This window comes from Paenarthrobacter sp. 22069, assembly GCF_052046035.1.
Taxonomy (GTDB): domain Bacteria; phylum Actinomycetota; class Actinomycetes; order Actinomycetales; family Micrococcaceae; genus Arthrobacter.
The window spans coordinates 1-56659 of the sequence record NZ_JBQEQF010000025.1; the positions used below are offsets into that span (position 1 = coordinate 1).

The window sequence follows — 56659 nt, forward strand, 5'->3', positions numbered from 1 at the left end:
TAGGGCGTGTCTGCTAAATATTCGGCTTTGGATGTTCGAGGCTGGATGGATGCTTCGTGCGAATGTTATTTCAGATGAGTTGTGGTCGGTGATTGAGCCTGTAGTCGCGACTGCAGGGGGCCGGCGAGGGCGGCCCTGGAACGATCACCGTTTGACGCTTGAGGGTATTTGCTGGCGTTTTCGCACCGGTTCGCCGTGGCGTGACCTGCCGGTTAAGTTCGGTGCCTGGCAGTCGGTGTGGGAGCGCCACCGGCGGTGGTCTGTCGACGGGTCCTATGAGCAGATGTTCGCGGCGGTAAAGACGGCAACCGGTGCCCAGGACACGGAGTTGGAGTCACTGCTCTCCGTTGATTCGACCAGTGTTCGGGCACATCAGCATGCTGCCGGAGCGCCCAAGGTGACGGTCGATCCAGACCACACAGGGGGCAGTGCCGAGTTACAAGTTTCTGCCCAGCGAGCCGGCTGACCACGCGATCGGACGCTCTCGAGGCGGGCTGACAACAAAGATCCATGCTCTTACCGACCGGGCGTGCGCGCCTGTCACGATGCTGCTGACTCCCGGCCAGGCCGGTGATAATCCGCAACTGGTGCCCTTACTCGAAGCCCATAAGATTCAAGACGCCACGCAGTTCCGGCTGCTCGCCGATAAGGCCTACTCCCATCCCTCCACGCGCACCGAGTTGAGGTCCCGCCGGATCAGGCACACCATCCCGGAGCGCTCAGATCAGATTGAACGCCGGAAGGCCAAAGGCTCAGCCGGTGGAAGGCCACCGGCCTTCGATCAGGCAATCTACAAGGAACGCAACACCGTGGAACGCGGCTTCAACCGCCTCAAACACTGGCGCGGCATCGCAACCCGCTACGACAAGTACGCCACCACATTCCTCGGCGGGGTACTACTAGGAGCGATCACAACATTCCACCGAGTACACAATTAACAGACACGACCTAGACCCCAGGCGCGTCCGCGTGCTCCTTGCCGTCGCCCGCACCGGCGGCGTCCTTGCAGCCGCTGATGAACTGCGCATTACGCCGTCCGCGGTGTCCCAGCAGCTCAGCAAACTGGAGGATGAAACCGGACACGCCCTGCTGCTGCGCACTCCAAAGGGTTCTGTGCTGACCCCTGCCGGCCTGGCCATCGCGGAAGCCGGCGAGGAGATCGAGCGCGCACTGAGCGTGGCCCTGGCACGGATGGAAGGCGGCGCGAAAGTCGAAGGACTGGTGCGTGTTGGCGGGTTCACGAGCTTTGTGCGAACGTGCGTTATCCCGCGCCTTCCCGAATGGCGGAGCCAGTACCCGAAGTTGCAGGTCCAGATCGTGGAAGACGACTTTCCGGTCCTGATGCGGCAGTTGCGCCAGCGCCAGCTTGATGCCGTCGTTGTGGAACTGGATTCGACCGCAACCGAGCAGAGTTCCCTTGCTGCGGGACTGATCGAGGAGCCGTTGCTGGACGAGCCCTGGAAGCTGGTGGTGCCAGCGGGCTCCCTGCTCAGCACCGAGAACCTCGACCTCGGGCGCCTGCCCCTTCCATGGCTGGGGGTGGAGCCCTCAGCAGCCAACTTTTCGGTGCTCGGACGGCTGGGCCGGGTCACCGGTGCGCAGGTGGAAACCGTGCACCAGTACCAGGACACCCTGACCGCACTCGCCCTCGTCGCTGCCGGCGAGGGTGTCGCCATCGTACCCACCCTCGCCCTGACCGGCGTCGTCCAGGGCGGGGTGGAAGTCCTGGACGTTCCCGGGCTGGGTACGAGGCGCATCGTCCTGCGGCGGTTCGACGGACGACGGCGGCGCACCAGCATGCCCGTGGACACAGTCTCGCGCCTCCTGCGGGAGTCCGCGGCCGCGTTCGACACGAGGTCTGCGTCCTGACCAGCCCTACCGGTGGCCGGTCAGCCGGGAAGTGGAAGCCCCGCCGCGGTCAGAGGCTGGTGTAGCCGCCATCCACCAGGTAGTAGCCGCCGGTGGAGAACGAGGCCTCGTCCGAGAGCAGGAAGCACACCATGTGGGCGACTTCCTCTGCCGTGCCCAGACGGCCCAGTGGGTGCTTGCTGATCAGACCGTTCCTGGCCTCTTCGGTCAAGTGTTTTTGCAATAGTGGGGTGTCGATGTAGCCCGGGCCCACTGAGTTGATGCGCAGGCCCTGGGCCCCGTACTCGGCGGCCGCGTTCTTGGTCAGCCCCACCACACCATGTTTCGCGGCGGTGTACGCACTGCTCTGCGGAGCGGCTACGGCGCCGTGAATTGAGGCCATGTTGACGATCGCGCTCTCCCGCGCTCCGGCGTCGAGCATGGCGGGGATCTGGTAGCGCATGCCGTACAGGACACCATTGAGGTTGATGCCGATGACCTTGTCCCAGTCATCCAAATCGAGTTCCCCCGCGGGTGAGGGCTTGCCCCCGATGCCTGCGTTGTTCACGGCATAGTTGAGTTTTCCGTAGGTTTCCACGGCGAACTGCACAGCCTTTTCGTTGTCCTCCTTGACCGCGGTGTTGCCCTGGACGGCGGCAGCGGTCCCGCCGGCCTGGCCTATCTCCTTGGCCACACGCTCGGCGGCCGCCAGATCGAGGTCCAGGACCACCACCTTGGCGCCCTTGGCCGCCAATTCCTTCGAAGTGGCTTCGCCGATCCCCGAGCCGCCACCCGTGACCAGTGCAACTTTGTCCGTGAACTGCGCCATGCCCATATCCTCGATTCTGAGCCCGCCGGTTCCTGTCGGGCTCGCTAATGTCTGCCAACGGGCCGCGTGCAGGGTGCCTGCGCGGTCGGTAACACCATACCCGCGGGTGGTCGTTTCCTAACGGGGAACCTGCGCGCCGGTTCACCCCTGCGAATGCGTCCTGAGGCCGGTGCTCGACTGCGCCTGGTAGCCCAGGTTTCGGGACACCGCCCGGGCCGCAGCCCGCACCGCCGGGGCCAGGACGTTCGGGGGAGTGGACCCATCCGGCACCACGATGGACAACGACGCCGCCACAGCGCCCTGCGCGTCGAGGATGGGGGACGCCACGGAAACCGTCATGGATGGTTGGGTGCGGCGGATCATTGCGATGCCCGTGCGGCGGACGTCGGACAAGGTCCGCCGCAGTTGCCCCTCGGGCATCTCGGCCACCCCCGGTTCCTTCTCCGGCGGTTTGGCCAGGATGGTTTCCTGGAACTGCTGGTCCGCGCCGGCCAGCAGCACCAGCCCGACGGCGGTGGACCGCAACGGTGCCCGCCCGCCCACCCGGTAGGCCACTTCGGTGGCGTCCTTGGAGGATAACCGCTCGATCAGCACCGCTTCCTCGTTGTCCCGCACCGCCAGCAGGACGTGGTGCCGGGTGACTTCGAACAGGTCCTCGAGGTACGGGAGCGCTATCTCGCGGACCCCGTGCCCGCGCGGTGACAGGGACGCCACCTCCCAGAGCCGGACGCCCACCACGTAGCGGCCGTCGTCCAGGCGTTCCAGCGCACCCCACGCCACCAGCCGGGCAATCAGCCGCAGGGCCGTGGGGGCGGGCATGTCCGCGTACCGCGCCAGTTCGGACAGGGTCAGTGCCCGGCGCCGGTCCGAAAAAACGGCGAGCAGGCTCAGCGCCCGGTCGATGACGGGTTCGCCCTGTTTGGGCCGCTTTCCGCGCGCAGGCGGGGTGTCCGTTTCCGGAGTGGCAGTCATGGCAGTGGTTCCTAGCGCCGTTGGCAGTTCCTGAGGCCCACGGGGAAGGCAGTGAGCTGAACCACAATACTATTCCAACCATTGAAAGAGCTGTGTGGAGGATTAAGGGATGGAAAGGAAACTGGAACTCCCAGCAACCGCCTCCGGGAGTCCTGCCGCATGACCGCCCCCACCCGGCTTCGGGCCGAACACCTGCCTGAAGCCATGGGCTTCACCGTTACCGAACCCCGGCTCAGCTGGACGCCGCCCGCCGGCAGCACCACCCAGACGGCGTACCGGATCACCGCCAGCAACGGCTGGGACACAGGCAGGCAGGAATCGGCGGCGTGCACCACCCCGTATGCCGGCCCCGCGCTGGAATCCCGCAGCCGCTTCGAATGGCGCGTCCGCACCTGGAACACGGATGACGCCGGCAACGAAACACCAACCGGCTGGTCCCGGCCCATGACGATTGAACTGGGCCTCCTGCACACCTCGGACTGGACGGCGCAGTGGATCGGCGCCGACGAACCGCAGATCCCGGCACCGGGGGAGCGCCCAGGCTACGCCTTCACCAAAACCTTTTTGCTCGACTCCGCTCCGGCCACGGCCCGCGCCTATGCCACCGCGCACGGCATCTACGAACTCTTCATCAACGGCCGCCGCGTGGGCGACCAGCAGCTCACCCCAGGCTCCACCAGCTACAACACCACCCTCCAGGTCCAGGCTTATGACATCACCGGTCTGTTGCGGACGGGCAGCAATACCGTCCGCGCTGTCCTTACCGACGGCTGGTACCGCGGCACCTTTGGGTACACGCGCGACGCCGACATGTACGGCACGCGAACGGCTTTCCTTGCGCAGCTCGAGGTGGAGTCAGGGACCGGCACACAGGTCATCGGCACCGACGGCTCGTGGCTGGTGTCCGCCACGGAGATCACCGTCGCCGACCTCATGGCGGGCCAGCGGGTTGACTTCCGGATGGCCGACGGCGGCAGGGCGGCCGGGCGGCGGGACGCACCTGCGCTGCGTGCCGCCGTCGTCCGTCCCGGCAGCCACGAAGCCCTCACCGGGCCCATCGGTCCTCCCGCCCGGGTGACGCAGGAATTGGCCCCCGCATCCATCACGCGGCTCCCCAACGGCCACCAGGTGGTGGACTTCGGCCAGAACTTCCACGGCTGGGTCCGGCTCGGCAGGCTGGGAGCCCCCGGCGACACCGTCACCCTGGAATACGGCGAATCCCTCGGCCAGGGCGCAGACGTCACCCGGGACCACCTCCGCCCGCATGACTTCCGCCGCCCCGGCGGATTCCTGGACGCCGGGCAGGTGGATACCGTCATCTCCTCCGGCGCCCCCGGCGAAGTCTTCGAGCCACGGCACACCACCCACGGGTTCCGGTACGTCTCGGTGCAGGGCATGCGGGAGGACCTGCAGCCAGGGGACGTCACGGGCCACCTGGTCCGGAGCGACCTCCAACGGATCGGCACCTTCAGCTGCAGCAATGAGCGGCTGAACAAGCTTCACGAAATCGTGGAATGGAGCTTCCTGGGCAACTCCTGCGAGGTCCCTACCGACTGCCCGCAGCGCGAAAAAGCTGGCTGGACGGGGGACTGGCAGGTTTTCGTGCCCACCGCCGCCTACCTGTATGACGTCACCGGGTTCTCCCGCAAATGGCTTCGGGACGTCCGCGCAGACCAGTGGGAGAACGGCGTGATCGCCAACATCTCGCCCACGCCCGGGCCCGCGATCACCTCGGCCGAATTCATGGGCTTCACCAACGGGTCCGCCGGCTGGGGCGACGCAGTCGTGATGGTGCCGTGGGAGCTGTACCGGGCAACCGGTGACGCCTCTGTCCTGGCCGAGAACTGGGATGCCATGAAGCGCTGGCTGGGCTTTGTCCGGACCTCCGCAGAAGCCCAGCGGCACGCCTCCCGGGCCGCCGCAAGCCCCACCCCGGCGGCGCACGAGCAGTACCTGCGGGACACCTGCTTCCACTTCGGCGAGTGGATGGAACCGGACGGGCCCGAACCGGACCTGTTCGCCGCCCGCACCGCCGACCACGGCATCGTGGCCACCGCCTATTACCGGCACACCACCCTTTTGATGGCGCGCATCGCCCGAGTGCTGGGGCACCACGGGGAGGCCGCGGAACTGGCGGGGCTGTCGCGCCGGATCCGGCAGGCCTGGGAGACGGAATACCTTGACGCATCCGGCCGCGTGACGGAGCCAAGCCAAGCCAACTGCGTCCGCGCCCTCGCCTTTGACCTCGTGCGCCGGCAGCACCGCGGCACGGTCACTGCCCAGCTCACCTCGCTCATCCGGGACGCCGGCGCGCACCTGGGCACGGGCTTCCTGGCCACCCCCTACCTGCTGCCCGTCCTGGCTGACAACGGTGCGCTGGGGCTGGCCTACGAACTGCTGATGCAGGACACCGGACCATCTTGGCTGGCCATGGTGGACCGCGGCGCCACCACTGTTTGGGAACTGTGGAATGGCATCGACGCCGACGGCAACCCGCACCAGTCACTCAACCACTACACCAAGGGCGCCGTGGTGTCCTTCCTGCACCGATACACGGCTGGGCTGCGCCAGTCACCAGGCAGTACCGGCTGGGAGCGGATCATCATCGAGCCGCGCCCCGGCGCCAGCCTCACCTCCGCGGCCACGTCTCACCTTGGCCCGCACGGACTGATCGAGGTGGCCTGGACGCTGGAGGAGCGTGCCGCGGCGCACCCCGCCGGGGTGAACAACGAAAAGGACGACGGCGTGCTGACGCTCACTGCCACGATCCCGGCCGGCACCACGGCGGAGGTGCTGCTGCCCGGCGGACCGGCCGCCGTCGTCGGCCCCGGCACCCATACTTTCGTTGCCGCCGCCGGCGGGGACGGCACCCAACTTGAGCTGATGAGGAGCACACTATGACAGTGGAAGAAACCACCGGAGTCCTTGACCCTGCCCCCGAAGTGTCCCGCCCGGGAGGCCAGGACATCCCGCCGTTCCCGGTCTTCGACGCCCCAGGGACGCCGGAGCACGTCTCCGATATCTCAGCCCTGCACCGGGAAGTCACCTACGCCAGGGCCATCGGTTTCCGGCCCCTGAAAATGGACATCTGGCTTCCGCGCACGGCTTCCGGGCCCGTTCCGCTGGTGCTCTGGGTACACGGCGGAGCGTTCCAGCTGGGCGACCGGCGGGAACTGCCGCCCACCTTCGCGCCCGGCTCGGTCTTCCGGCTGCTCAACGAGGCCGGCATTGCCTGCGCCACCGCCGACTACCGGCACTCCCTCGAAGCCCCGTTCCCCGCCCAGCTCCACGACCTCAAGGCCGCGGTCAGGTACCTGCGGGAATTTGCCACCGTCCTCAACGTCGACCCGGAACGGTTCGGCGCCTGGGGCGAATCCGCCGGCGGCCATCTCGTGGCGCTGCTTGGACTCACCGGCAACCGCGGCGACCTCGAGGGCGGCCTCGGCGCACAGGGGCACTCCAGCGGTGTCAGCGCCGTCGTCGACTTCTATGGCGTGTCTTCACTTGCCGAGCTGCCGCCGATGGCAACGCCGGACGGGCTGTTCCCGCCCGCGCTGACCGCCGCCGTGCCACCGGGAATGTCCCTGCAGCCGGAATACATGCTGGTGGGTGGATCGGACGATCCGGAACTGCTCGCCGCGGCCAGCCCGGTCAGCTACGTGACCGCGGGCGCCGCTCCGTTCCTGCTGGTCCACGGCGACGCCGACGGACTGGTCCCGCATGCCCAGACGGATGCGCTTGCGGCAGCGCTTACCGATGCCGGGGTGGAACACCAGGTGCTGACCATCGAGGGTGGGGACCACTGCTTTTTCGGCGCCGAAGACCAGCTGGACAGCATTCTGGCCGCCGCCGTCGACTACTTTTCCAGGAAGCTTGGTACACCATGACACCCACCAAACCTGCCGCCTCCGCGCCGGCGGCCGGCCCGCAGACCGACGGCCAAGCGCCCGACGCAGGATTCGCGGAGTACCTGGCAAGCCCGGAAGGGCCGCAGTTCCTGAACCCGGACGCGGCCCGGTCGCCTGGTCCGGAGGTGCCGGTCCGCACTGTTAGCGCGGAGGGCCGGCACGGCCCGGTGGGCGTCCGGATCTACGGTGAACCTGCCCGTCCGGACAGCCCCGCACTGGTGTGGCTGCACGGCGGCGGCTTCGTCAGCGGCAGTGTAGACAGCCCCGAATCGGACTACCTGGCACGGTTCCTCGCGGACCGCGGGACGCCGGTGCTCTCCGTCGACTACCGCCTGGCGCGAAATGGCGTCTCCTTCCCCATCCCGCACGACGACGCCCTGGCCGGCTGGTTCTGGGCCCGGAACAACGCCGAAACGCTGGGCCTTGATCCGGCCCTGCTCTGCCTGGGCGGGGCCGGCGCCGGCGGCAACCTCGCCGTGGGCGCCACGCTCTACCTGATCGATGCGGGTAAACCGCTGCCCGCGAAACTCCTGCTGGCCTATCCGTTCCTGGACGCCGAACTCCCGCCGCCCGCCGGCGGACTGGACGATGAGGTCATGGCGCGTTTGCCGCGCCACCTGCGCTTCACGCTGGAGGACTGCATCCGGACGGCGGAAAACTACGCGGGTGGGCCGGTCAGCATGGCACCGTCCTACGCCATGCCGGGCTACGCGGACCCTGCCGGACTTCCGCCTACCGCCTTGCTTGCCTGCGAGTACGACGACGCCCGCGGCTCAACCGAGCAGTTTGCCACGGCGTTGGAGCGGGTCGGGGTTCCGGTCTCCTACTTCCTGGCCGAGGGCGCCGTGCACGGCCACCTCAACCACACGGCCGGGCTTCCGGAGGGGCAGGCGGCACTGGATTTCCTGGCGCGGGAGCTGGCGGGGGTGCGGCGGGCGTAATTACAGTTGAGTCCGCAGGCGCTGCTTGCCTACCCAGGGTTGGTGCTGCCTTCGACCACCGAAGCATGGCTGCTGGACCAGATGTCGCCCATTTCCTCTGTGGACTGCTCCACGATCCTGCTCATCGCGGCGTGGGCGGCACTGGCGTCACGGTGCTGGATTGCGCTGGCCACATCCACATGCATCTGCAGTGCTTCATGGTCCGGAAGATGGGGCATCAGGCCGTGCTGGGTCCGGCCCGCCAGCACTTCCGCCACGAGTTTATGCAGCTGCGAAAACATCAGGTTGCCGGAGGCATCGAGGACCGCTGCATGGAACTCGATATCGAGTCGCAGGAAGTCTTCCTGGTCTCCCCGCTGCCCCGCGGCCCACAGCCGGGCGGCCATGGAAACAAGGTCGCTGGCCTGGTCAAGTGAGGCCCGTTCGGCGGCCAGCCGGGCGGCCTGCGGCTCAATGGCGCCGCGAAGTTCGTTCAGGGCCTGCAGCTGCTCCAGCCGCTTGGCCGAGGCCAGGCGCCACCGGATCACCTGGGGGTCGTAGAGGTTCCAGCTGGCCTCCGGCTGCACCACCGTCCCGAGGCGTCGCCGGGACTCGAGCATACCCATGGAGGACAGGACGCGGGTGGCTTCCCTGATGACGGAGCGCGAAACCTTGTGCTGCGCCTCCAGCTCGTCCAGCCGGAGGATGGAGTTTGGTGCCAGTGTCCCCTCGGCAATGGCGAGCCCCAGGTTCTCGACCAGCGATGAATGCAGGTCAGGGGACAACGCCGCCTTTGGGATGGTCATGAATAAATCATATGGGGGCCCGCAAGGTCTTGTATATGTCTGTCTTATTTGTCTATGCTCGCTGAACACAGCAGACGTAACGAGGCGTTTGTAACCGGCCCGCCGAGTTGCGGGCCACGATGGCAAGGGAGTCGTAATGAAGCGGCGTTCAATTGTGAAGTACGCAGCCGTGGCCGCTGCGATGTCGCTGGGGCTGACCGCCTGCGGCGGCGGCGGAGGCGGCAGTGACCAGGCGAAACAGTCCGGAACAGTCCGGGTCACGCTTGCCAACCATGTCTGGACCGAAGGCATCAAAGCCGCGATTCCGGAGTTCGAGAAGTCCAGCGGGCTCAAGGTCGAACTGACCCAGCTGGGCGAAGACCAACTTTCGGACCAGTACAACGTCAAGCTCAACGCAGGCAGCGACGAAATCGACGTCATGATGTACCGCCCGCTGCAGGAGGGCAAAGCCTTCGCCAAGAACGGCTACCTGGCGGACCTGACCAGCAAGGTATCCTCCGACTCCAACTGGGACTGGAAGGACTACCAGGAAGGCCCGGTCAAGGCCACCACTGCTGACGGCAAGGTGGTTGGCGTGCCGATCATCACCGAACGCGAGGTCCTCTATTACCGCAAGGACCTGCTGCAGGCCGCGGGGCTCCAGGTCCCCAAGACCATGGAGGAGCTTGAAGCCGCAGCCAAGGCCATCAAGGCTTCTTCGCCTGACACCGCAGGTTTCGTAGCCCGCACCGGCAAGTCAACTGCCGTCACGCAGTTTTCCAGCTTCCTGTACAGCTTCGGCGGTGACTTCATCGACTCCAGCGGGAAGGCTTCCGTCAACACCGATGCCGCGAAGAAGGCCTACGCCTACTACGGCGGCCTGATCCGCAACTACGGCCCGGCCAACGTCAGCACCGACATGAGCTGGCCGGAGGCAATGGCCATCTTCACCCAGGGCGGTGCCGCCTTCTACACCGAGGCTGACTCCCTCTACAAGAACGCCACCGACCCCGCCAAATCCAAGGTCGCGGACAAGGTAGGTTTTGCCCCGCTGCCCGCGGGCCCCGCCGGAAGCAAGCCGTACAACATCCCTTCCTGGGCCCTTGGCGTCAACCAAAACTCCAGCAACCAGGACAACGCCTGGAAGTTCATCCAGTGGGCCACCAGCAAGGAACGCACGCTGGAAGCCCAGAAGGCGGGCGTCCCCGGCCCCCGTTCCTCAGTTTGGTCCAACCCGGAAGGAACCTCCACCTACCCGAAGGACCTCGCTGACGCCATCGCCGCCAGTGCCAAGAACGGCGTCGGACATGACCGTCCGGAAGTAATCACTGTCGGCAAGGCCCGCGAAATCGTGGGCGGGCCCATTGTTGCCAGCATTACCGGCGGCGACACTGCCGCCGCAGCCAACGACGCGCAGACAGCTTTCCAGACCTTCCTGGACAGCGAAAAGAAGTAGCGCCTGCGGCGCCACTGCCGCACCAGCCCGCCGGGACGGTANCGCGGCCCCACTTCACCCCCAACTTTTTAGGTGAACCATGTCTGTATTGAACCCTCCCCGCAGCGCCGGCACCCGCAAGGCCAGCGGCCGCAAGGGCGCAGGGGGGAGCTTTTCCGCCTGGGCCAACCGGCACCGCAAATGGCTCTTCGCCGCACCGGCCATGATCTTTGTCGGCGTCCTGATCATTTTCCCCCTGGCCTGGACCTTGTACCTGAGCCTTACCGACTCCCAGGGCTCTGTCCGCGCCGCCACCGACTTCATCGGCTTCAAGAACTACCTCACCGTCCTGACGGACCTGGAGCGGTTCTGGCCGGCGGTGGGCCGCACACTGTCCTTCACCGGCCTGGCACTAGCCTTCGAGGTGGTCCTCGGCATGGGCATCGCGCTGCTCCTGTGGCGGCCCTTCCGGGGCGAAAAGTGGGTCCGGGTGGCCATCCTGCTGCCGCTGGTGGCCACGCCCGTGGCCGTCGGCATGATGTGGCGGCTAATCTTCGATCCAAACATTGGCTTCGCCAACCAGCTCCTGGGCGCCATCGGCATTCCGCCCCAGCCGTGGCTGTCCGGGCAGGACACCGCCCTGGGCACCACCATCTTCATGGACGTATGGCAGTGGACCCCCATGGTGGTGCTGATCCTGCTCGCCGGCCTGACCTCGTTGTCGGATGAGCCGGATGAAGCTGCCCGCGTGGACGGCGCAAACGCCTTCCAGCGGTTCTTCTTCATCACCCTCCCGCTGATGATGCCCACCGTTATCGTCGCCATCCTGCTGCGGGGCATCGACGCCCTGAAGACCTTCGACATCCTGTACGCCACCAAGGGCAAGGGCGGCGGTTCGTTCCACGAAGTGGAGACGCTGAACGTCTACGCGTACGGGCTGAGCTTCGACTACAACCAGTACGGGCTCTCCTCCGCCGTTTTGATCCTGTTCTTCCTGATCATCATCGGCATCATGTGGCTGCTGACCATGCGCAAGAAAGCGGTAAGCAAATGACCGTCGTGACAGATTCCACCACCACCGCTGCCAAGCGGACGCCACGGCGGCGCAAGCCGCTGGCCACCCGCGCCTACAAAGTGTTCCGGGTTGTCGCCCTGATCGTTGTGGTGCTGTTCCTGCTCGCACCGCTGTTCTGGATGCTGCTGGCGTCCCTCAAGACCAACGTGGACATCTATGACACTGCCAAGGCGGTGGTGTTCTCGCCCACGTTCGAGAACTACGCCAACGTGCTCCAGCGCAACAACTACTTCGTCTTCATCTTCAACAGCTTCTGGGTGGCCTTTGTCTCCACGGCACTGTCGATCGTCCTCGGCGTCCCCGCCGCGTACGCGATGAGCCGCTTCACCATGCACCGCTCCGCCCTCGTGGTCCTGATGGCGCGCGTTATCCCGGGCGTCTCACTCCTGGTGCCCTGGTACTACGTCTTCTCCAACCTGCGGATGGTGGGCAGCTTCGAAGTGCTGATCCTCAGCCACATGTTCGTCGCCCTGCCCCTGATCGTCTACATCATGATGAGCTACTTCGATTCACTTCCGCTGGAACTGGAGGAATCGGCCGAGGTGGACGGGCTTACGCCGATCGGCGCTTTCCGCCGGATCACGCTGCCGCTGGCCGTGGCCGGCATCGCGACCGCGGGCATCCTGTCCTTCATCTTCTCGTGGAACAACTTCATGTTTGCCCTGGTGCTCTCCGGCTCCAAGACCAAGACACTGCCGGTGGCGATCTTCGACTTCGTCTCCTACGCCAGCATCGACTGGGGCGGGCTGATGGCCGCGGCGACGGTCGTGACCATCCCCATCATGATCATTGCGCTCTTCACGCAGAAGTACATCGTCTCCGGCCTGACCGCCGGCGCCACCAAGGGTTAGGAATCACCCCGTGACCGTCATCAGCCGGATCGAAACTTTCCTCGTTGCACCCCGTTGGCTCTTCGTCCGGATCGAGACCGAAAGCGGCATCGTGGGGTGGGGCGAGGCCACCTGCGAGGGCCGCAGCGAAACCGTGCGCGCCGCCGTCGGACAGCTCTCGGAACTGCTCACCGGCCGGGACGCGCTCCGGATCGAAGACCACTGGCAGGTCATGACCAAAGGGTCCTTCTACCGGGGCGGGCCCATCCTGGCCAGCGCAGTCTCCGGCCTGGACCAGGCACTCTGGGATATAGCCGGCAAGCACTTCAACACCCCTGTGCACCAGCTCCTGGGCGGCCACGTCCGTGACCGGATCCGGATGTACGGCTGGGTGGGCGGCGACGAGCCGAACGAGGTGGCTGACCAGATCAGCGCCCAGTTGGAAGTGGGGCTCACGGCGGTCAAGATGAACGCCAGCGGGCGAATGAGCCCGGTGGCGTCGGTCGCTGAGATCGACGGCGTCATCCGCCGGGTGGCCGCCGCCCGCCAGGTCCTGGGCGACCACCGCGACGTCGCCGTCGATTTCCACGGCCGCTTCAGCCTGGCCAATGCCAGGCGCGTTGCCCCGTTGTTGGAACCATTCCGGCCCTTCTTCCTCGAAGAGCCCGTGGTCCCGGAAAACACCCACCTGCTCCGCGAGTTCACGTCCTCCACCACCACCCCGGTGTCCACGGGGGAGCGGCTCTACAGCCGGCAGGAGTTCCTGCCCGCGCTGCAGGCGGGCATCGCGGTCGCGCAACCGGACCTCTCGCATGCCGGCGGCATCACCGAGGTCCGCAAGATCGCCGCGCTGGCCGAGGTCTACGAGGTCCAGCTTGCCCCGCACTGCCCGCTCGGCCCACTGGCGCTCGCCGCCTGCCTCCAGGTGGGCTTCGCCACGCCCAACTTCCTCATCCAGGAACAAAGCATCGGTATCCACTACAACCAGGGCGCCGAAGTCCTGGACTACGTGGTGGACAAGACGCCGTTCAAGTTCGTGGACGGTCACATCGAGCGGCTCACCGGGCCCGGGCTGGGCGTCGACATCGACGAGGCCGTGGTCCGTGCCGCGGACAAACGGGGCCATGCCTGGCGCGGCCCCGTATGGCGCCACCCCGACGGATCCTTCGCAGAATGGTGAAATCTATGACATCGCAGAACACAGCTGCTACCTCCGCCGGCCTGCTCGCCGGGATCCGGCAGGCGCGCCTGGTGGGCATCGTCCGCGGGAACGACGGCGGTGCTGCCGCCAGGGCCGCGCTGGCCGCGATGGAGGAGGGCTTCCAGTACGTGGAGATCGCCCTCACCACGCCCAACGCGCTGGAGGCAATCCGCGAAGTCCGCGCGGCTGCCCCGGCCGGCTGCCTGGTGGGCGCCGGCACCGTCCTCAGCCAGGCCGACGTCGAACACGTCACCGCTGCCGGTGCCCAGTTCATCGTCACCCCCTCCCTGGCCCCGTCCATCAGTGAGGCGGCCGCGGCCGGGATCCCGGTTTTGGCCGGGGCGCTGACACCCAGCGAGGCCTATGAGGCAATGGAACGCGGCGCCACGGCCATCAAGCTCTTTCCTGCGTCGATCGGCGGCCCCGGCTACCTGAAGGCAGTCCGTGATCCCTTCCCGGACATCCCCTTCATCGCCGTCGGCGGTGTGGGCCTCAACGAAGCCGCCGGATACTGGGAAGCCGGCGCCATCGCCGTCGGACTGGGCGGTCCGCTCTTTGGCAAGGCAGCCTCCGGCGGCGACCTCACGGACATGCGGGACCGGGCCCGCAGCTTCCTGGGCCTCGCCGCTGACTTCGCTGCCCGTACCGGGACCCCTTCGTGACTGCTGAGGCAAATGCCGGGACAAACCCGGCCCCGCACCAGGTGGACCTGCTGACTTTCGGCGAGGCCATGGTCTCCCTCCGGTCCTCCGGCCCGCTGGCCTCCGGCGGAGCGCTGAACATGCAGGTGGCCGGGGCGGAATCGAATGTTGCCATCGGCGTCGCACGCCTTGGCCGCACGGCTGCCTGGGCCGGGTCGGTGGGCGCGGATCCACACGGTGAGTTCATCCTGAAACAGCTTCGGGGGGAGGGCGTCCAGCTGCATCACAGCGTCCACCCGGAGCGGAGCACCGGGGTGATGTTCCTGGAGCAGCGCACCGCAGACCTCAGCCGTGCCTTTTACTACCGCGCCGGATCCGCTGGGTCCACCATCTCGCGCAACCACGTGGCGGCCGCGCTGGACTGCGGTGCCCGCATCCTGCACCTGACCGGCATCACCGCAGCGCTCGGTCCGGAAGCCCGGGAGGCCGTGGCATATGCCGCGGAGCGGGCCGCCGGTGAGGGCGTGGTGGTCAGCCTCGACGTGAACTACCGCAGCAAGCTTTGGTCGCGGGACCAGGCGCGGGCCGTGCTTGGCCCCCTGGCGCGGCACGCCACCATCGTCATCGCGTCCGACGACGAGCTCGACCTGATTGCCCCGGTGCAGGATGAGAGGGCGGCGGCAGGGATCGTTGCGAACGAAGCTTCCGCCGCCGCCCGGTTGCTGGACGCCGGAGTCAGGGAAGTGGTGGTGAAGCGCGGCGCAGCAGGGGCGGCGGTGTATACCGCCGAAGGGCACCTGGAAGCGCCCGCCCTCGCCGTGACCTGCGTGGACACTGTGGGAGCCGGGGACGCCTTTACCGCCGGCTACCTTTCGGCCCTGCTCGACGGCGTCGATCCCACCGGCCGCCTGCACCGCGGCATCCTGGCCGGCGCCTTCGCCGTCAGCACGCGCGGTGACTGGGAAGGACTGCCCCGCGCCGACGAACTTGCCCTGCTTGATGCCGCCCGGGGCAGCACCGTGCGCTGATTCCTGCTCTCCATATTCCAGACCATAAGAAATCCCGACCCGAAAGCCAGCCATGAAGATCATTGCCGCCGATGTGTTTGTGACCAGTCCGTCCCGCAACTTTGTGACCCTCCGGATCACGACAGAGGACGGTGTGACCGGTATTGGTGATGCCACGTTGAACGGGCGGGAGTTGGCTGTTGCGGCGTATTTGAAGGAGCACGTGGCACAGCTGCTGATCGGGAAGGACCCTCACCGGATCGAGGATACGTGGCAGTTCCTGTATCGGTCCTCGTATTGGCGGCGGGGGCCGGTGACGATGGCGGCGATCGCTGCGGTGGATATGGCTCTGTGGGATATCAAGGGCAAGCTGGCGGGGATGCCGGTGTACCAGCTGCTCGGCGGGGCGTCCCGGAACGGTTTGCGGGCGTACGGGCACGCGTCGGGGTCGGATATTGAGGCGTTGTTCGATTCGGTCCGTGAGCATTTGGAGCTGGGGTATAAGTCGATCCGCATCCAGACCGCGGTCCCGGGGATCAAGGCCGTGTACGGTGTGGCGGCGCAGGCCCAGGCCTCGGGGGAGCGGTACGACTACGAACCGGCCGGGCGGGGTGCGTTCCCGGTGGAGGAGGACTGGGATACCCGGGCGTATTTGCGGCACCTGCCGGGGGTGTTTGAGGCGGTGCGGAATGAGTTCGGTCCGGAGATCCCGTTGCTGCATGACGGGCACCACCGGATGACGCCGATCCAGGCCGCGAAGCTGGGCAAGGCGCTGGAGCCGTATGACCTGTTCTGGCTCGAGGACTGCACGCCGGCGGAGAACCAGGAAGGCCTGCGCCTGGTCCGGCAGCACACCACGACGCCGTTGGCCATCGGGGAGATCTTCAATACGGTGTTCGATTTCCAGACGCTGATCAAGGAGCAGTTGATTGATTATGTCCGGGCGGCGTCGACGCACTTCGGTGGGATTTCGCCGTTGAAGAAGGTGATGGATTTCGCCGCGCAGTACCAGATCAAGTCCGGCTTCCACGGCCCCACCGACATTTCCCCGGTCGGGTTCGCGGCGCAGCTGCACGTGGGCCTGGCGATCCACAACTACGGGATCCAGGAATACATGCAGCACTCGGACAAGACCAACGAGGTCTTCGAGCAGTCCATGACCTTCGTGGACGGCTACCTGCACCCCGGCGACAACCCCGGCATCGGCGTCGAATTCAACGAAGAAGCCGCCGTAGCCTACCCCTACCAGCAGGCCTACCTGCCCTACAACCGCCTCGTCGACGGCACCGTGCATGACTGGTGAGCGTGGCCACGACTGGTAACAGGCCACGACCGGCAGGCGCCTCACGTTGACCCCTCGGCCACCCGGTGTGAGGATGGCGCAATGAACCAGGTCTCGGCCTTCTACACCGGCCCCGGCGGACTTGTGGGTGCCATCGGTTCTGCCTTGGACGCGGCCGGGGTGGACCGTACCACGCTGCGGCCGGCCGATCTCGCTGCTGTTGACGAGTTCCACATCAGGGGCCGCAGGGCGACTTTGGAAATCATCGAGGCACTCGCCCTCACTGCCGATTCCCACGTGCTTGACCTCGGCAGCGGACTGGGAGGTCCCGCGCGGACGCTGGCCGAGGTGACCGGGTGCACGGTCACAGGGGTCGACCTCACTCCGGAGTTCTGCGAGGTCGCGACGGCGCTCTCGGAGTGGACAGGATTGTCCGGCCGGACCCGGTTCCAGGTTGGAGACGCCACTGCCACCGGCCTTCCGGACGAATGTGTGGATGCCGCGTTGACCGTGCACGTGGCGATGAACATTTCCGACAAGCACGGGCTGTATGCGGAAGCCTTCCGTGTCCTTCGGCCGGGCGGCAGGTTCGTGGTTTACGACGTCCTGCAGGGTGAAGGCGGCGTCGTGCACTACCCGGTGCCGTGGGCCGCTGACCCCTCGACAAGCTTTCCCGCGACCCTCGAAGAGATGCGCGAGCTCCTTCCGTCGGCAGGTTTCGATGTCGTCTCTGAAGTCGACTCGTCGGACGAGAGCCTCGTCTGGTTCCAGAAGATGCTCGCCCGGATTGGACGTGAGGGGCCACCGCCGGTGACCTTTGCTACGTTCCTGGGCGACAATTACGCGCGGATGACTGCCAACCAGGTGGCGAACCTTGCCGAGCGGCGCATCCGGACAGTTATGTTTGTGTGCTCAAAGCCGTCCTGATTGTGCATTGTTTATTCTCAGCTTGTCGCGTCGCTGGCGGGTTCTTCCCGCATTGCCCGCAGGCTCCGGGGCCCGGGGGACGGTCGCCGCGGCTCACGGTCTCCCGCTGTGCCGCCTCTGCCTAACCACAGCGTCACCCGCGATCCTGTGGGCACCTTCGCCCCCGATTCCGGACTCTGGTCGGTGACGACGCCGCTGGGCCAACCGGGCGCTTCGAGGGGCACGCCGTCCGGATCGGGCCCGACCGCAACGAGTTTACTGTCCATCAGGACGGCCCGCGCTGATTCGAGGGACAAACCAACGACATTCGGTACGGTGACGTTTGACTGCCTTCGCTTTCGTCCAGCGGCCTGGGCGGCCAACTCGGAGGCTGCGGCCTCCACCGAGCGAGCTGTCTGCGCGTCAGGAATGGGCAGGACGTCTCCGGTCGGAACGACCTCATCAAAATCCCGCCAGCGTTCCCACGCCGATTGCCGGGCAATCCCCAACCGGGCGGCAATTTCCGCCCAGGACGAGCCGCGGCGACGTGCCGCATGAACGGCCGCGAGTTCCGCTTGATCCAGCAGGTACCGCAACTGCCGGACATCGCTGAGCGCACCCAAAGCCTCTGAAGTGCCAGGCGGCACGTCGTTGGCGTCACCAAACCACGAGCGCAGGCGCTCCCACGCTGTCAGGCCTTCACCCCATGGATCCCGTTGCGCAGCCATGGTGTCAGGATATCCTGACAGTGCAGGCGTGTCGATGGGCCTTAGCATGCGCTCATGCGCCAAACATTGCGGCGAAAACCCGCCATTCAACGGTGGGTTACATACTCAGGCTGAGAAATAGGTTCGCGGGAGCAAGAAGCGTTGCCAGACGCCTACTCCGCCGCGCCCCACAGCGCCTTGCGGAGCAGCCGCTTCAACTCCTGCGACTCTTCCCCGGACAGTACGGCCAACTGGTTCAGCTCCGCTGCGTCCATGGCAGCGCGGGCCTTCGCGTGCATCTTCCGCCCCTCGGCAGTGGAGACGATGATCTTGGCGCGCCGGTCCTGCTTGCCCTGCGCCCGTTCCACCAGGCCGCGGCGTTCCAGATCGTCCACGAGGGTGACCACCTGGCTGGGGTCCAAGCTGAGGAAGTCCGCCAGTTCCCGCTGCGTGGGCTCAAGCCCGCTGCACGCCAGCGTCAGGATGGAGAAGGACCGCTCGCGCAGCCCGAAGTCGGCCAATGCCTTGTTGTTCAGCACGGAACCGGCTGCGTGCAGCTTGGCGAGCAGCAGGCCCACGTCGCTGCCGATCCTGGCTGCCGCAAGGCGGGGGGTCTGAACTTTGGTGCCCAAGGTGGCCATCACAACTCCGGTGTAAAAAACAATCGTTGACTTTTTCAATGATCCGTAATTTCATTGATTCCAACAAGGATCTCACACCGCAGTGGGACCACCCCAACGGCTTCGGCCGGCGCATGCGAAGGAGCAGGCCATGAGCTTGAACGGCAAGGTTGCAATCGTCACCGGCAGCGGGCAGGGCCTCGGCCTCGCCTACGCGAGGGAACTGGCCCGCCAGGGTGCCGCCGTCGTCATCAACGATGTCAATGCTGACACCGCCGCGCAGGCCGTGGCGCAGATCGAGGCGGACGGCGGCCGCGCCACCGCCGTGGTGGTTCCGGTGGGAACCACCGACGCCGCCAAGGCCCTGGTGGCCGGAGCGGTGGACACGTTCGGGCGGCTGGACATCCTGGTCACCAACGCCGGGATCCTCCGCGACAAGTCCCTGCTGAAGATGACCGACGAGGACTTCGACCTGGTCATCAACGTCCACCTCAAGGGCACCTTCACCTGCGTCCGCGAGGCCTACGCCTACTTCAAGGAACACAACGTCCGGGGCCGCATCATCACCATCGGCTCGCCCACGGGCCAGCGCGGCAACTTCGGCCAGACCAACTACGCCGCCGCCAAGGCCGGCATCGTGGGCATGGTCCGGACCTGGGCGCTGGAAATGAAGAAGGCCGGCGTGACGGTCAACAGCGTCATCCCGGTGGCCGCCACCGCCATGACCAAGACCGTGCCGTACTTCCAGAAGGCCGTGGAGGCGGACGAGCGCGGCGAGGCGATGCCGTCCTTCTTCCGCCACGACCTGGGCTTTGGAACGGCCGACGACGTCTCCGGGCTGGTTGCCTTCCTCGCCTCCGACGAGGCGGCCAACATCACCGGCCAGGCCATCGGCGCCGGCGGTGACCGGCTTCAGGTCTGGACCCACCCGGAAGCGGCCACCACCGAGTACCGCGAGGGCGGCTGGAGCTTTGAGGCACTGAAGGAAAACGCCGGCCAGCTGTTCACCGCCGACACACTCCAAAGCTACGGCGAGGAATTCCTGCCCCTGCCGGAGGACCTGAAGCCTGCACAGCCCGCCGAGGCCCGCTGATCATGGCTGACCGTTACGAACTGGGGATCGACCCCAGCAAGCTCGATGCCATCGACATGCACGTCCACCTCGAGGTGGACAGCTGCGGCCACGGCTCCCTGCCGGAAGAACTGACCGAAGCCTCGGCCAAGTACTTCAAGGCCGAGGACCGCACCCCGTCCCTGGACCGCATCGCCGAGGTGTACCGCGAACTGAACATGGCCGCCGTCGTCTTCACCGTGGACGCCCGCACCCAGCTCAAGCACGAGCCCAACAGCATCCCGGAACTCATCGCCGGTGCCGCCCGGAACAATGACGTCCTGATCCCGTTCGGCAGCGTGGACCCGCGAACCGGCGAGGACGCCATCGCCGGAGCCAAGCACCAGGCCATCGAACTCGGCGCCCGCGGCTTCAAGTTCCACCCCTCCCTGCAGGGCTTCGACCCCTCCAGCGAGCGCTTCTACCCGCTATGGGAGACCCTCCAGGAACTGGGCCTGCCTGCCGTCTTCCACACCGGCCAAAACGGCATGGGTGCAGGCCTTCCCGGCGGCTACGGCATCAAGCTCGCCTACTCCAACCCCCTGCTGCTGGACGCAGTGGCCGCAGACTTCCCCGGCCTGCAGATCATCATGGCCCACCCGTCCGTGCCCTGGCAGGACGAGGCCAACTCCATCGCCACCCACAAGGCCAACGTCTTCATCGACCTCTCCGGCTGGTCGCCCAAGTACTTCCCGGAATCGCTGGTGAAGGCCTCCAACTCCTACCTCCAGGACAAGGTGCTGTTCGGCACCGACTTCCCGCTGATCACCCCGCAAAAGTGGCTCGGCGCCTTCGCGGACCTTCCCCTGAAGGACGGGGTCCGGCCCAAGATCCTCAAGGACAATGCGGTCCGCCTCCTCGGGCTGGGGGCCTGAGATGGGCACGTTGACGACGGCGGAGGCCGGCCTGGGTGCCCGGCTCTACGAAGCAGCTGATTGGTACGACGCCGAGTCCCTCCTCACGCACGAAGAGCGCCAGGTCCTGTCCCGGCTGCGGTCCTTCCTCGATTCTGAAGCCAGGCCCCTCCTGGCCGAGTACTGGGAACGCGGTGAGTTTCCGGAGCAGCTCGCACGGCCGCTGATCGACCTGGACCTGATGGAACCAGCCGAACTCAGTGGCGCCGCAGGTGCAGAACGCAGCCCGGCCCGCGGCATTTACCAGGGCTTCCGGATCTTCGAGCTTGCCCGCACGGACGCGTCCCTGGCCACCTGGTACACCGCCCAGGCGGGCCTGTTCCGGACGGCCATCCGCGTGGGTGCCTCGGCGGAACAGCAGGCCGAATGGATGCCCAAGGTCATCGACTTCTCGCTCAAGGGCGTGTTCTCGCTGACCGAACCCGAGTCCGGATCGGACATCGCCGGGGGACTCTCCACCACTGCCCGGCGGGAGCCTGATGGCAGCTGGGTCCTGGACGGGGCCAAACGCTGGATCGGCGGGGCAGCAACCGCGGACGTCCTAGCAGTATTCGCCCGGGACACCGCGGACGGGCAGGTCAAGGCTTTCCTCGTAGATCGCACCGCCTACGGCGTCACCCTGGAGAAGATCCAGGGCAAGACCTCGCTGCGGATGATGCAGAACGCCCACATCACCCTCACCGGTGTCCGCGTCCCCGAATCGATGCGCCTGCACAACGTGAATTCCTTCCGGGACGTCGCGGCGATGCTCAGGGCCATGCGCTCGGACGTTGCCTGGATCGCCACCGGCATCGCAGCCGGCGCGTTCGAGGCCGCCCTCGCCTACGTCAACGAGCGCCGGCAGTTCGGGCGCAGCCTCGGGTCCTTCCAGCTGGTCCAGGAAAAACTGGCCCGCATGCTGGGAAACGTCACGGCCAGCCTGTCCCTGGTGGTCCGGCTCACCGAACAGCAGGCCAAAGGCATCTACCGGGACCAGGACTCCGCCCTGGCCAAGATGCAGACCTCCCTGTTCATGCGCGACACCGTAGCCCTTGCCCGCGAAGTGGTGGGCGGCAACGGCATCACCCTCGCCACCGACGTCGCGCGTTTCCACGCTGACGCCGAAGCCGTCTACTCGTACGAAGGCACCCACGAGATCAACGCCCTCATCATCGGCCGCGCCCTCACCGGCGAAAGCGCCTTCACGCGCTAAGCCCTGCAGCACCTGCACAGCACCACAACCACACACCAACCAAGACCCGGAGGCAACGATGCCCAATCTCGTCGTCGATTTCGACACCCTGCTCACCCTGTCCGGCAAGGACCTCGGCACCACCGACTACCGCCAGATCACCCAGGAACAGATCAACCTGTTCGCCGACGCCACTGACGACCACCAGTGGATCCACACCGACCCCGAACGCGCCAAGGACGGCCCGTTCGGCGCCCCCATTGCCCACGGCTTCCTCACCCTGTCCCTGATCATCCCGTTCTGGGGCGAGCTGTTCGACGTCGACGGCGTCACCACCAAGGTCAACTACGGCCTGGACAAGGTCCGCTTCACCTCACCGGTCACCGTGGGCTCCAAGGTCCGCATGCAGGCCACCATCGCCGAGGTGACCGAGGTCAAGGGCGGCGCCCAGATCAAGGTCAACGCCACCATCGAAATCGAAGGCCAGGAACGCCCGGCCGTCGTTGCCGAATTCCTGGCCCGCTTCTACAAGTAGCCGCTTCTACAAGTAAGCCGCTTCCACCAGTAACAGCAGTTCCCAGCCCCAGGCGGTACGCTCCGGCGCCGCCGCCTCCGGCAACCCCAAAAACGCCTTCCCCTCACCCTTCCCTCCGTCCCATAGGAACAGCCATGTCCGGACACACCACGCTCGCACCTGCGGGCACGGCCGCCAAGCGCAAGGAAGCGCGCACGGTCATCCTGTCCAGCTATCTGGGCAGCACCATCGAGTTCTACGACTTCCTGCTGTATGCCACGGCCTCAGCAGTGGCCTTTCCCAAGGTCTTCTTCGCCGGCACGGACGAATGGGTGGGCGTCGTCGCCGCTTACGCCACGTTTGCTGCCGGATACGTGGCCAGGCCGCTGGGTGGAGTGATCTTCGGCCACTTCGGTGACAAGGTGGGCCGCAAGGGCATGCTGATCATCTCCATGGCCATGATGGGGATTGCCTCCACCCTTATCGGCGTGATTCCAGGTGCCAGCGTGATTGGACCGTGGGGCGCCGTCCTCCTGGTGCTGCTGCGGGTCTGCCAGGGCATCGCCGTCGGCGGTGAATGGGGCGGGGCCGCGCTCATGGCGCTCGAGCACGCCGACCCCAAACGGCGCGGCTTCGCGGCGTCGTTTGTCAACGCCGGTGCCCCCACCGGCGCCGTGCTGGGCACCCTGGTAATGGGCGCTTTTTCTGCCCTGCCGCAGGATGCGTTCCTGTCCTGGGGCTGGCGCGTGCCGTTCCTGCTGTCCTTCGTGCTCCTCATCGTGGGCATGTTCGTCCGCCTCCGGATCTCCGAAAGCCCCATCTTCGCCGAGGCCGTGGCCAAGGAAGAGGCCCAGGGAGCCAAGCGCAAGATCCCGCTGCTGGACGTGCTCCGCCGGCCCAAGGCACTGATCATGATCATGTTCGCCGGGGCCGCCGGCTTTGGCCTGCAGGTGGTGCTGCCCACCTTTTCGGTGACGTACGCCGTGTCCAAGGGCGCACCGCAACAGGGCGTGCTCTACGCCTTCGCCGGAGCCTCCGCCATCTCCATCGTCTTCGTCCTGCTGGGCGGGCGCCTGTCTGACCGTTTCGGCCGCCGCCCGGTGATGATCGCAGGCCTGGCCCTGTTCATCGCCTACCTCTTCCCGATGTTCGGCATGCTCGGCTCGGGCAACGTCGGCATGGTCTTCCTGGCCTTCACGGTGGCGCTCATCCTGCACTCATCCCTGTACGGCCCGCTGGCAGCCTTCGTCTCCGAACAGTTCGGCACCACCTCCCGGTACACCGGCGCCGCCGTGGGCTACCAGCTGGCCACCCTCATCGGCGCAGGCTTCACCCCGGGCATCATCGCCGGGCTCTACAAGGACTCAGGCCAGAACATCCTCCCGGTGGTGGTGTTCCTGTCCGTCATGGCCCTCGTCTCGATTGTCTTCATCGCCCTGACGCGGGAATCTAAGAACAACGACCTCACCACGGTCCGTTAGGAGAACCATGGACAACAACGGAGTTGGCTCCTGGCTGCAGCGCCGCCGCCGGAAGTCGGGTGGCAAGACGGCGCTTCTTTTCCCAGCAGGTACAGGAGCCGGCACACTCAGCTATGAGGAACTCGCCGTGCGGACGGACCGTCTGGCCAACGCGCTCCGCGACAGGGGAGTGGTGAAGGGCGAACGGGTCGCGTACCTGGGGGAGAACCACCCCTCCTTTGTGGAGACCTTCTTCGCCTGCGGCCTCCTGGGTGCCATCTTCGTGCCGCTCAACACCCGGCTCGCCCCGCCTGAGCTGCAGTTCCAGCTCCAGGATTCCGGAGCCCGGCTCCTGGTGAACGCCGCCGGCCTGGAGATGCCTGCTTCGGCCGCGGTGGAAGGGACGGCGGTGACCCACCGCCTGGTCGTAGCGGCCGACGGCGGCACGGCACCTTCCGCCGCAAAGGCACCGGCCGCCGTCGGACACTCCGCCACGGTTGAACCCTATGAGGAGGCCCTGCAGGCAGTTGCGCCTGAACACCCCGACGTCGCGGTGGGGCACGACGACGGCGCCATGATCCTTTACACCTCCGGGACTACGGGCAAGCCCAAGGGCGCGCTGCTGACCCACGGAAACATCACGTGGAACTGCATCAACACCATCGTGGACATGGACATCAACCGCCACGATGTGGCGCTGATGATCTCGCCGCTGTTCCACGTGGCGTCCCTGGATATGGGGCTGCTGCCGATGCTCCTCAAAGGTGCCACCGTGGTCCTCGAGGCCAAGTTCGACCCCGCCAGGGTCCTCGAACTCATCCAGGAACACAAGGTGACCACCCTCAACGGGGTGCCCACCACGTTCCAGCTGCTCTGCGAAGATCCGGGCTGGGCAACCGCGGACCTCAGTTCACTGGACAAACTGACGTGCGGCGGCTCCGCCATTCCACCGCGGGTCCTGAACGCCTACGAGGACCGCGGCATCGGCTTCACCAGCTGCTACGGCATGACCGAAACGGCGCCCGGCGTCACCATGCTGCCCGTGGACCGGTCACGGGAAAAGGCTGGTTCGGCGGGCTTGCCGCACTTCTTCACTGACGTCCGGATAGCCGACCCCATGGGCGGCACGGTGCCCCCGGGCGAGGTGGGGGAAATCCAGATCTCCGGTCCCAACGTCATCAAGGAGTACTGGAACCGGCCGGAGGCCACCGCCGCCAGCTACGCGGACGGGCACTGGTTCCGCTCGGGCGACATGGGCTACCGGGACCAGGAAGGCTTCCTGTTCGTCTCGGACCGGCTCAAGGACATGATCATCTCCGGCGGGGAGAACATCTACCCCGCCGAGGTGGAAGCAGCCATCTCAGAGCACAGCGCCGTGGGCAGCGTGGCCGTGATCGGCGTCCCGGACGACAAGTGGGGCGAGGTCCCCCAGGCGATCGTGACCCTGCGCGAGGGCGAATCGTTGACCGCGGAGCAGCTGCGCAGCTTCCTTGACGGCAGGCTCGCACGCTACAAGATTCCAAAATCGCTGGTGGTGGTCGGGGATATGCCACGGACGGCCAGCGGCAAGATCCGGAAGATGGAGCTCCGCAAGCAGCTCTGACGTCAGTGGCAAGCAGCTGCCCGCCCCGGTTTCCGGGGCGGGCAGCTGCTTTTAAAACAACGGGCGCTGTCAGGCGGCCTTTCCAAGGGCTGCCACCTGGACTGTGACTCCGAGATCGCGGATGTTTTCCTGCATTTCCTGAGGCAGCTGGTCATCGGTCACAACGCCGTCCAGCTTCGCCAGCGGTGCCACGTTGAAACGCGACACCGTGCCGAACTTGGTGCTGTCCGCCAGCAGGAAGCACGACGACGAGGCCTCCAGCGCGGCCAGCTTCACCTCCACCTTGTCCATGACCGGCGTGGTGATGCCCCGGGACACGTTCCACGTCCCTGTACTGAGGAAACACAGATCGATATTGATGGACTTCACCACGTCCGCGGCAATCCGGCCGCAGCTCGAGGCGCTGGATGGGTCCACGGCACCACCGGTGTGGATGGTCTCGATATGGGGGTAGGCAAACAGGCTGGTGACCACGTAAAAGTCGTTGGTCACCACCGTGATGCCCTGCCGCCCGGAGAGGTAGGGGACCACCGACTGGCAGGTAGTCCCGGCGTCGAGGAAAACCACCATCCCGTCTTCCACGGATCCGGCAGCAAGCTCCGCGATGGCCTGCTTGCGTGGCAGCTCGAGCTGCGCGCGGAACTCGCGCTCCCGCGGGGGTTCCTGGCTGGTCCAGTCGGCGAGGCGAACGCCGCCCTGGACCGATATCACCTGCCCCTGGTCCTCGAGGGCCGTGATGTCCCGCCGGACGGTCATGTGGGACACGTTCATGTAGTCGGTGAGGCTGCGGATACTCAGGACGCCTTCCCGGCGCAGAAGGCGCAGGATCTCCTGGTGGCGCTGCTCGGGGATCAGGGGCCGTGCTGTTGGGCTCACAGACTTCTCTCCTTTGGCTGAAGTAGATCCAGCTTAACAAGTTTTCACAGGGTGTTCCCCTTTGTGAATCTTTGGGCTAATCTATTAAACGATGTTAAACAAATTTGAGACCCTAGAGACCATCGTCCGCACGGGCGCGCTGCTCATCGCGCGGCTTGATTCTGCCGACGAGGCCTACCGTGTGGCGGAGGCCGCCATCGACGGTGGCATCCGCGCCGTCGAAGTTCCGCTGACCGTTCCGGGCGCCGTGGGCGTTATCGGGCGCCTGGCCGATAAGTACGGCGACCAGGGGATCGTGGTTGGAGCGGGGACCGTGCTCGACGCCGAAGCTGCCTATGCCTCCATCTCCGCGGGGGCGCGGTTGCTGGTCAGCCCGCAGCTGAATCCGAAGATGATCGCCACTGCCAACCGCTACCAGGTGGTCACCGCCAGCGGGGCCTTCACGCCAACAGAAGTCCTCAACACCCTTGAAGCCGGTGCCGACATCGTCAAGCTGTTTCCGGCTGAGCTCGGCGGCCCTGCCTACGTCAAGACCATCCTGGCACCCCTTCCGCAGGCACCCGTCATGCCGTCCGGGGGCGTGGGCCCGACGAACGTTGGTGACTGGTTTGCCGCCGGAGTCACCGCCGTCGGCGTCGGCAGTTTCGTCACCAAGGCCGCCCGGGAGGACGGCGATTACGGCCGGGTTGCGAAGGCCGCCCGCACCTTCCTCGCAGCAATAGAAGACGCCCGCCGCTAAGCCGGGCACCCCCAGACCGGCACCCGTGCCGGCAGAACACAAAGGAGTGAGCTGCATGAGCCAAGCTTCAGCAGAAATCGGTACGGCCCCGGACCGGCCTGTCAAGAACGTGCGGATCAGGTGGTACCTGATCGCCCTGCTCGTCATTGGCGGCATCATCAACTACATGGACCGCAATAACCTGAGTATTGCGAACACCACCATCGCCAAGGAGTTCGGCCTCAACGCCCTGCAGATGGGCCTGCTGCTGTCCGCGTTCTCCTGGCCTTACGCCATCGCGAATCTTCCCGCCGGCTATCTGGTGGACCGGTTCGGGCCCAAGAAAATGTTTGCCTGGGCTGCCGGTCTCTGGTCGATTGTGTCCATGCTGTCCTCCATGGCCAACTCCTTCGGGTTCCTCTACGCAGCCCGCGTGGCCCTCGGCATTTCCGAATCGCCGTTCTTCACCTCCGGGCTCAAGGTTGCGGACAAGTGGTTCAACAAGACCGAACGTGCCCTTCCTGTCTCGATCGTTAACACCGGTTCACAGATTGCCAACGCGATCGCCCCGCCGCTGCTGACCTTCCTCATGCTCACCATGAGCTGGCGCGGGATGTTCCTGGTGATCGGCGCCCTGGGCATTGTCATCGCCCTGGTGTGGCTCCGCGTTTACCGCGACCCCACGCTGAAGGAGCAGTTCATCATCAAGGGCGAAGAGTTCGAGGAGCAGCTTCAGCCCAAGGAGAAGCAGGCTGGCTGGGGCGAACTCCTCACCAAGAAAAACACCTGGTTCATGGTCATTGGCGCCTTCGGCATCTTCTACACCGTCTGGGTCTACCTCACCTGGCTACCCAGCTACCTGCAGACCGCACGCGGATTCAGCCTCAGCCAGGTCGGCTGGCTGGCGGGACTGCCGTTCCTTTGCGGCATCCTCGGTGTACTCGCGGGCGGCATCTTCTCCGGCAAGGCAATTGCCCGCGGCGTGCCTGTGGTCCGCGCCCGCAAGATTCCCATCGTGGGCGGCGCGCTCCTCGCAGCGGCAGCCGTGCTGCCCGTTGCCTATGTGGAGAACACGGCCCTGGCAATCGTCCTGCTGTCCCTTGGCTACTTCGCGGCCCAGGTGCCCATCGGCGTGCTGTGGACTCTGGCCTCGGACATCGCCGAGCCCAACCAGGTGGCATCCCTCGGTGCCATTCAGAACTTCGGCGGATTCCTCGGGGCGGCAGTCGCCCCGATCGTTACCGGTCTTATCCTTGATTCGACCGGCGGCAACTACACCACGGTGTTCCTGATCGGCGGCCTGCTTCTGATCGTGGGCGCTGTGTCCTACGGATTCTTCGTCAAGGACCGCCGCACCCCCGCCACCGCCTAAGCGGACACTGGTAACCCAGGCCCGTCAGTTCAAGGAAGAACAAGCAGTTGACCAGTACCATCCCCAGAGTGTTCTTTGTGATTGGCCCGGCAGGTTCGGGAAAATCAAGCGTCAGCCGGCACCTCGCGGAGCGGTTTGGTGCGGCCCATATCGACAAGGACACCGCAACCATCCGCTTCACCGAATTGCTGCTGAAGCTCAACGGCTCGGACCCCAACGAGCGGGACAACAATGAGTTCTACCAAAACGTCATCATGCCGTTGGAGTATGCGTCCATCCTGGACCTGACCCGTGACAACCTGCGGGCCGGCAATTCGGTAGTGCTGGACGCTCCGTTCGGACGGTTCTTTCCAGACGATGACTACCTCGCCAAGGTCCAGGCCGAGCACCAGTGGCCCGAGGCCGAACTCATCGTGGTCCACGTCCGGTTGGCAGGGGAGGCTTTGCGCAGGCGCCTCATCGCCCGGGGCTACCCGCGCGATGAATGGAAGCTGGCCAACTGGGAAACGTTCTGGGCGGGCGCCCAAGGTGATTCCTGCCGGTGGAAGGAAGCGCGCCACCTGGACTTTGACAACAGCGGAGCTGCCGTTGATGTCAACGACTTCGCTGCTGCCGTGACCGCCGGGGCGGCGTAAGGCAGGGAGTCAGGCCAACAAAAGGACAGGAGTTGACGGCGGGATGCCTGCCGTCAACTCCTGTCCTTTTTGCTTCCTGGTGTCAGAGGGGACGGCGCCCGGCACTTCCTGTTTCTCCCTGGGGTCATCAATTCGCGAATCCTATAGGAAAATGCCAGCATGGTTGGATGCTTGAGGCAACTAAAAACCAGAAGTCCCCGGACGGGGCACCCGTCAACCCCGCGCTCGAAGCGGAAAGCAGGATCGCCCGCATCGCGGTGACCGTGTTCCCCATCCTGGTGGTCGTTGCCGGCATCCTCGGCTTCCTGCTCCCCGGACTCTTCAAGCCCATGGCCCCCAGCGTGCCCTACCTGCTGGGCATCATCATGTTCTGCATGGGCCTGACCCTGACCCCGCCTGACTTCGCCGCCGTGGCCAAGCGGCCCTGGGCTGTGGCCTTGGGAATCGTGGCGCACTACATCATCATGCCCGGCGCCGGCTGGCTGATCGCGGGCGCCCTCAACCTCCCGCCCGAACTGGCCGTCGGCGTGATCCTGGTGGGCTGCGCACCGTCCGGCACGGCCTCGAACGTGATGGCCTTCCTGGCCAAGGGCGACGTTGCCCTCTCCGTGGCGGTGGCCTCCGTCTCCACCCTGATCGCCCCGATCGTCACCCCGCTGCTGGTCCTGTTCCTGGCCGGTTCCTACCTGCAGATCGACGCTGCCGGCATGGTCCTGGACATCGTCAAGACCGTGCTCCTGCCGGTGGTCGCCGGCCTCCTCGCCCGCCTCTTCCTCAAGAAGCTCGTCGCCAAAGTGCTGCCCGCGCTGCCGTGGGCGTCCGCCGTCGTGATCTCCCTGATCGTGGCCATCGTGGTGGCCGGCAGCGCCAACAAGATCATCGAGGCAGGGGCCATCGTGTTCCTCGCCGTGGTGCTGCACAACGGCTTCGGCCTGGGCCTTGGCTACCTCGCCGGCAAGCTGGGCCGCCTGGACGACAAAGCCCGCCGCGCCCTCGCGTTCGAAGTGGGCATGCAGAACTCCGGCCTGGCCGCGACGCTGGCCACCGCCCACTTCACCCCGCTGGCCGCACTGCCTTCCGCTGTCTTCTCGCTCTGGCACAACATCTCCGGCGCCATCGTCGCCGCCTGGCTGGCCCGTCGCCCGCTGCAGGACAAGCAGGCCTAAGGGCACGTTTCCAGCCAGCCATCCTGGGTACAGGTTCCGGTAGGGACAGCGCCGTCGACGCTGTCCGCCGGTTCCTGTAAGGAGATGGACAGATGGCTCGGATTGACCGAATAGCTGAACCATGGGGGACACGGACGCCGTACGGCAGCGGCGCTGACTGGCCGGTCAGGGTGGACACCCACCTGGCCGAGGGGGTCGCCCCGGAGGATGTGGACCGGTGGGTCCAGACGGCGTCGCTCCTGCACTCGAACGGCGACGCCATGGACATTGCCGTCAAGGACAACAAAATCGTCGGCGTACGCGGACGGGCCGTGGACCGGGTCAACCACGGCCGCCTGGGACCGAAGGACCTGTACGGCTGGCAGGCGAATGCCTCCCCGGACCGGCTCACCAAACCCCTCATCCGCGAGGGCGGGAAGCTGGTGGAAACGGACTGGGACACTGCCATGCAGCGCATCGTGGACAAGTCCAAGGCGCTGCTCGCCGAGCAGGGCCCTAGCGCCCTTGGCTTCTACACCACGGGACAGCTCTTCTCCGAGGAGTACTACACCCTGGGCACAATGGCCCACGGCGGCATCGGCACCAACCACGTGGACGGCAACACGCGGCTGTGCACGGCGACGGCCGGCGAGGCGCTGAAGGAATCCTTCGGCTGTGATGGACAGCCCGGCTCCTACACTGACGTGGACCACGCCGATGTCATCGCCCTGTATGGGCACAACGTGGCCGAAACCCAGACCGTCCTCTGGACCCGGATGCTGGACCGGCTGGCCGGCCCCAACCCGCCCAAAATCATCTGCGTGGACCCGCGCATGACGCCCGTGGCCAGGGCCGCCACCGTGCACCTGGCGCCGCGGCCCGGCACCAACGTGGCCCTGATGAACGGCATCCTGCACGAGATCATCACCAACGGCTGGGTGGACCAGGAGTACATCCAGGCGCACACCGTGGGGTACTCCGAGCTCGAGAAAGAGGTCAAGAACTACCCGCCGGCCCTCGTGGCGGAGATCTGCGGTGTCCCGGCGGACCAGATCTCCGAGGCGGCCAGCATCATCGGCCACGCGGAGCGGCTGCTGTCCACCGTGCTGCAGGGCTTCTACCAGTCCAACCAGGCCACGGCCGCCGCCGTGCAGGTCAACAACGTCAACATCATCCGCGGCATGCTGGGCAAACCCGGCTGCGGCATCCTGCAAATGAACGGCCAGCCCACGGCCGAGAACACCCGCGAATGCGGGGCCGACGGCGACCTCGCCGCCTTCCGGAACTGGTCCAACGACGCGCACATCCAGGACCTGGCCCGGGTGTGGAACATCGACCCCATGTCCATCCCGCACTACTCCCCGCCCACGCACGTCATGCAGATGATGCGGTACGCGGAGGATGGCTCCATCCGGATGCTGTGGGTCAGCGGCACCAACCCCGCCGTCTCACTTCCCGAGCTGGCACGCATCCGCAGCATCCTGGAACAAGACCGCCTGTTCCTGGTGGTGCAGGACATTTTCCTGTCCGAGACCGCCCAGCTGGCCGACGTCGTCCTTCCCGCCGCAACCTGGGGCGAAAAGACCGGCACCTTCACGAATGTGGACCGCACCGTGCACCTCTCCGAGAAGGCCGTGGACCCGCCGGGCGAGGCCCGGCCGGACCTGGAGATCTTCATCGACTACGCCCACCGCATGGGCCTGCAGGACAAGGATGGGCAGCCGCTGATCAAGTGGCACGACCCCGAATCCGCCTTCGAGGCCTGGAAGGAATGCACCCGGGGACGGCCCTGCGACTACACCGGCATCACCTACGACAAACTGCGCGGCGGCTCCGGAATCCAGTGGCCCTGCAACGACGAGAACCCGGACGGCACGGAACGCATCTACGCTGACGGTAAGTTCTGGGCGCACCCCGAGTACTGCGAAACCTACGGCCGCGACCTCATCACCGGTGCGCCGGTGGAACCCACGGAGTACAAGGCCCTGAACCCGGAGGGCAAGGCCATCATCAAGGCCGCCGAGTACATGCCGCCGCACGAGCTGCCCAGCCAGGACTTCCCGCTTCAGCTCATCACCGGCCGCACGCTCTACCAGTTCCACACGCGCACCAAGACCGGGCGCGCGCCGGAGCTGCAGGCGGCCGCGCCTGACGTGTGGGTTGAGTTGTCAGCGGACGACGCCGGCGCGTACGGGATCGCCGAAGGTGACCTTGCCGAGGTGGAGACGCCCCGCGGTTCGGTCCGTGCCAAGGTGCGGATCAGCGGCATCCGGAACGGCGTTCTCTTCCTGCCCTTCCATTACGGCTACTGGGACACAAAGGGCGGACACCAGCCGGACGGGGCCGGGCGGGCAGCGAACGAACTGACCATCACCGACTGGGATGCGGCGTCCAAGCAGCCCATCTTCAAGACGGCGGCAGCCCGCATTACCCGCATTTCCGGTGGCGACGGGCCCTCTTCGGCGCCCACCACCACGGCGTCGGCACCCGCCGGCGTCTTCCCGGAAGACGCCAGGACCAAGGGCCTACCCACCGCCTTGGCGGACGAAGCCACCGGCACGGCAGGAGGGACACGATGAAATTCGGGCTGGTACTGGAGGAAATGCACCGCTCCGAGAACGACCTGGCACACCACCTGCTGGTCATCTCCGAGCGGCACAAAGTAGACCACGAGATCTACCACCTGGCCCGGGACCTGGCGCGCTGGTCGCAGCAGCATGTCCGGGACATCGCGGCTATCTCCAAAAACTACGGCCAGGACCTGGACCCGGAGCCCCGCGGCGAAGCAGGGCTGATGGAAACCATTAGAGAGAAGGGCAGCGAAATGGTGGGCCGGCGCCCCGAAACCGGCATGCTGCTGCTGCGCGACCTCCGCGAGCTGTACCTGAAGGCCTGCGGGGTGTCAGCCGACTGGGAGCTGCTGGCCCAGGCCGCCCAGGGGATGAAGGACAAGGACCTGCTGGGGCTGGCCGAAAAGTGTCACCCGCAGACCATCCGCCAGATGAAGTGGGCCAACGGCAAGCTCAAGGAATCTGCCACCCAGATCCTGGTCAGCTGAACGTCAGGCCCGGGATCAGCCAGCGTCCCGGGCCGCGTGCAGGTGCGCCACCAGTGCCTGCATCTGTTCCGCGGTCCAGGGCAGGGCCTGGCTCAACTCGCTGCTGTTCTCATTCCACATGGTGCGCGCGGCCGCCTTGGTGCCCTCGCTGCCATGGAACCGCGAGCCCAGCTCATCCCAGCGGCGCACCAGCTCCCGGGCCTCGGGGCTGACGGCGGGGACATCGCCGTCGACCTGCCGCAGGCCCTCCTGCACGAGGCCCGCCCACTGGGTCCGTGATTCATCCACGGCCTCTAGGCCGGAAAGTCCCGTTCGCAAGGGAGCCCCGTTTCCGTGCCCGAAGTAGTTCCATTCAGTGAAACCGCCGGCGCCACCGGTCCCATCGATGGACCAGAGTTGAGTGCATGAGCGCGGGCCGGACCGGCCCGCATCCGGCTAGGCAGGACAGAACGGCGCGGTACACATGGAGTCAACGATGACGGCACAGCGGATCCTCCGGGGCATCGAGTTCGCGCAGCCGCGGAACGCAGACCCGCTGCTGCTCGACCTCTACCTCCCGGCGGAAGTCTCCGGTTCCGCTGCGAAAGAAGATCTGCACGCCGACGGCCTGCCCGCCATCCTTCACCTCCACGGCGGTGGGTGGCGGACCGGGGCACGGTCCTCGATGGGGCCGGTCGTGGATGGCTTCGGTCTCAGCCCCATCGCGCAGTTGGTGGACGCCGGCTTCGTGGTTGCCTCGGCGGATTACCGCCTCACCACGGCCGCCACCTTCCCGGCCCAACTGGTGGATGCCAAGGCGGCTGTCCGTTGGCTGCGTGCCCGCGCGGCAGAATACGGCATCGATCCGGACCGCATCTACGCCTGGGGCGACTCCGCGGGTGGCCACCTCGCCTGCCTCCTCGGCCTGACCGCTGGGTCCACGGACTTTCCAAGGCACGACACCGAGACAAGCCAGGGCGCAGCTCAAGCCCAGGGTGCGAACCCGGCCCACCGCGGCGCAGACGACGCCGTTGCCGCGGTTGCAGCCTGGTACCCGCCAACTGACCTCGTCCGGATGGGAGCGCAGGCCCGGCCGGACGCCGTCGCCTCTGCTGACGAACCCGGTTCCCGCGAGGCCCTCCTGATCGGGGCGCAGCCGGCAGAGGCCCCCGCGAAAGCCGCGGCAGCGAGCCCCCTCGCCTATGTGCACCCGGACGCGCCGCCCTTCCTCCTCATCCACGGCACAGCGGACCGCTTCGTCCCCGTGGCCCAGTCCACCAGCCTTGCCGGGGCGCTGGAAGGCGCGGGCAACGACGTCGAACTCCTCCTCCTGGAGGACGCCGACCACATGTGGTCCACGCCCGGCGGCGGCAGTGATGCCGCCGCACAGGCCACCGCAGCAACCCTCGATTTCTTCCGCCGCCAGGCGAGCCGGCACTGATTTCCGCACCTCTTTCCGCACCCCGCCGGGACGCCAGGCGTCCGGACCAGCCCTGAAAGGCCCTTCATGCAGTTCATTGGCATCAACCACCTCGGCGGACCCTGGGCGGCAGCGGTCGCCGGTTCCCGCGTCCTCCCGCTCGCCTCCGTCACGGACTTCTGGGCAGACGCCGAGGGCTGGCAGGACAAGGCAGCCGCCATCGTCGCCGGCACTACCAGCGAAACGTCCGACGCCGGCACATGGCTGGAGCGCGGCAGCGTCACCGACGTGCCGCTGGTGCCCGGCTCCGCGCGGGTTATCTGCGTGGGGTTGAACTACAGAGCGCACGCCGCCGAGGGCAGCTACAAGGACCAAGAACTGCCGCCGTACCCCACCCTGTTTGGCCGCTGGACGGCGTCCCTGTCCGTGGGCAACGTGCCGGTGCCCGTCCCCGCCGGCGAAGCCGGGCTGGACTGGGAGGGCGAGGTGGCCGCCTACATCGGCCGCCGCGTCGAATCCGTGGACGAGGATGCTGCGGCGGAGGCCGTCTTTGGCTACTCGACCTTCAACGACATCACTTCCCGCCGAGCCCAGAAGCTCACGTCGCAGTGGACCCTGGGCAAGAACGGCGATTTCAGCGGGCCGCTCGGCCCCCTGGTGAGCCGGGACGAGGTGGGCGACCTCCGGGACGGCCTGCAGGTCCGCACCCTGGTGAACGGCGTCGAGGCCCAGAACGGCAACACCCGGGACATGATCTTCTCCGTCCCGGCCATCATCTCCCTCATCAGCGAAACCTTCACCCTGCACCCGGGAGACGTCATCGCCACCGGCACCCCGGAAGGCGTGGGCTATGCCCGCAGCCCGCAGTGGCTGCTGCAGCCCGGCGACACGGTGGAAGTGGAGATCGAGAAGCTGGGCACCCTCACAACGCCAGTCGGCGAGGTTTCGCTCCGGGGCCGTGCCTGATGGCCACCTTCCCCGACATCCCCGCAGCAGGCGTGCCGGAGGAGGCACGGGTCCTGATCGCCGGCGGTGGCCCCAGCGGCCTGTTCCTGGCCCTGGACCTCGCGGCGCGCGGAATCCCCAGCGCGGTCATCGAACCCCGCACCACGATGGACCATACCCGGCCGCGGGCCAAGACCACCAACGCCCGCACCATGACGCACCTGCGCCGGCTTGGCCTCGCGGACCTGCTCCGCGACGCGTCGCCGCTGCCCGTTGACTACGCGCAGGACGTCATCTTCTGCACCGGCCTTACCGGGCCAGCCGCGCACGAACTGCGACGGTTCCCCAACGCCTTCCAGCTGGTTCCCGGGCGCTATGGACCGCAGCCCGAATGCGGCCAGCAGGTGCCCCAGCCCGTCCTTGAGGAGGTACTCCGCTCCGTCGCCGCGGACAACCCCCTGGTCACGTTCGTGACCGGCTGGTCCGTCAGACGGGTGACCCGGGTGGACGGGGCGGATGTCGTTCCGTACGCTGTCGTGGCAGCCAATCGCGAGGGCGCCGAACGCACCATCCGCGCGGAGTACGTCATTGGTGCCGACGGCGGCTCTTCAGCCGTGCGGCGCAGCCTCGGGCTGCGGCTGGAGGGCGGCTCCGCCGCCCTGTCCAACATCAGTATCCTGTTCCGCTCGGGCTCCCTCGGACCGGCGATCGGACTCGGCCCGGCCGTCCAGTACTGGGTAGTGGGGGCGGAGACCTCGGGCATGGTTGGGCCAATGGACCTGGCCGGGACCTGGTGGGCGATCGTGCAGGGCGTGGACCCTTCCGTGCCCGTGACCGACCGGGACGCCGCCGCCATGGTCCGTGCCCTGGTGGGCAGCGAGGTGGACATCGAGGTCCTGGCCACGGACCCCTGGACCGCCCGGATGCTGCTGGCTCCCGAATACAGCCGCGGCAACGTCTTCCTCGTGGGGGACGCCGCCCATCTCAACCCGCCCTGGGGCGGCCACGGCTTCAACACCTGCATTGGTGACGCCGCAAACCTTGCCTGGAAACTCGCCGCCGCCATCAACGGCTGGGCAGGCCCGGCGCTCCTCGCCAGCTATGGGGAGGAACGCCGCCCGGTGGCCGCCCGCACCATCCGCGACGCCGCCGACAACGGTAAGGCCCTGGCGTACCACTTCGCTGACCCTCGGCTCACCGCTGCCGGACCTAACGGTGACGCCGCGCGTGCCGCCGCCCACGCGGCGCTGGCCGTCAAGCAGAGCGAGTTCGACTCCTTAGGCCTGGTGCTGGGGTATTCGTACGCGGACTCATCATTAGTGGTACCTGATGCCCTGCCGGTACCGGCCGAGGACCCCATCCACTACGTTCCTTCGGCGAACCCGGGAGCCCTGCTTCCGCATGCCTGGTTGGCGGACGGCTCGTCGCTGTACAGCCATCTGGGAACCGGCTTTACGCTGCTGGCCGACGCCGGCGCGCTGGCCGGGGTGCCCGCGGCGACTCTTTTCGAGCCGGTGCTGGCGGCCGCTGCCCGGACGGGCGTTCCGGTGACGGTCGCCGTCGTCGGACCGTCCGACGACGGAACCCACCTTTCCCAGGTGTGGGGCGCGGGCACCCTGCTGGTCCGCCCCGACCAGCATGTGGCGTGGCGGGGGAATTCCGCCGCGGCCGCGGGTGCAGCCTTGTCCGTGGCGGCCGGCTGGTCGCCCACTTCCCTCGAATCCACCAGGAGCGCCCGTGTCGACGCCGTCATTCCGTGAATACCTGTTCTCCCCCGAGCACCCCCGGGTGGCCGGCATCCGGGGCCTGAACGCCCGCGAATACGCCGAGGCCGCGAAGAACGATTCCTTTGCGGGCCCCATGATTCAAGGCTGGCAAAAGCTGTACCCGCAGCCATTCACCGGGATCACCAGTGACGGCGTGCGCCGCGAAGGCCTGTACCCGCTCACCCCGTCACGGCCGGGGGAAGAAGCGCCGACAGCACAGATGGCGGCGGCTGCCCGCAAGCTCCTTGGCGCCGTGGACGCTGACCAGGCAAGGAAGCTGGCCTACGCCGTCGACGCACCCGAATGGCAAAGCTGGGCCAACCCGGAGTTCATGCAGCACGACACCGGGCTGCGCCTCGACGAGCTGGACCCTCCGGTCCGGGACGCCATGCTCGGGGTGATGGAGGCAAGCCTGAGCCCGCAGGGGTATGGGCTGGTGCGGAACCTGATGCGCATCAACGGCTTCCTGGGCGGCCTTGTGGAGCTGCCGCTGCTGATGAACGAATACAGCTACAACTTCGCCCTGTACGGCGAGCCATCCGAAACCGCACCGTGGGGATGGCAGCTGTTCGGCCACCACGCGGCGCTGAACTGCCTGGTGGCCGGGACGCAGCTGGTGATCTCACCGGTGTTCATGGGCGCCGAACCGGACATGATCGACGCCGGCCCGCACCAGGGCGTCAAGGTCTTCAAGGAGCGCATCGCCCTGGCGCGGGAACTGATGGGTGCCCTGCCTGCGGAGCTGCGGGCCCGCGCTGTTGTTTATCCGGAGATGGTGGACCCTGCAATGCCCGAAGGCCGCCTCCACCCCGGCGATGAACGGCACCTGGCCGGCTGCTTCCAGGACAACCGGGTGATCCCCTATGAGGGCATCCGGGTGGCTGAGATGCCTGCTGATGCACGGAGGCTGCTCGACGCCGTGGTGGACGACTTCATCGGGTACCTCCCTGACGGGCCCCGCGCTGCCCGCCGTCGGGAAATCCAGGAACACTACGGCGAATCCCACTTCAGCTGGATCGGCGGCTGGGAAGGGGACGAGGCGTTCTACTTCCGCCTGCAGAGTCCGGTGGTGGTGCTGGAACTGGACCACCACACCGGCGTGTTCCTCAGCAATGACCAGCCCGCCCCGTTCCACATGCACACCGTGGTCCGCACCCCCAACGGGAACGACTACGGCCGCGAACTGGTCCGCCAAGCCACCTCCTGACCCCATCATCCATTGCTGCCTAATTGTCGTTTTGAGGCGCCAAAACGGCAGTTACTCAGCAATCGATGGGTCCCTAACAGCAGGAAGGCCTGGATTTCCTTTCGGAAGTCCAGGCCTTCTGTGTTGGCATACCTCGATGGGTGCTGCGGTTAGGGGATGTCCAGGGCTGCGCGGCGCTGCGGCGGCGGCCCCACCACCGTCAGGTCCATCTCAGCCTGGGCGCGGCCGAAGCCTTCCATGTCCATGTAGGGCTCCCCGCCCTCGGTGTACATGTAGTCCTCGGTGGGTTCGTTGAAGTACTCGAAGAAGCCGTTGAACACCGACGGGGTCAGGAACCCCACCATCTGGGTGTTGTGGGCATCGAGCGCGAACGAGTGGATGGTCCCGGCGGGGGCGTGCACAAAATCGCCCTTCGTCAGGAGCATCTCGCGGCCGTTGGCGTACAGCCACATCCGGCCCTCCGTGCACAAAAAGTTCTCCGTGTGCTCGGAGTGGAAATGCAGCGGAATGTACGGAGTTTTGGCGCCCTTGGTGTGGACCGCGAAGTAGTTCGAGCCCGTGTTCGCTGGGCGGGACAGGTAGGTGAACATGGTCTGGTAGCTGACCAGGCGGTCGCCTTCGCCCGCACTCAGGAAGTAGGGGCTCTGCGCTGGCGGCAGGCCGGCGTCGTGCTTAAAGGACGGCGCCACACGCTCAAGGTCCGGGAAGGTGATGCCGAACTCGGCGCCCACCTCGGCCTGCTCCTGGAGGCTTGCCGTGTGTCCCGGACGAACGGGCGGGACGTGTGAATCGATGGGCGTTCCCACCCGCTGGTAGTATTTTTCGCCGCCGCCGGGCGTCATCCAGTTCAGGAACCGGGTGTAATGGCTCGCCATCCGGTAAGCGTGCGGCGTGTTCGGCGGGATGACCACCGAGTCGCCGGGGGTAAGGATCCTGCTCTCGCCGGGCAGCCAGACGTGGAGGATGCCGTCGAAGACGTAGAGCGACTTGTGCTCGATGCTGTGGCTGACGAACGGCGACTCGGCGCCCATGCCGCCCGAGATGTAGGCAGCGCTGAAGATGCCCCCGGTGTCGGCGGCGCGCGCGATAACGGTCACCAGTTGGCCGTTGATCTCGTAGCGTGCGCCCTCGCCCGACGCCATGTAGTACGGGACCGCCTCCCCTGGCAGCACGTTGGCCGCCGGGAGCTGCTTGTTCATTTCCTCAACGCTGAGGGACATGGTTTCCTTCTTTCCAGTCGGCCGGCCCTTGCCGGAGCGTGACCTACATCATGGCTGGCCGCTGCTCCGGCCACGAGTGCGGATTCCAATAGTTGGAACCCGAACCTGGCCGGTTCCCGTGTCCCTGCTACCCCTCACATTCCTTGCAGTACTTCTTCCCGTCCTTTTCCCGGGCCAACTGGCTGCGGTGGTGGACCAGGAAGCAGGACATGCAGGTGAATTCGTCGGCCTGCACCGGGACTACCTGGATGAGGAGTTCCTCGTTGGAGAGGTCCGCGCCGGGCAGCTCGAAGCTGTCCGCGAGGTCCGTCTCGTCCATGTCGGGAGCGGCCTCCCGGCGGCCGGACTTGTCGGACTTCAGCTCCTCCAGGGCGACGTTCGGCTCTTCCTCGGGAGTCACCCTTGGAGCGTCGTAGTCAACTGACATGTGGTGTGTTCTCCTGTCCAGCTGCTGGTGTCCGGATTGTTCCGGACAGATCGACAACGCCGGACGCGGGCAACAAATTCCCGTGCCCGGCCCGGCTCTCCGTCCGCAGGGCGAGCGCGGCCTGGACCAGGGCTGCGTGCGTGAGGGCCTGCGGATAGTTGCCAAGGAATGCCCCGGAGGCCGGATCCAGCTCTTCGCTGAAAAGCCCCAGCGGGGATGCCAGGTCCAGCATCACCCGGAAGGCTTCGGCGGCTTCGGTGCTCCTGCCGGTCAGGGCCAGCGCCTGGACCAGCCAGAACGAACACGGCAGGAAGACGCCCTCGCCGCCTTCCAACCCGTCCTGGCCTGGCGGGTACCGGTAGAGGAGGGGACCGCCGGCACCCAGTTCGGCACGGACTGCATCCACGGTCCGGCGTACCACTTCTGATCCGGGATCTTCCAGCCCGATCAGGGGTAGGACCAGGAGCGCGGCGTCCAGGTCTGCTGAGCCATAGGTCCGGGTGTATGTGTTTCGAGCAGGATCGATGCCTTTGCTCCGGATCTCGGTTCCAAGCTGGTCCAGTGCCGACAACCAGCGCCGCCGCTGGCCGGCGCCCAGCCGGTGGGTGGCACTCATCCGCAGCGCCCTGTCCAGGGCGAGCCACGCCATGAGCTTCGAGTGGACGTGGTGGGCGGCGTCATCACGTACTTCCCAGATCCCCGCGTCCGGCGCGGACCAGGTGGCGGCCACCCTGTCCGCGAAGCCGCGCATGGCCCGCCACGTCTCCGGGTACAGCCGGTGGCCGCCCTGCTCCAGCACCCAGGCGGCGTCGAGCACCCATCCATAGCCGTCCAGCTGGTGTTGCCCGGCCGCCCCGTTGCCGGTCCGCACGGGAACGCTTCCCGCGTAGCCCGGCCAGCCGTGCAGTTCGCGCTCGCGGGGCACAGGGCGTCCGGACAGGGTGAGCAGTGCCGGGAGCCGGGGCCGCTGCAGGCGGCTGGCATGGAGCAGCCAGCCGAAGAAATTCAATGCTTCGTTGGTCTTGCCCGCGTGCAGGAAGGCCGCCACGCCAATGCTGGCATCCCGCGGCCAGGCGAAGCGGTAGTCCCAGTTCCGGATCCCACCCGGGTTTTCCGGCAGGGACGTGGTGGGTGCCGCTACCGGGGCGCCCGACGGGGAATACGTGAGCAGCCGGAGCGTGACCAGGCTTCTTAGCACCTGCGCGCGGAACGGCAGGTCCGCATCCACCTCATCCGACCAGGCTTCCCACCGCCGCTCATCCTGGCAGAGGAGCGTCCAGGCTGCTTCCGGGTCCACGTGGATCAGGGGTTCACCGTAGGCAACGGCCATCACCAGGGTCACGGGGTGCCCCGGTTGCACCAGGAAGCTCTGTTCCCCGCCGCCGGGCAGGGGACAACCCTCGCTGGAGCCCAGTGACAGGGCCAGCGGACCCCACTCGCACACCAGGTCCCGGGCGCGGCGGCTGATCCGCGGGATGCGGTGTGTTTCGCCCAGCCGTGGAGCAAAGCGGACGACGGCGGCTACCCGGGCATCTGCGGCGCTCAGTCTCCGGACGAGCAGAGTTGTGGGCAGCAGGGAGCCGGCCACCTCGGCGACCATCCCCTCCGTAAGTGTCAGCCGGCCCCTGCCCGAGGCCCACGTTGTCTCCAGCGTCGCGGTATTCCCCCGGTAGCGGCGCTCGAGCACCGCTGCCGGCCCGGCGGGGCCGGCCAGGAACAGGCCCGCAGCCCTGCCTCCCAGCAGGGCACCGAAAATTGGTTCGCCGTCGAACGCCGGGGCACACATCCAGTCCAAGGATCCGGCCGATGATACGACGGCGGCTGTCCGGGTATCGCCGACCAGGCCGTAATCCGCAATGGGTGCTGGTTGCCAGGGGTCCGGGGGAGAGGGCGCGACGGCGGCCGGCAGCTCCGTGACTCCCGGCCCTTTGGTTCGGGATGCAGGTTTCATAGCGGCCTCAGCAGGAGGCCGAGCACGGCGCCGTAGGCGAGGTGGGCCAGGATGGTGACTGCCGGGGTCTGGATGCCGTAATTCAAAGCGAGCAGCCCGGGTGGCTCCAGGACGGCGGTGCTCCGGGGGCCTGCCCGGGTGGAGGCCATCCTGGGGTGTACGCCGGGCAGCAGCGGCAGGATGACCGTCAGCACCACGGCTACGTGCAGCAGGCCCAGCAGGGCGCCAATCCACCAGGTCGCCCTGCCGAGCAGCCCGAAAACCGCGGTATAGCCGAGGGCAAAGACCTGGCCGGCGAGGAGGTGGATGAAGAAGCCGGCAACACGGGCCCGGTCAGGGTCGGGCGTCACCAGCGTTCCAAGCACCAGCGGCAGGTCCAGTCGGGTGAGGCCGGCCATCTGGGCCGCAATCATGATGACAGTTAGGGCGGCGGTGGCCAGGAGCCCGAAAAGTCCCCATCCTTGCCAGTCCATGTCATGCCGCCCGGCCTCGGCCCGGCGGGGCCTGGCAAGTTGTTGTGCTCTCCGGGAGCTGGGTGGGAGTCATTGTCGGAGCCTCGTTCTAAAAATGAATATATTGAATTTAGAGCGGCCGTCCGGTTGAGTCAAGGGATCATTCCGGAAGTAGGCGGTGAATACTACCGCCACGGGCCGTTGGAACCTGGGGCTGCTTACCACTCGCTGAAGTAGGTAGACTGGTCTACCTACCAAGCTGAAGGAGCGCCTGTGACAGCATCCACTCTCCCGGTGCCCGGCCGCCGGCCCGCCCGCGAGCTGCTGCTTGAAGCCGCCGCGCGGCTCTTCTACGCGCACGGCGTCGCGGGCACTGGAATCGACACGATCACTGCCGAGGCGGGAGTGGCAAAGAAGAGCCTCTACAACAACTTCAGTTCGAAGGCGGACCTGGTGGCCGCGTACCTGGAAGCCAGGCACCGGGAGTGGCTGGCCCTCTACGGCAGGCGGCTGGAATCGGCGGGCACTCCGCAGGACCACGTCCTGGCGGTCTTCGACGCCTACCTGGACCACGCCAACTCGGCGTACCTCAACGGGTTCCGCGGCTGCGGCCTGCTTAATGCAGCTGCCGAACTTCCCGCCGACGACCCCGGTCGGATTGCCGTACGGCGTCACAAGGAGGAAGTGCAGGAACTCCTGGCCGCCCACGTGGCCGCGCTGCTGCCGGGCCGCGAAGACCAGGCCTCCGGAATTGCCGCGCACCTGGCGTTCCTGCTCGAGGGTGCCATGGCCAGGGCTGGCCTGGAAGGTGGCGACGCCCCGCTGCAGCAGGCACGGTCCATCGCAGCGCAACTGCTGGAAGCCCTGTGACCGGCGCCGGGCATCTCCAGGCCTCCCAGCTCTGGGGCGCCCTGTCGGTGGCGGCGGCATCGGTCCTCTGGGGGACCACGGGGACAGCTGCCACCTTCGCTCCGGCCGTGAGTCCGCTCGCCATCGGAGCCGTGGCAATGGGCCTCGGTGGTTTACTCCAGGCGCTCTACGCCGCACCGCATGTCGCCGCCCAGGCTGGCAGGCTGCTCGACCGGTGGCGCCTTGTATCGCTCGGCGCCATGGCCGTGGCCATCTACCCCTTGGCGTTCTACAGCTCCATGCACCTGTCCGGGGTGGCAGTGGGAACGGTCGTGTCCATCGGCTCGGCACCCGTAGCGGCGGCCCTCATCGAACGCTTTGCGGACGGGAAACCGCTGAGCCGGCAATGGATTCTCGGGGCAATGCTGGGAGTCGGCGGGGCCGCCCTGCTGTCCTTCGCCGGCCACGCCCCGGCAGGATCCGGACCAGGAGGCGGCCAGGCAGCCGGGGAGTGGTGGATGCCGGCGGCGGGGATCGTTCTTGGGCTGCTGGCCGGCGCCACGTATGCCCTCTACTCCTGGGCGGCGCACCGCCTGACCAGCCGGGGCGTCACTTCCAGGGCGGCGATGGGTGCCGTGTTCGGGCTGGGCGGACTCTTCCTGATCCCCGTCCTGCTTCTCACGGGCGCCCCGCTCCTGGAGTCCTGGCGCAGCCTGGGCGTAGGGGCCTACATGGCAGTGGTGCCCATGTTTGCCGGGTACCTTCTCTTCGGGTGGGGCCTGGCCCGGGTGGGGGCGAGCACGGCCACAGGAATATCCCTGCTGGAAACGGTGGTGGCCGCCCTGCTGGCCGTGCTGGTGGTGGGCGAAAGGCTGCCCGCACTGGCCTGGATTGGCGCCGCCGCCGTCCTGGCGAGCCTGTTCATCCTGACGCCCTGGCCACAACGGCACGCCCGCACACAAGCCGTGCCGGAAAGCGCGGGCAACCGCGGTCCGTCCTCCTAACGCTCACCCGGTGGGCTGCCGGCCCGCGCTGCGCGCCAGCACAGTGGGCCCCAGCAGCAGGCAGGCACCCAGGCCCAGCAACAGGATTCCCAGCACCACCGCGCCCGGCGCGTGAAGCCCTGCCCCTGCAATGATCAGTATCAAACCCGCCAGCGCGGCTGCCGTTCCCGGGAACAAGCCCGCGGGAAAGCGGCGGGCGGGATAGCCGGAGAGCAATTCCATGGCCAGGTGGGGGTCGTCCGCAATCAGCCCCAGTTCGAGCTCCTTGAGCAGGCGTCGCTCCTCATCGGACATCGGCATGGCGGCCCCTGTACTTCGTGGGAGGCGGTTTCGGTATTGACCGTAGGAGTCTTCTACCGGTTAGTCAATACATGCGGGCAAGCCTCGGCGCCGCTCACCCGGGGGCGTCATAGCGCAGCTGATTCCCCACCACCCGCACGCCATGGGTTGGAACGTGCGGAACCACCTTGGCCCGGGGCATCAGGTGCTGCACGGGCAGGCCGGCCAGCAGGAGGCAATGGTCCGAAATGAGGCGGCGGTGGCAGCGCCACCACAAGGTTTCGCTGCACATGATCGCCGTGCGGGACGCTTGGGAGCCGGCCACCAGTTCAGCGACAGCGGCGGCAAAATCGGGGGTGCGCATGTAGCCGGCATAGGCCCGGAACGAGTCGTTGCGGAGGGCCGTGTCCGGTGAGTCCGGAAGCAGTTTCCGGAAGCCGCCCAGCCGCTGCTCCCACCGGTAGCCGATCCCCGCTTCCGGAAGCCATTCCACCAGCCGGTCCTTGCCGAAGTGCGGATGCTTGCGGCTCCCCGGCCCGATCCGGACGTCCACCAGCGACGCCACGCCGGCCCCAAGGAGCAGCCGGGTGAAGTCCTCCTGGGATGCGGTGCCGTGGCCTACCGTGAACAGGGCCTCCATTGGAGCCATCTTAGGCACCGGGCCGCGGCCAGGCATCCGCTGCCACCCGGGAACTACGACGGCGGCGCGCCACTACGTGCTCCCGGCACCGGGGCGGGTGGCCGGGGGAGCCGGCTACCGCCGTCGTAGTTCCGCGAACTCGATGGACGGGACAATGGCGCCCGCGTCCCGCTCCACGAAGTTGGTGCCCGGGGGGACAAGATCGTCGATGGCGTCGAGTACCGATTCGCCCAGCCGGACGTCCGCGGCCCGAAGATAGGCGTGGAGGTGCTCCTCGCTGCGGGGGCCAATTATCACGCTGCTGATGGCAGGATGCGTCAGGGCGAATCCGACCGCAAGGTCCACCAGGGACAGCTCCAGCTTGTCTGCCAGGCGGGCCAGCGAGTCCGCGGCGAGCAGCTTCCGCTCACTGGACGGCCCGGAAATGTCGTAGCGGCCGGGCAGGGTGTGGACCCGGGTGGGCGGCTTGCCGGATTCCAGGACGAAGCTTCCGGACAGCCAGCCGCCGGCAAGGGGTCCGTACGCAAGGACGCCCAGGCCATACTGCTGGGCGATGGGCAGGACGTCGCGCTCGTTGCCGCGGACCAGCATGGAATACGGGACCTGGTTGCCCACGGGCGGGATCAGGTGGTTGGTGGTTGCCAGCCACTGGGCCTCCACAAGCTGCGCCGGCGCGAAGACGGAGGTGCCGTAGTACAGGATCTTGCCCTGCCGGATCAGGTCGTTCAGGGTGGTGATGGTTTCCAGGAGATCAGTGTTGTAGTCCGGCCGGTGTGCCTGGTAGAGGTCGATGCGGTCCGTTTGCAGCCGGCGCAGGCTCCCCTCCACAGCCTGGGTGATCCAGCGCCGGGAGTTTCCGGCGTGCGCCGGGTTCGGGCTCATTTGGCCATGGAACTTGGTGGCCAGGAAGACGTCGTCCCGGCGGCCCCGGAGGGCCCTGCCCACCACCTGTTCAGACTCGCCCTGGGAATATACGTCCGCCGTGTCGACGGCCGTGATCCCGGAGTCCAGCGCGGCGTGGATGATGCGGATGCTCTCATCGGCTCCGGTGGGCGCGCCGTGCGGGCCGCCGTTCCCCTCGCCGAAATTCATGGTGCCAAGGGTGAGGGGACTGACGGGGGTGCCCGAGCGCCCGAACACCCGCAGTTCGTTGAGGCCCATCTTTCGGTCTCCTTCATTCAGTTGCCGTGCCCTGGATCGTCACGACGCTACACAGATTCGGCAGGCCGCCCCAGGAACCCGCCTTAGTCCTTCTCTTTTCGTCGCACAAAGTAACCGGGGCCGCGGGAATGACGTTTTGTGGCGGGCGCACAGCGGCGAATAGCGCCTATATTGAGGGATGGGCACTCCCAATAGTGATGACCAGTTCCTGCAGCTGCATGACCTCATCAGCGGCAGCAGCAACGTGGCTGACTTCCTGACCGAACTGTCCGCCGTGGCCGCTTCCACCCTCAGCGACACCGCAGGGGTGCTCATCGAATGCGGCGTGACCCTCCGGCGCCGCAAGCGCAGCGCCACCATCGCCGGCAGCAGCGAACGGGCGGCACTCCTGGACAAGCTGGAGCAGGCGCTGGGCGACGGGCCCTGCATCACCGCGCTGAATGCGATGAAGCCCGTGGTCCTTCCCGATGTTGGAACCGACACGCGCTGGCCTGACTACCAGAAGGTACTGGCGGAAAACGGCTGCCGCAGCGTGCTGGGAGTTCCCCTCGCACTCGATGAAAACCAGTCGGCTGCGCTGAACTTCTTCGCCTCGGAGCCGCACGTCTTTGCCCCCAATGTCATCAGCCGGGCGGAGGGCTTCGCGGACCTCGCCGGGCGCGCGGTCCGGCTGGCGCTGCGGATCGCCGACGCCCAAACCCTGGCCGACGACCTGCGCGCCGCCATGGCGAACCGCACCACCATTGACCTTGCCTGCGGCGTGATCATGGCCCAGAACCGGTGCAGCCAGGAGGAAGCGATGGCCCTGCTCGCCAAGGCATCCAGCCACCGGAACCAGAAGCTGCGCGACCTGGCGGCAGGGGTCCTTGGCCGGGTCAGCGACGGCGCCGTGACCACGCACTTCGATCCGTAGCCGGCAGCCTGCCGGTTTCCCCTCAACGCCGCCCTGCAATAATCTGATCCAACGGTTGTGCACGGGGGTGACAGCGTCCGGGTACGACAGCAGCACTGTAAGTTCCGGGAGCATCACAGACGAGGCGGACACGCATGACGGCTTCAGACCAGCAGCACGCACCACGGACAGCTTTGCCCGCAGACCCGCCCGCCGCTGCCTCTGGAGCAGTTGATCCGCACCTGCTGCAGCGGTTGGCGGATGCGCATGGCGTGGGCACGTCGTTCCAGGGGTGGGACGGGCTTCCGCACTCGGTTGGGCAGGCCACATTGATTAAGGTCCTTGCCGCCCTGGGCGTTGAAGCGCACACCAACCAGCACATCGAGGCTGCCCTGGCCGATGCGGATCTGGCGCCGTGGCGGCGGATGCTGCCGCCCGCCGTCGTTATCAAGCAGGGCGAGCCGGTCCAGGTCCCGGTGCACGTCCCCGACGGTGCAACCGCACGGCTGACCATCGCCCTTGAAGGGGGAGTTGGGTCACGGGATGCTGTCCAGCAGGACATCTGGGTCCAGCCCAGGGACGTCGACGGCGTCTCCACCGGGCGTGCGACATTTTCCCTTCCCGGGGACCTGCCGTTGGGCTGGCACACGCTGCAGGCGGAGTCCGGGGGCATTACGGCCACCGCCACTTTGGTGGTGACGCCCGCCCGGCTGGCAACCGCCAAACTCCTGGAAGAGCGACGCGGCTGGGGACTGGCCACGCAGTTGTATTCGGTCCGGTCCAAGCGGTCGTGGGGCATTGGGGATTTCGCCGACCTGGCCGACCTGGCCGCGATCAGTGGTGCCCGCGGCGCCGATTACGTGCTGGTAAACCCGCTGCACGCGGCGGAGCCCGTTCCCCCGCTCCAGCCTTCGCCCTACTCGCCGTCCACCCGGCGGTTCTTCAACCCGCTGTACATCCGCATCGAGGCCATCCCTGAACTGGCCTACCTGCGGCCACGGAAACGGGCTGCACTGGAAAAGCTGCATGAAGAGGTGGCGGGCCTGAACAAGGAGGGCGGCCGGCTGGACCGGGATGCCGTCTACGCCGCCAAGCTGCAGGCCCTGGAGATGCTGTACCACACGCGCCGGTCGCCGGCGCGGCAGGCAGCCTTCGACGAATTCTGCCGCATCTCCGGCAAGGGACTGGACGATTTTGCGCTGTGGTCGGCGATCCGTGAGGACGTGGCACCCGACGACCCGCTGTGGACGGACCCTGCCAGCGCGATCGGAACGCCGGAAGCGGAGGCCCTCCGGGAGAAACTGGCAGACCGCATCGGGTTCCACCGCTGGCTGCAGTGGATCTGCGACGAGCAACTCGAGAACGCCCAGCGGGCGGCGCTGAGGTCCGGCATGCGGCTGGGGGTTGTGCACGACCTTGCGGTGGGGGTGGACCACAGCAGCGCCGATGCGTGGACCCTTCGCGGCGTGCTCACCCCGAACACCAGCGTGGGTGCCCCGCCGGACATGTACAACCAGCAGGGCCAGGACTGGGGCCAGCCGCCATGGCATCCGGGGCGCCTCGCCGAGGCCGGCTACCAGCCGTTCCGCGACATGCTGGCCACCGTGCTCCGGCACGCCGGCGGCATCCGCGTGGACCACATCCTGGGCCTGTTCCGGCTCTGGTGGATCCCGCAGGGGAACACCCCCGGGGACGGCGCCTACGTCCAGTACGATCATGAAGCCCTGATCGGCATCCTCGCCCTTGAGGCGCACCGCGCCGGGGCGGTTGTGATCGGGGAGGACTTGGGGACCTTCGAGCCATGGGTGCGTGACTACCTCGCTGCGCGCGGCATCCTGGGCACGTCCATCCTGTGGTTTGAGTACGACGGCGATTCGCCCCTTGCGCCGGAAAAGTACCGGACACAGGCGCTCGCCAGCGTCAACACGCACGACCTTCCTCCCACCGCCGGCTACCTTGCCGGGGACCACGTGGGGCTGCGAAGCCGGCTGGGCCTGCTGGAGCGGTCCGAACAGGAAGAGCGGGCCGAGCACAACGCTTCACTGGAGAAGATGTTCGCCATGCTGCGCGAACGCGGCTACCCCTCCGAGGGCACGTCAGCCAGTGTGGAGGGGCAGTGGGCGGAGGAGCACACCATCGAGGCGCTACACCTCCTGCTGGCCCAGGCGCCGTCGGTGCTGCTTGGCGTGGCGCTGGTGGACGCGGTGGGGGAGCGGCGGGTCCAGAACCAGCCGGGGACCACGGAGGCCTTGTATCCCAACTGGCAGGTCCCCCTGGGCGGACCGGACGGCAAGCCCGTCTACCTTGATGACCTTCCCGCCAACAAGCGGTTCAACTCGCTGCTTGCGGCTGTGGAGGGAGCCCTGCACGCGTCCTGAAAAGCCGGTTAAGCACCAAGGCCCCGCTGCTTGTTCAAGCGGCGGGGCCTTGGTGCTTGTTCGGGCGGCTGACCTAGCCCGCAGTGATCACGTGCGTGACGTGGTCATACCGGAAGGTGACCGGGCCGCCGTCGTGCTCAAACACGATGTTGGCACCGGGGGAAGCCCCGCCGGCCCCGTAGCTGACGTCCCATGCCTTGTTGAGCGCCGCCTTGAACTCGTAGCTTCCGGCTGGCAGGTCCGGGACGGCCAGTTTCCAGACGAGGTCTGCCGGGTCCAGGACCAGCTGGGCCTGCTGGCAGGCCGGCTCCCAGTCGGTGGCGCAGCCCAGCTCGCTGTCCATGCTTCCGGCCGCCGCCACGGCGGACGGCTGCTGCGACGCGTAGACGGTGCTGAACAGGTGCGTGCTGTTGTCGTAGCGGAACGTGACCGGTCCGCCGGGGTGGTCCAGCACGATGTTCTGGCCATTCAGCTGGCCGTCGGAACCGTAGTTTTCGTCCCAGCCGCCGTTGAGCGCGGCCTTGTATTCGTACTTCCCGGCCGGCAGGTCCGCGGTCAGCCGCCAGATGCGGTCCGCCGGGTCCAGGACCATCTTTGCCTGCGGGCAGGCCGGATCCCACTGCGCGGTGCAGCCCATGGCCTGGTTCAGTGATCCGGCCACCGTAACCGAGTCGGGCTGCGGCGCCTGGCCTACCGTGACGGTCCTGGTGCCGCTGGTGACGCTGAAGCCCGTGCCGGCCATGACGGCCCGGTACTGGACCTTCGTGCCGTCAGCCAGGGCGGAGACGTCATCGGTTGCCGAGTACACGGGTGACGACGAGTCGGTCCCCACTGCCGTCCAGTCCCCGCCGTCCACGCTGCGCTCAAAGGACACCACGTTGGTGGCCTTCTCCGGATCGGCGGTGGCACTGAGCTCCACCTTTCCTTCCACGCTGCTGCCTTCGGCGGGCTTCTGCAGGGTCAGCACGGGCACGGGGACGCTCGTGGAACGGCTTTGGCTGGTGGCGGTGTGCCCGCCGTTGTCCAGCACGGTGGCGCGGTACTCCAAGGGCGTGCCGGCGTCCAGTGCCGCGACGTCGTGGAACACCTGGTACGGAGCGGTGTCATCCGTGCCGATCTGCTGCCAGCCGCCGCCTGCCGTTCGGGCCTCGAAGGTGACCTCGTAGAACGAAGAACCGTCGACGTCGGCCGTGACGTTGATGCGTCCATTGTCAGACGGTGCTGCGGCCGGCTGCCGGAGGGTGACGGCGGGGGCGGCCTTTGCGTGCGGGATCCGCCCCGAGGATTCGTAGACGACGGCGGAAAGCGGCGGCACGGTGACCGTCAGTTTGGCGTCCTCCGAGGTCTTGGCCTCGTCGGCCCCTTCGCCGTAGATGCGCGTGTAGCTGCGTTTGGCGATGTAAGTGGGGATTGCGGCTGTCTGTGGCTGGGCGCTGTTGTTCAGGGCCACCACGTATTCACGCTGGTCCTGGGCGTCTGTGCGGGAGAAGGCGTAGATGCCCGGCCCGTCGGAGGCGTAGCGGTGCTGGTGGGCGCCGTTCCGCAGTGCAGGGTGCTCCTTGGTGAGGGCGGCCAGGTCGCGGATCTTCGCGTACAGCGGGTGGCCCGGGTTGAAGTTGTCCGTGGCGTGGGTGGCATCCGTGCCCAGCAGGTCGTCGTCGAGGTAGTCCGGGACCTTGCTCGCGAAGAGTGTCTGGCGGGCGTCCTGGTCGCCGCCGGGGCCGGTGAAGCCCTGTTCGTCACCGTAGTAGACCACCGGGTTGCCCCGGGAGAAGTACATCAGTTCGTGGGCCAGTTCGTCGCGGGCGACTTTCTCGGCGTCGCTGGCGGCCGGGTTGTCCTGGCTGATGAAGCTGCCGATCCGGCCCATGTCGTGGTTGCCCAGGAAGGTGGGCAGTTCGTAGACATTGGAGTCCGCGTCTGTGTACCAGTCATCGCCGGCAAAGAAGGACTGCAGTGCCTTGGCGTCCTGGCTCTTTGAGGCATAATTGCGGGCCGCTTCCTGGAACGGGAAATCCAGGACGGCCTGCATCTTGTTGCGGGTGGTGAACTGGGACGTGAAGCTCTTGCTGGTATCGAACACTTCGCCGAACATGAAGAACTCGTCCTTGCCGTGCTCTTTGGCGTAGCTGAGGACATTGGGGCCGAATTCCTGCCAGAACTCGTTGTTGACATGCTTCATGGTGTCGATCCGGAAGCCGTCCACGCCGAAGTCGCCGATCCACGACTTGTAGATGTCCTCCATGCCGTGCACCACCTTGGGGTTTTCGGTGAACAGGTCATCGAGGCCGAAGAAGTCCCCGTACATGGAGTCCTCGCCGGTAAAGGTGGTGTCGCCGCGGTTGTGGTAAAGCGTGGGGTCGTTCAGCCAGGCCGGCACTTTGAGATTCTCTTCGCCCGGGGCGAGGACGGGCTTGTAGGGGAATGAGGTGTTCGCGTCGAGCTGGGGGAAGGTTCCGGTGCCGGCGTAGTCGCGGTCATCGAATGCTTCCCCGGACGCCGTCCTGTACGGGACGGCGTCCTTGGACACGTAGCCTTTGCGGTCGCCCTCCTGGTAGCCGATGACGTCCGCCGTGTGGTTGGTGATGATGTCGAAGTACACCTTCATGCCGCGCGCGTGGGCCTCGGTGATGAGGGCCTTGAGTTCATCGTTGGTGCCCAGGTGCGGATCGATCTGGGTGAAATCGGTGACCCAGTAGCCGTGGTAGCCGGCGGACTTGTCCTCCGGCTGGACCGCCTTGTTCTTGAAGCTCGGGGTCAGCCAGATGGACGTGGTGCCCATGCCCTGGATGTAGTCGATTTTGTTCCGGAGGCCGGCCAGGTCACCGCCGTTGTAGAAGCCCTTCTTTGTGGGATCGAAGCCGGAAACCATGGGGTCGGCACCCAGGCCGCCCTGGTCGTTGGCGGTGCTGCCGTTACTGAACCGGTCCGCCATGACGAAGTAGAAGTTCTCGTCCGTCACCGGACCGCGGAGCGAATGCAGGGCGGCCGCCGGCGCCGGGTTGGTTCCGGGGTCCTTGGCGCCGGGCTCGTTGGAACCCGGGCCTGCGTTGGCCGGGAGGATCGCCACTGACGCCACGACCGCTGCCGCCAGGAGGCCGGCCGCCGATCTTGCTGCGAGGCGCCTCCGGGTTGGCCTGACGGTTGCGGGGCGTTGTGTTCCTGCCGGCGCGGCCGGCAGCTGGGCGCGTGGGGGCGCGCCGGGAGGGGTGCGGAATAACAAGGGTGAGACCTTCCTGGGAAGCAGCACTGCTGGACAGGCTTGCCGTTGACAAGGGATGCGGCAGGAGGGTTCGAAGGACAGCATGCTGCCTTGTGAACCAAGTCACAACTGTAAGCGCTTGCACGGGATTACTCCAGCGTTTTGGGAAGGCGCCGGAGCGGGAGGCCTGGGTCCTGGCGGGACCGGGCGGCTAGCTTGCGGTGATGAGTGCCGTGGGTGACGGGGCAGCCACGTTATGGATCCGTGGTCCGGGGAGCCCGGTGACGGCATCCAGCTGGAAAGTTGCAATGTTGTCCGAGCGCTCGTGGGCCACATGCAGCCAGCTTCCGCGGACCATATGGTGCCGTGGCCAGTCCCCGCCGCTGTCAAAGTCCTTGACGGGTATGAGTTCCGTGCCTCCTGCCGCCACCTCCAGGACGCTGATGAGGTTGGAACCGCGGACACCGGCGTAGGCAAAATTGCCCTGGGGCCCGAGGCATATCTCGGCGGCGGAATCGCCTTCCTGGCTGCCGCCGGCCGTCGCGGGCCCACGGAACACCAGCTCGTAGGTGCCGGCGTCGGGGCGGACCACGAAGACCTCCACGGAGTATTCCGAGACGATGAAGACGTTGCCCGTAGGGTGCTCCACCAGGTGCCGCGGGCCGCTGCCGCAGGGGAGGACTACTTCATGGTCAGGTACCAGCCCGGCACCGGCCTGGTACGTCCAAATGCGGAGGGTGTCATGTCCCAGGTCAGTGGTCATGATGCGTTCGTCGCGCAGCATCAGGCTGGCGTGGGCACGGCTTTGCCGCGGCCTGCCGGGAAAGAGGCTGGCGTGCGGGTCAACCGAGGGTGCGGCACGGAAGCCCACCGACATGCTGCCGGCGTCATCCAACTCGTACAGCAGGACCTGACCATCGCCCCAGCACGCGGCGGTAGCAAACCGTCCTTGCGGGTCAACGGCCACGTGGCAGGTCGCCTCGCCGGCAGGCTGCGGCTTGCCGTGCGGTTCCAGGCTGAAGCCGGCGAGGCGCCGGTATGCCAAAACTTCTTTCCGTTGCTCCGCCACCGCGTACACCACCGGCAGGGCCGGGTGGACGGCAAGGAACGACGGCGACTCCGCCATGACGGCTGTGCCCAGCCATTCAAGACCGCCGTCCTGATGCTCGCGGACCGCGCCGATGCCTTCGGCGCGGCCGCCGCCGTCGGGGGTATACGCGCCGATCCAAAGGCTGTTGCTGGCAGTGGGGCTGGTCATAGCTCCATCCTGCCAACAGAACGCCCGCATTCCCGTGCGTCCGGCGAACAATTAGCATGGAATTTCCAGCGCCGGCAGATGGGAGGTGGGTCCGGTAGGTACTGCAACAGTGACGGGTGTGCCCGCCACCCGTCCGGAGGACCTGGCCTAGCCGGGGTGGGGGAGTCCGCCTGCTTACCGAAAGGTGTGGCCGTGCCACCTCCTGAACCAAGGGCTGTTTCCGGCTCCACTTCATCCGTGTTCGACCGGGTTGTCACTGCACTGCGGTCCGCCGGTTGTGTCTTTGCCGAAGACGAGGCGCGCCTCCTGCTGGCTGAAGCATCCGGTCCCGCGCAGCTCGCCGTCAACGTCCGGCGCCGGGTGGAAGGTGTCCCCCTGGAGCACATCCTGGGGTGGGCGGAATTCGCGGGGCTGCGGGTCCTGGTTGCCCCCGGCGTCTTCGTTCCGCGAAGGCGCACCGGGTTGTTGGTGGCGGAAGCCCTGGCGCTCCTGCCGGATCAGCCGGAGCCGGTGATTGTCGTTGATCTCTGCTGCGGATCCGGGGCGGTGGCAGCGGCAATCCTTCACCGGGCAACCGGGGTGGAAATGCATGCCGCGGACATCGAGCCCGCAGCGGTCCAGTGCGCCCGCCGGAACCTGGAGCCGCTGGGCGGCCATGTCCATGCCGGCGACCTGTTCCAGGCGCTTCCGCGCGTACTCAAGGGCCGCGTCCGGGTGCTGGTGGTCAACGCCCCCTACGTGCCCACGGAAGCCATCCCCACCATGCCCCCGGAGGCGCGCCTTCATGAACCCGCTGTCTCGCTCGACGGCGGCCCGGATGGCCTCGACTTCCATCGCCGCGTTGCCGCCGAAGCCCACGAGTGGCTGGCTCCCGGCGGAAGCGTGCTGATCGAGACCAGCGAACGCCAGGCGTCCGGCACCTCCGGGCTCCTTGCCCAAGCCGGGTTCCAGGTAGACACAGTCCGGTCCGAGGAACTGGACGGGACAGTGGTGATCGGTACTGCGGTGATCGGTACTGCGGTAACCGGCACTGTGGTTGCCGGGGCAGCGGTAACCGGCACTGTGGTTGCCGCGACAGCGGCAGACGGTGCCGGGGGCGACTGATCCGGGACCACGCCGGCGCGGGAAGGACGTCCGGGGTCCGCTTAAACATTGCCGGCCGCCGCGTCCCCCAAGGATCGCGACGGCCGGCAAAGCGATTCAGTTGTAGCACAAAGACGGGGCCATACCCTTGTCATGCGGCGTTACCCGCGTCATCAACAGGGCGGAAGGGCTGGTTAGCCTTTGGAACCGGCCTCATCGGAGGTGCCGAGGTTGGTTGTCTCCGGATGCGTGCTGTGGGCCGGGATGTGGTCATCGCCCAGTTCCCCTGCGGCCCCGCTCGCAGGCGGGGTGCGGGGCGTCTGGCTACCACTGCCAGTCGTGCCCTCCCGGTGCATCGCGGACCCAATCACGGTCCCGGCCCTGCGTGCGGCTTCGCCCAGCTGGTCGGCCACTTCGGGGGCCTTTTCCTTGATGGCCTCCGTAGCAACGGATACCTTGTCCTGGACGGGCTTGCTGTCCCAGATGCCGGCCGCACGGGCCTTCAGCTTGTCGTAAGCAGCGCGGCCGGAACGGGAACCGAGGACGTATCCGACGGCTACACCTACACCTAAAAGAAGCTTGTTTTTCACGATGAACTCCTGCTCTGCGAGAAGGTTGTCAGTTCCGGGCGGGTGGCGGGCCCGGTGCCGGAGAAAGTGAAGGCCGGCCTGGGGATGGTGTCCCCAGGCCGGCCTCCTGGCATGCCCGTACAGTTATCCGCGGGCGCTGCGCTTGGTGACCATGCCGTAAATGGCAAGGACGATCAGCGAGCCGACGATCGCCAGCAGCCAGGTCTGGATGGAGAAGAACTCCTGCAGTCCACTGCCGAAGATCAACCCGCCCAGCCAGCCGCCGAGGAAAGCGCCAACGACGCCCAGGATCAGAGTGATGACCCAGCCGCCACCCTGCCTGCCCGGGAGGATCGCCTTAGCGATCGCACCAGCAATAAGTCCGAGAATCAGAAATGCAATAAATCCCATTTGAAGCTCTCTTCCTAAGTAAA

The 56659-nt window shown here is 66.9% G+C and carries 51 protein-coding genes and 1 pseudogene; 34 read left to right on the forward strand and 18 right to left on the reverse strand.

Annotated elements, in window-relative coordinates:
- The first annotated feature begins 49 nt into the window (after nt 1–49).
- Nucleotides 50–938 (forward strand): annotated as a pseudogene (locus ACTJK0_RS17895) (IS5 family transposase).
- Nucleotides 939–969: 31 nt separating this feature from the next.
- Nucleotides 970–1869 carry a LysR family transcriptional regulator gene (locus ACTJK0_RS17900; RefSeq protein WP_440746107.1) on the forward strand — a complete coding sequence of 300 codons (900 nt, stop codon included), beginning with the start codon at nt 970–972 and terminating at the stop codon, nt 1867–1869.
- Nucleotides 1870–1918: 49 nt separating this feature from the next.
- Here the strand turns inward: ACTJK0_RS17900 and ACTJK0_RS17905 are convergent, their stop codons facing one another.
- A complete protein-coding gene (locus tag ACTJK0_RS17905) occupies nt 1919–2677 on the reverse strand; it encodes a glucose 1-dehydrogenase (protein WP_110542558.1) in 759 nt (252 codons plus the stop codon).
- A 141-nt stretch (nt 2678–2818) separates the two neighbouring features.
- Nucleotides 2819–3649, reverse strand: coding sequence for an IclR family transcriptional regulator (locus ACTJK0_RS17910; protein WP_110542431.1), 831 nt, complete (start codon nt 3647–3649; stop codon nt 2819–2821).
- A gap of 159 nt (nt 3650–3808) precedes the next feature.
- On the opposite strand from ACTJK0_RS17910, the gene ACTJK0_RS17915 reads away from it, so the two are divergent.
- From ACTJK0_RS17915 to ACTJK0_RS17925, 3 genes are read left to right on the forward strand one after another with little or no spacing between them, the layout of a single operon-like run.
- Nucleotides 3809–6550: a family 78 glycoside hydrolase catalytic domain gene (locus ACTJK0_RS17915; protein ID WP_440746108.1), complete on the forward strand. Its 2742-nt coding sequence runs from the start codon at nt 3809–3811 to the stop codon at nt 6548–6550.
- Nucleotides 6547–7536 (forward strand): alpha/beta hydrolase fold domain-containing protein, encoded by a 990-nt coding sequence (locus tag ACTJK0_RS17920; protein WP_440746109.1) that lies wholly within the window; start codon nt 6547–6549, stop codon nt 7534–7536. The genes ACTJK0_RS17915 and ACTJK0_RS17920 overlap by 4 nt, the downstream gene beginning before the upstream one ends.
- On the forward strand, nt 7533–8498 hold the full coding sequence (locus ACTJK0_RS17925) for an alpha/beta hydrolase (protein WP_440746110.1): 966 nt from the start codon (nt 7533–7535) through the stop codon (nt 8496–8498). The genes ACTJK0_RS17920 and ACTJK0_RS17925 overlap by 4 nt, the downstream gene beginning before the upstream one ends.
- A gap of 29 nt (nt 8499–8527) precedes the next feature.
- On the opposite strand, the gene ACTJK0_RS17930 is transcribed toward ACTJK0_RS17925, so the two are convergent.
- The gene (locus tag ACTJK0_RS17930; protein WP_440746111.1) at nt 8528–9283 is read right to left on the reverse strand and encodes a FadR/GntR family transcriptional regulator; all 756 of its coding nucleotides are present in this window, start codon (nt 9281–9283) and stop codon (nt 8528–8530) included.
- A 136-nt stretch (nt 9284–9419) separates the two neighbouring features.
- Here ACTJK0_RS17930 and ACTJK0_RS17935 point away from each other — a divergent pair, with 136 nt between their 5' ends.
- From ACTJK0_RS17935 to ACTJK0_RS17970, 8 genes are all read left to right on the forward strand, one after another.
- Nucleotides 9420–10718: an ABC transporter substrate-binding protein gene (locus ACTJK0_RS17935; protein WP_110542436.1), complete on the forward strand. Its 1299-nt coding sequence runs from the start codon at nt 9420–9422 to the stop codon at nt 10716–10718.
- A 79-nt stretch (nt 10719–10797) separates the two neighbouring features.
- Nucleotides 10798–11751 (forward strand): carbohydrate ABC transporter permease, encoded by a 954-nt coding sequence (locus tag ACTJK0_RS17940; RefSeq protein WP_440746112.1) that lies wholly within the window; start codon nt 10798–10800, stop codon nt 11749–11751.
- A complete protein-coding gene (locus ACTJK0_RS17945; RefSeq protein ID WP_110542437.1) occupies nt 11748–12623 on the forward strand; it encodes a carbohydrate ABC transporter permease in 876 nt (291 codons plus the stop codon). Before ACTJK0_RS17940 ends, ACTJK0_RS17945 begins: the two co-directional genes overlap by 4 nt.
- 10 nt (nt 12624–12633) lie before the next feature.
- Nucleotides 12634–13782, forward strand: a complete 1149-nt coding sequence (dgoD, locus tag ACTJK0_RS17950; RefSeq protein WP_440746113.1) for a galactonate dehydratase — start codon at nt 12634–12636, stop codon at nt 13780–13782.
- Nucleotides 13783–13787: 5 nt separating this feature from the next.
- Nucleotides 13788–14465 carry a bifunctional 4-hydroxy-2-oxoglutarate aldolase/2-dehydro-3-deoxy-phosphogluconate aldolase gene (locus ACTJK0_RS17955; protein WP_440746114.1) on the forward strand — a complete coding sequence of 226 codons (678 nt, stop codon included), beginning with the start codon at nt 13788–13790 and terminating at the stop codon, nt 14463–14465.
- Nucleotides 14462–15472 (forward strand): sugar kinase, encoded by a 1011-nt coding sequence (locus ACTJK0_RS17960; RefSeq protein ID WP_440746115.1) that lies wholly within the window; start codon nt 14462–14464, stop codon nt 15470–15472. The genes ACTJK0_RS17955 and ACTJK0_RS17960 overlap by 4 nt, the downstream gene beginning before the upstream one ends.
- Before the next feature lie 52 nt (nt 15473–15524).
- Nucleotides 15525–16754 carry a D-mannonate dehydratase ManD gene (gene manD, locus ACTJK0_RS17965; protein ID WP_440746116.1) on the forward strand — a complete coding sequence of 410 codons (1230 nt, stop codon included), beginning with the start codon at nt 15525–15527 and terminating at the stop codon, nt 16752–16754.
- An 81-nt stretch (nt 16755–16835) separates the two neighbouring features.
- Nucleotides 16836–17660: a class I SAM-dependent methyltransferase gene (locus ACTJK0_RS17970; protein WP_440746117.1), complete on the forward strand. Its 825-nt coding sequence runs from the start codon at nt 16836–16838 to the stop codon at nt 17658–17660.
- 17 nt (nt 17661–17677) lie between these two features.
- Here the strand turns inward: ACTJK0_RS17970 and ACTJK0_RS17975 are convergent, their stop codons facing one another.
- Both ACTJK0_RS17975 and ACTJK0_RS17980 read right to left on the reverse strand, forming a co-directional pair.
- Nucleotides 17678–18367: a PASTA domain-containing protein gene (locus tag ACTJK0_RS17975; protein ID WP_440746118.1), complete on the reverse strand. Its 690-nt coding sequence runs from the start codon at nt 18365–18367 to the stop codon at nt 17678–17680.
- Nucleotides 18368–18519: 152 nt separating this feature from the next.
- Nucleotides 18520–18987: a MarR family winged helix-turn-helix transcriptional regulator gene (locus ACTJK0_RS17980; protein WP_440746119.1), complete on the reverse strand. Its 468-nt coding sequence runs from the start codon at nt 18985–18987 to the stop codon at nt 18520–18522.
- Between the two features lie 130 nt (nt 18988–19117).
- Here ACTJK0_RS17980 and ACTJK0_RS17985 point away from each other — a divergent pair, with 130 nt between their 5' ends.
- The 6 genes from ACTJK0_RS17985 to ACTJK0_RS18010 all read left to right on the forward strand — a co-directional run bounded on the left by ACTJK0_RS17985 (nt 19118) and on the right by ACTJK0_RS18010 (nt 25739).
- Nucleotides 19118–20059 (forward strand): SDR family NAD(P)-dependent oxidoreductase, encoded by a 942-nt coding sequence (locus ACTJK0_RS17985; RefSeq protein ID WP_440746120.1) that lies wholly within the window; start codon nt 19118–19120, stop codon nt 20057–20059.
- Between the two features lie 2 nt (nt 20060–20061).
- The gene (locus tag ACTJK0_RS17990; protein WP_440746121.1) at nt 20062–20952 is read left to right on the forward strand and encodes an amidohydrolase family protein; all 891 of its coding nucleotides are present in this window, start codon (nt 20062–20064) and stop codon (nt 20950–20952) included.
- Between the two features lies 1 nt (nt 20953).
- Nucleotides 20954–22183 carry an acyl-CoA dehydrogenase family protein gene (locus ACTJK0_RS17995; RefSeq protein WP_440746122.1) on the forward strand — a complete coding sequence of 410 codons (1230 nt, stop codon included), beginning with the start codon at nt 20954–20956 and terminating at the stop codon, nt 22181–22183.
- Between the two features lie 58 nt (nt 22184–22241).
- Entirely contained in the window at nt 22242–22697 is a 456-nt protein-coding gene (locus tag ACTJK0_RS18000; protein ID WP_110542452.1) for a MaoC family dehydratase, read from the forward strand.
- A gap of 134 nt (nt 22698–22831) precedes the next feature.
- On the forward strand, nt 22832–24157 hold the full coding sequence (locus tag ACTJK0_RS18005; RefSeq protein ID WP_440746123.1) for an MFS transporter: 1326 nt from the start codon (nt 22832–22834) through the stop codon (nt 24155–24157).
- 7 nt (nt 24158–24164) lie between these two features.
- Complete coding sequence (locus tag ACTJK0_RS18010) at nt 24165–25739, forward strand: acyl-CoA synthetase (RefSeq protein ID WP_440746124.1); 1575 nt, start codon at nt 24165–24167, stop codon at nt 25737–25739.
- A 69-nt stretch (nt 25740–25808) separates the two neighbouring features.
- Here ACTJK0_RS18010 and ACTJK0_RS18015 read toward each other — a convergent pair whose 3' ends face one another.
- The gene (locus ACTJK0_RS18015; protein ID WP_440746125.1) at nt 25809–26615 is read right to left on the reverse strand and encodes a DeoR/GlpR family DNA-binding transcription regulator; all 807 of its coding nucleotides are present in this window, start codon (nt 26613–26615) and stop codon (nt 25809–25811) included.
- Nucleotides 26616–26706: 91 nt separating this feature from the next.
- Here ACTJK0_RS18015 and ACTJK0_RS18020 point away from each other — a divergent pair, with 91 nt between their 5' ends.
- The 6 genes from ACTJK0_RS18020 (at nt 26707) to ACTJK0_RS18045 (ending at nt 33543) form a co-directional block, all read left to right on the forward strand.
- Nucleotides 26707–27354, forward strand: a complete 648-nt coding sequence (locus ACTJK0_RS18020; protein WP_440746126.1) for a bifunctional 4-hydroxy-2-oxoglutarate aldolase/2-dehydro-3-deoxy-phosphogluconate aldolase — start codon at nt 26707–26709, stop codon at nt 27352–27354.
- Nucleotides 27355–27409: 55 nt separating this feature from the next.
- The gene (locus tag ACTJK0_RS18025; RefSeq protein WP_440746127.1) at nt 27410–28705 is read left to right on the forward strand and encodes an MFS transporter; all 1296 of its coding nucleotides are present in this window, start codon (nt 27410–27412) and stop codon (nt 28703–28705) included.
- 47 nt (nt 28706–28752) lie between these two features.
- Entirely contained in the window at nt 28753–29340 is a 588-nt protein-coding gene (locus ACTJK0_RS18030; RefSeq protein ID WP_440746128.1) for an AAA family ATPase, read from the forward strand.
- A gap of 167 nt (nt 29341–29507) precedes the next feature.
- Nucleotides 29508–30506, forward strand: a complete 999-nt coding sequence (locus ACTJK0_RS18035) for a bile acid:sodium symporter family protein (RefSeq protein ID WP_440746129.1) — start codon at nt 29508–29510, stop codon at nt 30504–30506.
- Between the two features lie 92 nt (nt 30507–30598).
- Complete coding sequence (locus ACTJK0_RS18040) at nt 30599–33064, forward strand: molybdopterin oxidoreductase family protein (protein ID WP_440746130.1); 2466 nt, start codon at nt 30599–30601, stop codon at nt 33062–33064.
- Nucleotides 33061–33543 carry a hypothetical protein gene (locus ACTJK0_RS18045; RefSeq protein WP_110542457.1) on the forward strand — a complete coding sequence of 161 codons (483 nt, stop codon included), beginning with the start codon at nt 33061–33063 and terminating at the stop codon, nt 33541–33543. Before ACTJK0_RS18040 ends, ACTJK0_RS18045 begins: the two co-directional genes overlap by 4 nt.
- 15 nt (nt 33544–33558) lie before the next feature.
- On the opposite strand, the gene ACTJK0_RS18050 is transcribed toward ACTJK0_RS18045, so the two are convergent.
- The gene (locus tag ACTJK0_RS18050; RefSeq protein WP_440746131.1) at nt 33559–33831 is read right to left on the reverse strand and encodes a hypothetical protein; all 273 of its coding nucleotides are present in this window, start codon (nt 33829–33831) and stop codon (nt 33559–33561) included.
- A 187-nt stretch (nt 33832–34018) separates the two neighbouring features.
- On the opposite strand from ACTJK0_RS18050, the gene ACTJK0_RS18055 reads away from it, so the two are divergent.
- The 4 genes from ACTJK0_RS18055 to ACTJK0_RS18070 all read left to right on the forward strand — a co-directional run bounded on the left by ACTJK0_RS18055 (nt 34019) and on the right by ACTJK0_RS18070 (nt 38860).
- The gene (locus ACTJK0_RS18055) at nt 34019–34963 is read left to right on the forward strand and encodes an alpha/beta hydrolase fold domain-containing protein (protein WP_440746132.1); all 945 of its coding nucleotides are present in this window, start codon (nt 34019–34021) and stop codon (nt 34961–34963) included.
- A gap of 66 nt (nt 34964–35029) precedes the next feature.
- Nucleotides 35030–35908, forward strand: a complete 879-nt coding sequence (locus ACTJK0_RS18060) for a fumarylacetoacetate hydrolase family protein (RefSeq protein ID WP_440746133.1) — start codon at nt 35030–35032, stop codon at nt 35906–35908.
- Nucleotides 35908–37647, forward strand: a complete 1740-nt coding sequence (locus ACTJK0_RS18065; protein ID WP_440746134.1) for an FAD-dependent monooxygenase — start codon at nt 35908–35910, stop codon at nt 37645–37647. Before ACTJK0_RS18060 ends, ACTJK0_RS18065 begins: the two co-directional genes overlap by 1 nt.
- Entirely contained in the window at nt 37625–38860 is a 1236-nt protein-coding gene (locus tag ACTJK0_RS18070) for a DUF3500 domain-containing protein (RefSeq protein ID WP_440746135.1), read from the forward strand. The genes ACTJK0_RS18065 and ACTJK0_RS18070 overlap by 23 nt, the downstream gene beginning before the upstream one ends.
- A 149-nt stretch (nt 38861–39009) precedes the next feature.
- Here ACTJK0_RS18070 and ACTJK0_RS18075 read toward each other — a convergent pair whose 3' ends face one another.
- From ACTJK0_RS18075 to ACTJK0_RS18090, 4 genes are all read right to left on the reverse strand, one after another.
- Nucleotides 39010–40080, reverse strand: coding sequence for a quercetin 2,3-dioxygenase (locus ACTJK0_RS18075; protein WP_440746136.1), 1071 nt, complete (start codon nt 40078–40080; stop codon nt 39010–39012).
- Between the two features lie 127 nt (nt 40081–40207).
- Entirely contained in the window at nt 40208–40507 is a 300-nt protein-coding gene (locus ACTJK0_RS18080) for a DUF4193 domain-containing protein (protein WP_018772148.1), read from the reverse strand.
- Nucleotides 40497–42458: a glycoside hydrolase family 15 protein gene (locus ACTJK0_RS18085; protein ID WP_440746137.1), complete on the reverse strand. Its 1962-nt coding sequence runs from the start codon at nt 42456–42458 to the stop codon at nt 40497–40499. The genes ACTJK0_RS18080 and ACTJK0_RS18085 overlap by 11 nt, the downstream gene beginning before the upstream one ends.
- The gene (locus tag ACTJK0_RS18090) at nt 42455–42931 is read right to left on the reverse strand and encodes a hypothetical protein (protein ID WP_440746138.1); all 477 of its coding nucleotides are present in this window, start codon (nt 42929–42931) and stop codon (nt 42455–42457) included. Before ACTJK0_RS18090 ends, ACTJK0_RS18085 begins: the two co-directional genes overlap by 4 nt.
- A gap of 252 nt (nt 42932–43183) precedes the next feature.
- On the opposite strand from ACTJK0_RS18090, the gene ACTJK0_RS18095 reads away from it, so the two are divergent.
- Both ACTJK0_RS18095 and ACTJK0_RS18100 read left to right on the forward strand, forming a co-directional pair.
- Complete coding sequence (locus tag ACTJK0_RS18095; protein WP_110542465.1) at nt 43184–43780, forward strand: TetR/AcrR family transcriptional regulator; 597 nt, start codon at nt 43184–43186, stop codon at nt 43778–43780.
- Nucleotides 43777–44763, forward strand: a complete 987-nt coding sequence (locus tag ACTJK0_RS18100; protein WP_440746139.1) for a DMT family transporter — start codon at nt 43777–43779, stop codon at nt 44761–44763. The genes ACTJK0_RS18095 and ACTJK0_RS18100 overlap by 4 nt, the downstream gene beginning before the upstream one ends.
- Nucleotides 44764–44766: 3 nt before the next feature.
- On the opposite strand, the gene ACTJK0_RS18105 is transcribed toward ACTJK0_RS18100, so the two are convergent.
- The 3 genes from ACTJK0_RS18105 to ACTJK0_RS18115 form a co-directional block, all read right to left on the reverse strand.
- Nucleotides 44767–45063, reverse strand: coding sequence for a DUF3040 domain-containing protein (locus tag ACTJK0_RS18105; protein WP_440746140.1), 297 nt, complete (start codon nt 45061–45063; stop codon nt 44767–44769).
- A gap of 94 nt (nt 45064–45157) precedes the next feature.
- Nucleotides 45158–45682, reverse strand: coding sequence for a DUF488 domain-containing protein (locus ACTJK0_RS18110; protein ID WP_110542467.1), 525 nt, complete (start codon nt 45680–45682; stop codon nt 45158–45160).
- 114 nt (nt 45683–45796) lie between these two features.
- The gene (locus tag ACTJK0_RS18115; RefSeq protein WP_440746141.1) at nt 45797–46843 is read right to left on the reverse strand and encodes an aldo/keto reductase; all 1047 of its coding nucleotides are present in this window, start codon (nt 46841–46843) and stop codon (nt 45797–45799) included.
- Between the two features lie 178 nt (nt 46844–47021).
- On the opposite strand from ACTJK0_RS18115, the gene ACTJK0_RS18120 reads away from it, so the two are divergent.
- Together ACTJK0_RS18120 and malQ are read left to right on the forward strand one after the other, a co-directional pair.
- On the forward strand, nt 47022–47756 hold the full coding sequence (locus ACTJK0_RS18120; protein ID WP_440746142.1) for a GAF and ANTAR domain-containing protein: 735 nt from the start codon (nt 47022–47024) through the stop codon (nt 47754–47756).
- Nucleotides 47757–47890: 134 nt separating this feature from the next.
- Nucleotides 47891–50113, forward strand: coding sequence for a 4-alpha-glucanotransferase (malQ, locus tag ACTJK0_RS18125; protein WP_440746143.1), 2223 nt, complete (start codon nt 47891–47893; stop codon nt 50111–50113).
- A 73-nt stretch (nt 50114–50186) separates the two neighbouring features.
- Here the strand turns inward: malQ and ACTJK0_RS18130 are convergent, their stop codons facing one another.
- Together ACTJK0_RS18130 and ACTJK0_RS18135 are read right to left on the reverse strand one after the other, a co-directional pair.
- Nucleotides 50187–53336: an alpha-amylase family glycosyl hydrolase gene (locus ACTJK0_RS18130; RefSeq protein WP_440746144.1), complete on the reverse strand. Its 3150-nt coding sequence runs from the start codon at nt 53334–53336 to the stop codon at nt 50187–50189.
- Between the two features lie 190 nt (nt 53337–53526).
- Nucleotides 53527–54573: a lactonase family protein gene (locus ACTJK0_RS18135; protein ID WP_440746145.1), complete on the reverse strand. Its 1047-nt coding sequence runs from the start codon at nt 54571–54573 to the stop codon at nt 53527–53529.
- Nucleotides 54574–54765: 192 nt separating this feature from the next.
- On the opposite strand from ACTJK0_RS18135, the gene ACTJK0_RS18140 reads away from it, so the two are divergent.
- Entirely contained in the window at nt 54766–55677 is a 912-nt protein-coding gene (locus ACTJK0_RS18140) for a putative protein N(5)-glutamine methyltransferase (protein ID WP_440746146.1), read from the forward strand.
- 173 nt (nt 55678–55850) lie between these two features.
- Here the strand turns inward: ACTJK0_RS18140 and ACTJK0_RS18145 are convergent, their stop codons facing one another.
- Together ACTJK0_RS18145 and ACTJK0_RS18150 are read right to left on the reverse strand one after the other, a co-directional pair.
- Nucleotides 55851–56246 (reverse strand): YtxH domain-containing protein, encoded by a 396-nt coding sequence (locus ACTJK0_RS18145; protein WP_440746147.1) that lies wholly within the window; start codon nt 56244–56246, stop codon nt 55851–55853.
- 123 nt (nt 56247–56369) lie between these two features.
- The gene (locus ACTJK0_RS18150) at nt 56370–56636 is read right to left on the reverse strand and encodes a GlsB/YeaQ/YmgE family stress response membrane protein (RefSeq protein ID WP_056331329.1); all 267 of its coding nucleotides are present in this window, start codon (nt 56634–56636) and stop codon (nt 56370–56372) included.
- Between the last annotated feature and the right edge of the window lie 23 nt (nt 56637–56659).

Coding starts and splice junctions, on each gene's coding strand:
- ACTJK0_RS18010 (WP_440746124.1), top strand. CDS start 24,165: ATGGACAACAACGGAGTTGGCTCCTGGCTGCAGCGCCGCCGCCGGAAG.
- ACTJK0_RS17905 (WP_110542558.1), bottom strand. CDS start 2,677: ATGGCGCAGTTCACGGACAAAGTTGCACTGGTCACGGGTGGCGGCTCG.
- ACTJK0_RS18080 (WP_018772148.1), bottom strand. CDS start 40,507: ATGTCAGTTGACTACGACGCTCCAAGGGTGACTCCCGAGGAAGAGCCG.
- ACTJK0_RS17920 (WP_440746109.1), top strand. CDS start 6,547: ATGACAGTGGAAGAAACCACCGGAGTCCTTGACCCTGCCCCCGAAGTG.
- ACTJK0_RS18110 (WP_110542467.1), bottom strand. CDS start 45,682: ATGGAGGCCCTGTTCACGGTAGGCCACGGCACCGCATCCCAGGAGGAC.
- ACTJK0_RS17930 (WP_440746111.1), bottom strand. CDS start 9,283: ATGACCATCCCAAAGGCGGCGTTGTCCCCTGACCTGCATTCATCGCTG.
- ACTJK0_RS18105 (WP_440746140.1), bottom strand. CDS start 45,063: ATGCCGATGTCCGATGAGGAGCGACGCCTGCTCAAGGAGCTCGAACTG.
- ACTJK0_RS17915 (WP_440746108.1), top strand. CDS start 3,809: ATGACCGCCCCCACCCGGCTTCGGGCCGAACACCTGCCTGAAGCCATG.
- ACTJK0_RS18115 (WP_440746141.1), bottom strand. CDS start 46,843: ATGGGCCTCAACGAACTGCGGGTGTTCGGGCGCTCGGGCACCCCCGTC.
- manD (WP_440746116.1), top strand. CDS start 15,525: ATGAAGATCATTGCCGCCGATGTGTTTGTGACCAGTCCGTCCCGCAAC.
- ACTJK0_RS18060 (WP_440746133.1), top strand. CDS start 35,030: ATGCAGTTCATTGGCATCAACCACCTCGGCGGACCCTGGGCGGCAGCG.
- ACTJK0_RS17985 (WP_440746120.1), top strand. CDS start 19,118: ATGAGCTTGAACGGCAAGGTTGCAATCGTCACCGGCAGCGGGCAGGGC.
- ACTJK0_RS18135 (WP_440746145.1), bottom strand. CDS start 54,573: ATGACCAGCCCCACTGCCAGCAACAGCCTTTGGATCGGCGCGTATACC.
- ACTJK0_RS18040 (WP_440746130.1), top strand. CDS start 30,599: ATGGCTCGGATTGACCGAATAGCTGAACCATGGGGGACACGGACGCCG.
- ACTJK0_RS18045 (WP_110542457.1), top strand. CDS start 33,061: ATGAAATTCGGGCTGGTACTGGAGGAAATGCACCGCTCCGAGAACGAC.
- ACTJK0_RS18005 (WP_440746123.1), top strand. CDS start 22,832: ATGTCCGGACACACCACGCTCGCACCTGCGGGCACGGCCGCCAAGCGC.
- ACTJK0_RS18085 (WP_440746137.1), bottom strand. CDS start 42,458: ATGAAACCTGCATCCCGAACCAAAGGGCCGGGAGTCACGGAGCTGCCG.
- ACTJK0_RS17975 (WP_440746118.1), bottom strand. CDS start 18,367: ATGGCTGCGCAACGGGATCCATGGGGTGAAGGCCTGACAGCGTGGGAG.
- ACTJK0_RS17925 (WP_440746110.1), top strand. CDS start 7,533: ATGACACCCACCAAACCTGCCGCCTCCGCGCCGGCGGCCGGCCCGCAG.
- ACTJK0_RS18120 (WP_440746142.1), top strand. CDS start 47,022: ATGGGCACTCCCAATAGTGATGACCAGTTCCTGCAGCTGCATGACCTC.
- ACTJK0_RS18025 (WP_440746127.1), top strand. CDS start 27,410: ATGAGCCAAGCTTCAGCAGAAATCGGTACGGCCCCGGACCGGCCTGTC.
- ACTJK0_RS17940 (WP_440746112.1), top strand. CDS start 10,798: ATGTCTGTATTGAACCCTCCCCGCAGCGCCGGCACCCGCAAGGCCAGC.
- ACTJK0_RS17980 (WP_440746119.1), bottom strand. CDS start 18,987: ATGGCCACCTTGGGCACCAAAGTTCAGACCCCCCGCCTTGCGGCAGCC.
- ACTJK0_RS18055 (WP_440746132.1), top strand. CDS start 34,019: ATGACGGCACAGCGGATCCTCCGGGGCATCGAGTTCGCGCAGCCGCGG.
- ACTJK0_RS17910 (WP_110542431.1), bottom strand. CDS start 3,649: ATGACTGCCACTCCGGAAACGGACACCCCGCCTGCGCGCGGAAAGCGG.
- ACTJK0_RS17955 (WP_440746114.1), top strand. CDS start 13,788: ATGACATCGCAGAACACAGCTGCTACCTCCGCCGGCCTGCTCGCCGGG.
- ACTJK0_RS17935 (WP_110542436.1), top strand. CDS start 9,420: ATGAAGCGGCGTTCAATTGTGAAGTACGCAGCCGTGGCCGCTGCGATG.
- malQ (WP_440746143.1), top strand. CDS start 47,891: ATGACGGCTTCAGACCAGCAGCACGCACCACGGACAGCTTTGCCCGCA.
- ACTJK0_RS18020 (WP_440746126.1), top strand. CDS start 26,707: ATGTTAAACAAATTTGAGACCCTAGAGACCATCGTCCGCACGGGCGCG.
- ACTJK0_RS18150 (WP_056331329.1), bottom strand. CDS start 56,636: ATGGGATTTATTGCATTTCTGATTCTCGGACTTATTGCTGGTGCGATC.
- ACTJK0_RS18075 (WP_440746136.1), bottom strand. CDS start 40,080: ATGTCCCTCAGCGTTGAGGAAATGAACAAGCAGCTCCCGGCGGCCAAC.
- ACTJK0_RS17970 (WP_440746117.1), top strand. CDS start 16,836: ATGAACCAGGTCTCGGCCTTCTACACCGGCCCCGGCGGACTTGTGGGT.
- ACTJK0_RS18090 (WP_440746138.1), bottom strand. CDS start 42,931: ATGGACTGGCAAGGATGGGGACTTTTCGGGCTCCTGGCCACCGCCGCC.
- ACTJK0_RS18035 (WP_440746129.1), top strand. CDS start 29,508: ATGCTTGAGGCAACTAAAAACCAGAAGTCCCCGGACGGGGCACCCGTC.
- ACTJK0_RS17990 (WP_440746121.1), top strand. CDS start 20,062: ATGGCTGACCGTTACGAACTGGGGATCGACCCCAGCAAGCTCGATGCC.
- ACTJK0_RS18000 (WP_110542452.1), top strand. CDS start 22,242: ATGCCCAATCTCGTCGTCGATTTCGACACCCTGCTCACCCTGTCCGGC.
- ACTJK0_RS18065 (WP_440746134.1), top strand. CDS start 35,908: ATGGCCACCTTCCCCGACATCCCCGCAGCAGGCGTGCCGGAGGAGGCA.
- ACTJK0_RS17995 (WP_440746122.1), top strand. CDS start 20,954: ATGGGCACGTTGACGACGGCGGAGGCCGGCCTGGGTGCCCGGCTCTAC.
- ACTJK0_RS17945 (WP_110542437.1), top strand. CDS start 11,748: ATGACCGTCGTGACAGATTCCACCACCACCGCTGCCAAGCGGACGCCA.